Annotated in this window: 61 protein-coding genes and 1 tRNA gene (2 of these 62 running past the window's edge); 36 read left to right on the plus strand and 26 right to left on the minus strand. The window is 62.3% G+C overall.

The genetic code is table 11. The features are described from left to right. On the minus strand, window positions 1-1,006 hold the 5' portion of the coding sequence (locus tag G404_RS18095; protein ID WP_051280194.1) for an MFS transporter. Its footprint begins 194 nt before the window's first position; the window shows 1,006 of its 1,200 coding nt (coding positions 1-1,006); the start codon lies at window positions 1,004-1,006; its stop codon lies off the left edge, out of view. Between the two features lie 77 nt (window positions 1,007-1,083). Beyond that, window positions 1,084-1,722, minus strand: a complete 639-nt coding sequence (locus G404_RS0104725; protein WP_028640063.1) for a TonB-dependent receptor domain-containing protein — start codon at window positions 1,720-1,722, stop codon at window positions 1,084-1,086. Window positions 1,723-1,834: 112 nt separating this feature from the next. On the opposite strand from G404_RS0104725, the gene G404_RS20290 reads away from it, so the two are divergent. Beyond that, the gene (locus G404_RS20290; RefSeq protein WP_156906190.1) at window positions 1,835-2,224 is read left to right on the plus strand and encodes a hypothetical protein; all 390 of its coding nucleotides are present in this window, start codon (window positions 1,835-1,837) and stop codon (window positions 2,222-2,224) included. Between the two features lie 170 nt (window positions 2,225-2,394). Here G404_RS20290 and G404_RS20295 read toward each other — a convergent pair whose 3' ends face one another. Next, the gene (locus G404_RS20295) at window positions 2,395-2,757 is read right to left on the minus strand and encodes a hypothetical protein (RefSeq protein WP_156906191.1); all 363 of its coding nucleotides are present in this window, start codon (window positions 2,755-2,757) and stop codon (window positions 2,395-2,397) included. Window positions 2,758-2,813: 56 nt separating this feature from the next. Further along, window positions 2,814-3,161 (minus strand): hypothetical protein, encoded by a 348-nt coding sequence (locus G404_RS0104730; RefSeq protein WP_156906192.1) that lies wholly within the window; start codon window positions 3,159-3,161, stop codon window positions 2,814-2,816. Window positions 3,162-3,294: 133 nt separating this feature from the next. Here G404_RS0104730 and G404_RS20035 point away from each other — a divergent pair, with 133 nt between their 5' ends. Then, window positions 3,295-3,555, plus strand: a complete 261-nt coding sequence (locus G404_RS20035) for a helix-turn-helix domain-containing protein (protein ID WP_028640065.1) — start codon at window positions 3,295-3,297, stop codon at window positions 3,553-3,555. Between the two features lie 144 nt (window positions 3,556-3,699). On the opposite strand, the gene G404_RS0104740 is transcribed toward G404_RS20035, so the two are convergent. From G404_RS0104740 to G404_RS0104750, 3 genes are all read right to left on the minus strand, one after another. Then, a tRNA-Val gene (locus G404_RS0104740) sits at window positions 3,700-3,775 on the minus strand. 77 nt (window positions 3,776-3,852) lie between these two features. After that, a complete protein-coding gene (locus G404_RS0104745; RefSeq protein WP_028640066.1) occupies window positions 3,853-5,064 on the minus strand; it encodes a pyridoxal phosphate-dependent aminotransferase in 1,212 nt (403 codons plus the stop codon). A 35-nt stretch (window positions 5,065-5,099) separates the two neighbouring features. After that, the gene (locus G404_RS0104750) at window positions 5,100-6,224 is read right to left on the minus strand and encodes an AI-2E family transporter (RefSeq protein ID WP_245584392.1); all 1,125 of its coding nucleotides are present in this window, start codon (window positions 6,222-6,224) and stop codon (window positions 5,100-5,102) included. A 258-nt stretch (window positions 6,225-6,482) separates the two neighbouring features. Between G404_RS0104750 and G404_RS18100 the strand changes: the two genes are divergently transcribed. Further along, window positions 6,483-8,615: a bifunctional diguanylate cyclase/phosphodiesterase gene (locus tag G404_RS18100; RefSeq protein WP_169719685.1), complete on the plus strand. Its 2,133-nt coding sequence runs from the start codon at window positions 6,483-6,485 to the stop codon at window positions 8,613-8,615. 41 nt (window positions 8,616-8,656) lie between these two features. Here G404_RS18100 and G404_RS0104760 read toward each other — a convergent pair whose 3' ends face one another. Beyond that, window positions 8,657-9,037 (minus strand): hypothetical protein, encoded by a 381-nt coding sequence (locus G404_RS0104760; protein ID WP_156906193.1) that lies wholly within the window; start codon window positions 9,035-9,037, stop codon window positions 8,657-8,659. A 99-nt stretch (window positions 9,038-9,136) separates the two neighbouring features. Further along, window positions 9,137-9,778: a LexA family protein gene (locus tag G404_RS19755; protein ID WP_028640069.1), complete on the minus strand. Its 642-nt coding sequence runs from the start codon at window positions 9,776-9,778 to the stop codon at window positions 9,137-9,139. Between the two features lie 349 nt (window positions 9,779-10,127). Between G404_RS19755 and G404_RS19760 the strand changes: the two genes are divergently transcribed. The 25 genes from G404_RS19760 to G404_RS18145 all read left to right on the plus strand — a co-directional run bounded on the left by G404_RS19760 (window position 10,128) and on the right by G404_RS18145 (window position 29,771). Further along, window positions 10,128-10,553, plus strand: a complete 426-nt coding sequence (locus tag G404_RS19760; RefSeq protein ID WP_051280199.1) for a hypothetical protein — start codon at window positions 10,128-10,130, stop codon at window positions 10,551-10,553. A gap of 46 nt (window positions 10,554-10,599) precedes the next feature. Continuing rightward, a complete protein-coding gene (locus G404_RS18115; protein ID WP_211230733.1) occupies window positions 10,600-10,875 on the plus strand; it encodes a hypothetical protein in 276 nt (91 codons plus the stop codon). Next, window positions 10,832-12,376: a terminase gene (locus tag G404_RS18120; RefSeq protein WP_245584393.1), complete on the plus strand. Its 1,545-nt coding sequence runs from the start codon at window positions 10,832-10,834 to the stop codon at window positions 12,374-12,376. Before G404_RS18115 ends, G404_RS18120 begins: the two co-directional genes overlap by 44 nt. A 78-nt stretch (window positions 12,377-12,454) precedes the next feature. Next, on the plus strand, window positions 12,455-12,637 hold the full coding sequence (locus tag G404_RS0104785) for a hypothetical protein (RefSeq protein WP_028640070.1): 183 nt from the start codon (window positions 12,455-12,457) through the stop codon (window positions 12,635-12,637). Window positions 12,638-12,653: 16 nt separating this feature from the next. Continuing rightward, a complete protein-coding gene (locus tag G404_RS0104790) occupies window positions 12,654-14,321 on the plus strand; it encodes a portal protein (protein WP_245584394.1) in 1,668 nt (555 codons plus the stop codon). A gap of 28 nt (window positions 14,322-14,349) precedes the next feature. After that, a complete protein-coding gene (locus G404_RS0104795; protein ID WP_028640072.1) occupies window positions 14,350-14,694 on the plus strand; it encodes a hypothetical protein in 345 nt (114 codons plus the stop codon). Then, the gene (locus G404_RS18125; protein WP_156906194.1) at window positions 14,669-15,253 is read left to right on the plus strand and encodes a hypothetical protein; all 585 of its coding nucleotides are present in this window, start codon (window positions 14,669-14,671) and stop codon (window positions 15,251-15,253) included. The genes G404_RS0104795 and G404_RS18125 overlap by 26 nt, the downstream gene beginning before the upstream one ends. 136 nt (window positions 15,254-15,389) lie before the next feature. Next, window positions 15,390-16,406, plus strand: coding sequence for a major capsid protein (locus G404_RS0104805; protein ID WP_028640073.1), 1,017 nt, complete (start codon window positions 15,390-15,392; stop codon window positions 16,404-16,406). Window positions 16,407-16,507: 101 nt separating this feature from the next. Further along, window positions 16,508-16,945: a Bbp16 family capsid cement protein gene (locus tag G404_RS0104810; RefSeq protein ID WP_028640074.1), complete on the plus strand. Its 438-nt coding sequence runs from the start codon at window positions 16,508-16,510 to the stop codon at window positions 16,943-16,945. Next, window positions 16,945-17,118, plus strand: a complete 174-nt coding sequence (locus G404_RS20300; RefSeq protein ID WP_156906195.1) for a hypothetical protein — start codon at window positions 16,945-16,947, stop codon at window positions 17,116-17,118. Before G404_RS0104810 ends, G404_RS20300 begins: the two co-directional genes overlap by 1 nt. Window positions 17,119-17,235: 117 nt before the next feature. After that, window positions 17,236-17,877 (plus strand): phage connector family protein, encoded by a 642-nt coding sequence (locus tag G404_RS0104820; RefSeq protein ID WP_028640075.1) that lies wholly within the window; start codon window positions 17,236-17,238, stop codon window positions 17,875-17,877. Beyond that, window positions 17,874-18,518, plus strand: a complete 645-nt coding sequence (locus G404_RS0104825; RefSeq protein WP_028640076.1) for a phage tail protein — start codon at window positions 17,874-17,876, stop codon at window positions 18,516-18,518. Before G404_RS0104820 ends, G404_RS0104825 begins: the two co-directional genes overlap by 4 nt. 4 nt (window positions 18,519-18,522) lie before the next feature. Continuing rightward, window positions 18,523-20,325, plus strand: a complete 1,803-nt coding sequence (locus tag G404_RS0104830; RefSeq protein WP_028640077.1) for a phage tail protein — start codon at window positions 18,523-18,525, stop codon at window positions 20,323-20,325. Next, window positions 20,322-20,795 (plus strand): hypothetical protein, encoded by a 474-nt coding sequence (locus tag G404_RS0104835; protein WP_245584395.1) that lies wholly within the window; start codon window positions 20,322-20,324, stop codon window positions 20,793-20,795. The genes G404_RS0104830 and G404_RS0104835 overlap by 4 nt, the downstream gene beginning before the upstream one ends. Window positions 20,796-20,857: 62 nt before the next feature. Continuing rightward, the gene (locus G404_RS18130) at window positions 20,858-21,349 is read left to right on the plus strand and encodes a hypothetical protein (RefSeq protein ID WP_051280205.1); all 492 of its coding nucleotides are present in this window, start codon (window positions 20,858-20,860) and stop codon (window positions 21,347-21,349) included. Beyond that, entirely contained in the window at window positions 21,346-23,169 is a 1,824-nt protein-coding gene (locus G404_RS0104845; protein ID WP_156906196.1) for a hypothetical protein, read from the plus strand. The genes G404_RS18130 and G404_RS0104845 overlap by 4 nt, the downstream gene beginning before the upstream one ends. A gap of 102 nt (window positions 23,170-23,271) precedes the next feature. After that, window positions 23,272-23,835, plus strand: coding sequence for a hypothetical protein (locus G404_RS0104850; RefSeq protein ID WP_156906197.1), 564 nt, complete (start codon window positions 23,272-23,274; stop codon window positions 23,833-23,835). 52 nt (window positions 23,836-23,887) lie between these two features. Beyond that, window positions 23,888-24,079: a hypothetical protein gene (locus G404_RS0104855; protein WP_156906198.1), complete on the plus strand. Its 192-nt coding sequence runs from the start codon at window positions 23,888-23,890 to the stop codon at window positions 24,077-24,079. Next, window positions 24,076-24,603 (plus strand): glycoside hydrolase family 108 protein, encoded by a 528-nt coding sequence (locus G404_RS0104860; protein WP_028640082.1) that lies wholly within the window; start codon window positions 24,076-24,078, stop codon window positions 24,601-24,603. The genes G404_RS0104855 and G404_RS0104860 overlap by 4 nt, the downstream gene beginning before the upstream one ends. Continuing rightward, window positions 24,591-24,872 carry a hypothetical protein gene (locus G404_RS18135; RefSeq protein ID WP_051280207.1) on the plus strand — a complete coding sequence of 94 codons (282 nt, stop codon included), beginning with the start codon at window positions 24,591-24,593 and terminating at the stop codon, window positions 24,870-24,872. The genes G404_RS0104860 and G404_RS18135 overlap by 13 nt, the downstream gene beginning before the upstream one ends. After that, entirely contained in the window at window positions 24,865-25,647 is a 783-nt protein-coding gene (locus G404_RS0104870; RefSeq protein WP_156906199.1) for a hypothetical protein, read from the plus strand. The genes G404_RS18135 and G404_RS0104870 overlap by 8 nt, the downstream gene beginning before the upstream one ends. Next, a complete protein-coding gene (locus tag G404_RS0104875) occupies window positions 25,634-26,494 on the plus strand; it encodes a hypothetical protein (protein ID WP_156906200.1) in 861 nt (286 codons plus the stop codon). The genes G404_RS0104870 and G404_RS0104875 overlap by 14 nt, the downstream gene beginning before the upstream one ends. After that, entirely contained in the window at window positions 26,491-29,127 is a 2,637-nt protein-coding gene (locus tag G404_RS19765; protein WP_028640085.1) for a hypothetical protein, read from the plus strand. Before G404_RS0104875 ends, G404_RS19765 begins: the two co-directional genes overlap by 4 nt. A 12-nt stretch (window positions 29,128-29,139) precedes the next feature. Further along, on the plus strand, window positions 29,140-29,271 hold the full coding sequence (locus tag G404_RS20920; protein WP_281170251.1) for a hypothetical protein: 132 nt from the start codon (window positions 29,140-29,142) through the stop codon (window positions 29,269-29,271). Continuing rightward, on the plus strand, window positions 29,268-29,771 hold the full coding sequence (locus G404_RS18145; protein ID WP_051280211.1) for a hypothetical protein: 504 nt from the start codon (window positions 29,268-29,270) through the stop codon (window positions 29,769-29,771). Before G404_RS20920 ends, G404_RS18145 begins: the two co-directional genes overlap by 4 nt. Window positions 29,772-30,192: 421 nt before the next feature. Here the strand turns inward: G404_RS18145 and G404_RS0104895 are convergent, their stop codons facing one another. Continuing rightward, on the minus strand, window positions 30,193-30,783 hold the full coding sequence (locus G404_RS0104895) for a PAS domain-containing protein (protein ID WP_028640086.1): 591 nt from the start codon (window positions 30,781-30,783) through the stop codon (window positions 30,193-30,195). Window positions 30,784-30,962: 179 nt separating this feature from the next. Between G404_RS0104895 and folE the strand changes: the two genes are divergently transcribed. From folE to G404_RS0104910, 3 genes are all read left to right on the plus strand, one after another. Continuing rightward, window positions 30,963-31,628, plus strand: a complete 666-nt coding sequence (folE, locus tag G404_RS0104900; RefSeq protein ID WP_084601033.1) for a GTP cyclohydrolase I FolE — start codon at window positions 30,963-30,965, stop codon at window positions 31,626-31,628. A 12-nt stretch (window positions 31,629-31,640) separates the two neighbouring features. After that, complete coding sequence (locus G404_RS0104905) at window positions 31,641-32,597, plus strand: NAD(P)/FAD-dependent oxidoreductase (protein WP_028640088.1); 957 nt, start codon at window positions 31,641-31,643, stop codon at window positions 32,595-32,597. Window positions 32,598-32,695: 98 nt separating this feature from the next. Next, a complete protein-coding gene (locus G404_RS0104910) occupies window positions 32,696-33,094 on the plus strand; it encodes a winged helix-turn-helix domain-containing protein (RefSeq protein ID WP_028640089.1) in 399 nt (132 codons plus the stop codon). Between the two features lie 61 nt (window positions 33,095-33,155). Here the strand turns inward: G404_RS0104910 and G404_RS18150 are convergent, their stop codons facing one another. From G404_RS18150 to G404_RS0104940, 6 genes are all read right to left on the minus strand, one after another. Further along, a complete protein-coding gene (locus G404_RS18150; protein WP_036520409.1) occupies window positions 33,156-34,202 on the minus strand; it encodes a winged helix DNA-binding protein in 1,047 nt (348 codons plus the stop codon). A 170-nt stretch (window positions 34,203-34,372) separates the two neighbouring features. Further along, a complete protein-coding gene (locus G404_RS0104920) occupies window positions 34,373-35,662 on the minus strand; it encodes an adenylosuccinate synthase (protein WP_028640090.1) in 1,290 nt (429 codons plus the stop codon). Window positions 35,663-35,825: 163 nt separating this feature from the next. Continuing rightward, window positions 35,826-36,944 carry an ATP phosphoribosyltransferase regulatory subunit gene (locus G404_RS0104925; protein ID WP_028640091.1) on the minus strand — a complete coding sequence of 373 codons (1,119 nt, stop codon included), beginning with the start codon at window positions 36,942-36,944 and terminating at the stop codon, window positions 35,826-35,828. A gap of 54 nt (window positions 36,945-36,998) precedes the next feature. Then, entirely contained in the window at window positions 36,999-37,820 is an 822-nt protein-coding gene (locus tag G404_RS18155; RefSeq protein WP_156906201.1) for a class I SAM-dependent methyltransferase, read from the minus strand. A 90-nt stretch (window positions 37,821-37,910) separates the two neighbouring features. Next, window positions 37,911-38,843, minus strand: a complete 933-nt coding sequence (estDL136, locus tag G404_RS0104935; protein ID WP_028640092.1) for a chloramphenicol hydrolase — start codon at window positions 38,841-38,843, stop codon at window positions 37,911-37,913. An 84-nt stretch (window positions 38,844-38,927) separates the two neighbouring features. Continuing rightward, entirely contained in the window at window positions 38,928-39,395 is a 468-nt protein-coding gene (locus G404_RS0104940) for an Lrp/AsnC family transcriptional regulator (protein WP_028640093.1), read from the minus strand. A gap of 171 nt (window positions 39,396-39,566) precedes the next feature. Here G404_RS0104940 and G404_RS0104945 point away from each other — a divergent pair, with 171 nt between their 5' ends. Next, entirely contained in the window at window positions 39,567-41,900 is a 2,334-nt protein-coding gene (locus G404_RS0104945) for a transketolase (protein WP_028640094.1), read from the plus strand. Between the two features lie 13 nt (window positions 41,901-41,913). On the opposite strand, the gene G404_RS0104950 is transcribed toward G404_RS0104945, so the two are convergent. The 3 genes from G404_RS0104950 to G404_RS0104960 form a co-directional block, all read right to left on the minus strand. Next, window positions 41,914-43,635, minus strand: a complete 1,722-nt coding sequence (locus tag G404_RS0104950; RefSeq protein ID WP_156906202.1) for a hypothetical protein — start codon at window positions 43,633-43,635, stop codon at window positions 41,914-41,916. A 173-nt stretch (window positions 43,636-43,808) separates the two neighbouring features. Then, entirely contained in the window at window positions 43,809-45,395 is a 1,587-nt protein-coding gene (gene serA, locus G404_RS0104955; RefSeq protein ID WP_028640096.1) for a phosphoglycerate dehydrogenase, read from the minus strand. Window positions 45,396-45,564: 169 nt separating this feature from the next. Further along, a complete protein-coding gene (locus G404_RS0104960; RefSeq protein WP_028640097.1) occupies window positions 45,565-46,692 on the minus strand; it encodes a phosphoserine transaminase in 1,128 nt (375 codons plus the stop codon). 330 nt (window positions 46,693-47,022) lie between these two features. Here G404_RS0104960 and G404_RS0104965 point away from each other — a divergent pair, with 330 nt between their 5' ends. Beyond that, window positions 47,023-47,523: a fasciclin domain-containing protein gene (locus G404_RS0104965; RefSeq protein ID WP_028640098.1), complete on the plus strand. Its 501-nt coding sequence runs from the start codon at window positions 47,023-47,025 to the stop codon at window positions 47,521-47,523. Window positions 47,524-47,598: 75 nt separating this feature from the next. Here the strand turns inward: G404_RS0104965 and G404_RS18160 are convergent, their stop codons facing one another. Together G404_RS18160 and G404_RS0104975 are read right to left on the minus strand one after the other, a co-directional pair. After that, entirely contained in the window at window positions 47,599-48,456 is an 858-nt protein-coding gene (locus G404_RS18160) for an AraC family transcriptional regulator (protein ID WP_051280215.1), read from the minus strand. Window positions 48,457-48,536: 80 nt separating this feature from the next. Next, window positions 48,537-49,463 (minus strand): alpha/beta hydrolase, encoded by a 927-nt coding sequence (locus G404_RS0104975; RefSeq protein WP_084601035.1) that lies wholly within the window; start codon window positions 49,461-49,463, stop codon window positions 48,537-48,539. A gap of 132 nt (window positions 49,464-49,595) precedes the next feature. Here G404_RS0104975 and G404_RS0104980 point away from each other — a divergent pair, with 132 nt between their 5' ends. Beyond that, the gene (locus tag G404_RS0104980) at window positions 49,596-50,432 is read left to right on the plus strand and encodes a GDSL-type esterase/lipase family protein (protein WP_084601037.1); all 837 of its coding nucleotides are present in this window, start codon (window positions 49,596-49,598) and stop codon (window positions 50,430-50,432) included. On the opposite strand, the gene G404_RS18165 is transcribed toward G404_RS0104980, so the two are convergent. Beyond that, a complete protein-coding gene (locus tag G404_RS18165; protein ID WP_051280217.1) occupies window positions 50,380-51,324 on the minus strand; it encodes a sterol desaturase family protein in 945 nt (314 codons plus the stop codon). The genes G404_RS0104980 and G404_RS18165 overlap by 53 nt on opposite strands. Window positions 51,325-51,485: 161 nt before the next feature. On the opposite strand from G404_RS18165, the gene G404_RS18170 reads away from it, so the two are divergent. Both G404_RS18170 and G404_RS0105000 read left to right on the plus strand, forming a co-directional pair. After that, window positions 51,486-52,436 (plus strand): Vgb family protein, encoded by a 951-nt coding sequence (locus tag G404_RS18170; RefSeq protein WP_036520414.1) that lies wholly within the window; start codon window positions 51,486-51,488, stop codon window positions 52,434-52,436. A 94-nt stretch (window positions 52,437-52,530) separates the two neighbouring features. After that, window positions 52,531-53,253, plus strand: a complete 723-nt coding sequence (locus G404_RS0105000; protein ID WP_084601038.1) for an extensin family protein — start codon at window positions 52,531-52,533, stop codon at window positions 53,251-53,253. A 9-nt stretch (window positions 53,254-53,262) separates the two neighbouring features. On the opposite strand, the gene G404_RS0105005 is transcribed toward G404_RS0105000, so the two are convergent. From G404_RS0105005 to G404_RS0105020, 4 genes are all read right to left on the minus strand, one after another. Beyond that, window positions 53,263-53,877 carry a response regulator transcription factor gene (locus G404_RS0105005; RefSeq protein WP_028640102.1) on the minus strand — a complete coding sequence of 205 codons (615 nt, stop codon included), beginning with the start codon at window positions 53,875-53,877 and terminating at the stop codon, window positions 53,263-53,265. 295 nt (window positions 53,878-54,172) lie between these two features. After that, window positions 54,173-54,946 carry a proteasome-type protease gene (locus tag G404_RS0105010; protein WP_028640103.1) on the minus strand — a complete coding sequence of 258 codons (774 nt, stop codon included), beginning with the start codon at window positions 54,944-54,946 and terminating at the stop codon, window positions 54,173-54,175. Window positions 54,947-55,026: 80 nt separating this feature from the next. Beyond that, a complete protein-coding gene (locus G404_RS0105015; RefSeq protein ID WP_028640104.1) occupies window positions 55,027-55,866 on the minus strand; it encodes a transglutaminase family protein in 840 nt (279 codons plus the stop codon). Window positions 55,867-55,869: 3 nt separating this feature from the next. Further along, window positions 55,870-56,228, minus strand: the 3' portion of a protein-coding gene (locus tag G404_RS0105020; protein ID WP_028640105.1) for an alpha-E domain-containing protein. The gene runs 589 nt beyond the window's last position; only the last 359 of its 948 coding nucleotides appear in the window; its start codon lies off the right edge, out of view — the gene reads right to left on this strand; its stop codon occupies window positions 55,870-55,872.

The raw sequence follows: 56,228 nt of genomic DNA on the forward strand, positions 1-56,228 counted from the left end.
GATAGATCGCGGCGGCCAGCGGATAATTGCCGTTGACGCCACCTTGCAGCGTCACGCCGATCAGGAAACTGACCCACAACAGCGGCGTCAGCGTCATGTGCACGCCCCCGAACACCAAAAACAACACGCTTGCGATCGCCAGATTGCCAAACACCAGCTTGCGCAAGTCCACGCGCATCGCGGCAAAGCTGATCAGGATCGTGCCGACACACGATCCGATGGAATAGATCGAACTGGCAATGATCGCCTGGTCCTGGGGCAGGCCCGCTGCGATCGCCAGCTTGGTGATCCAGCTCGCAATGAAATACAGCGCCATGAACCCGCCAACCGTCGCCACCCACAACAGCAGCGAATTGCGCCGCCGCCCCGCCCCGAGGGTCTGGGCGATCGAATGGTGCGTGGGCTGTGCGGTTTCCGGCGCTTCGGGCAGCAGGAACCAGCACAGCGGCACCAGCAGCAACGTCAGATAGCCGGCAGCGCTGAACACGGCTGCCCAGCCGTGCCCGGGCAACGCCCAGGCCGTGGCAAAGCCGGCAATCGTTGCGCCAATCGGATAGCCGGCCTGCGGCACGCCCGCCGCGACATGGCGCCAGCGTTCGGGTGCAAAACCGGCCGACAGTGCGGTGATGCTGGCCAGAACGGTGCCAATGCCCAGCCCGACCACCAGCCGGATGGCTGCAAGGCTCCAGATGTCGGGCGCATGGGCGCTGGCAACCATCGCGCCAGCCATCAGCACAAGCGCAAACAGGATGACCGGACGGCGTCCTATCCGATCGGCCAGTGGCGCCAGAAACAGGCCGCCCAGGCCCATGCCGACAAGGCCTGCGCTGAACACGACCGAAAAATGCGCAGCATCGGTGCCGAAATGCTGCTGAAGCATGGGCGCAACATAGGTCAGCGTAAAAATGTTCACGCCGTCGAACATGTTGAGGACAAAACATAGCGCCATCACGGCGATGCCGCGTGGATGGTAGGCCTCGTCCGGCAACTGCCGCTGGATATCCATTGCTCTGCCATCAAAACGATGGTCCGCCGCACCCAGGCGCGACGGACCATTCAGGGAGGAAACGGAAATTGGCCGCCTCAGAACTTGGCGCCAAGCCGCACACCGAAGAAGCGCGGCGTGTTGACACCAAAGGAAACCGAATTGGGGATGGTTTCAGCGCTCGGAACAAAATTGCCGTTGGTGCCGCCATAAGCGCCGGCATAATTGTTGGGCCCGCTGGTCTTTTGCAGCTTGTTTTCGATGTTTTCGACAAAAGCCTGAACGGTAAAGCGATCCCCGGCGGTCGCATAAGTGATGCTGGCGTCGCTGCGGGTGTAGGCGTTTTGTTTGAACTGCACCACGTTCGACAAATCGCTGATCAGATAGCTGGAACTGTATTTGATCAGTCCGCGCAATTTGATTTTGGCCCCGTTGCCAAGTTCAATGGCGTGATTGATCACGCCGGTCGCGGTGAATTCGGGGCTGCGATCGATCGGTTGGCCCGCATATTGAAATTGCGCTGTGCTGAGACGACCGGTCAGCAAATCGTCGACTTTCGAATGGCCGACGGTAAAATTGCCACTGACGCTGGTTGTCGGTGCAACCTGATAGCTGAATTCATTTTCCCAGCCATAGATCTTCGACTTGCCGATCGCGGTGTACAGCACACCGGGTGGCGTGCCGCCAGGGCCAAAGAACACCAACGAATTGAACTGCTGCTTTGAATAACCGAACACGACGCCGCTGCGTGGCTGGGTATATCGTCAAAGACCCTTTCAAATTGGCGATGGCAAGGCTTTGGGCCGCCGTTTTGCCGCATTGGCAGACTGGTCCGCTAACCGTGAACTGGTGGAACAGACCATTCCGCTATGCTACACCGTCCCGCGCTATGGCGGGAAGCGCTGGTGGATAATCTGTCCTTACTTGCATTGCCGCGTAGGCAATCTGTATCTGCCCATTGGAGGTGATCGCTTTGCGTGTCGCAAGGCGTGGGGGCTTGGCTATCAATCCCAACGCATCGCCCCCAGCGAGAGGCCGCTTGAGGCGCTATTCCGCCTGCAAAGGAAACTGAACTGCCCACTAGGGTTGGCTCACTGGCCAACCCGCCCTAAGGGCATGTGGCAGCGAACCTTTAACCTTCATATGGCACGCTATCTGGAGTTGGATATGTTAGCGTCCGCCAGCTTTGCGGCGATGACCAACACTTTGGTTTTGCGCAAGTTTGACCCCAGACATTGAACATTGCCGGGTGAGCCCATCGCGGGCGCCGCGCGTGCTGGTCGAACTGATCGAGCGTGATCCCGAAATAGCGACCGAGGTTGCGGCGCGGGTAGGGACGGAATCCCCGTAAAAATGACATTCCGGAAGAGGGAGGGCTGCGAACTGCCATCTGCACTGCGCTGGGATTATTATTTCTGAGCAGCATTTTGCTCATAGAGCCACTGGGAACATTTTCTATCGTCCCAAGCCTGATAATAAACGTCGAGAGCTATCTTTACTCTCTTCGTGTTCCCGTTGGCATTCATTTGATTAATAAAAATCATGGGTGCGCCGACTATTGGAATGAAGCGACCTGCAACCTCTTGACCGCTATTCCGATTTTCATCCTTTGATGATTTATCCCGCATGACGCCAAACGCCACTAATTTTTTTTGCAGATCATCGCAGGTATAATTCGCGACAACTCTCGAATCTTCCGGTTTAACGTTGTTTTCGGTAACGCACGCGGTCAATAGGAGCAGCGGTGTCGCGTATGGCAGGGCTTTGTGCATAACTCACTCACCGCCTCTTTGGGCCCCATCCAAGGACAGGGCCCTCAAATGAAAAGTTATTGACCCATCACCGCTTGAGCAGCGCCACGGGTGATACGGTAGTCCTTAACCACATCGCCATCGTCAAAGATGACCACGAGAGTGTTACCTTTTGCATCGGTCGAACCAATTCCCATAACACGGAACTTACTGCCTTTTGTCCAAGAATAAAAAACAACTTTTCCGCCCGGTTCGGTGCGGGTCGGTTCGCCAAAGTTGAGGAAAATTTCCTGCTTCGTGGTTTTGCCGATTACAATCTTTGAAGCGTCGCTTTGGCTGATGACAGTCCCATTTTCGATGGAACCAATCGCACAAGCGGAGAGAAGCGCCGCTGCCCCCGCAACGATAGCGTACCTGAATTTCATCTCACTACCCCTCACCGGCAGGCGGGCGCACTCTCTCGCATAAGCGTCGAGTGCCCCACCAGCGTCCCCAAAATGGGGACACGACCCCACGCATATACGGACTGTCCCGATTATGGGAATTGGGAAATTTGCGATGCATCGCAAATGGGTTGCTTCGCCCTACTATCGGGCCGTCATAGACACCCTAAGGTCGGCGCGGCTTGAGGCAGATGTCTCGCAGCGGCAATTGGCGCAGCGGTTGGGAAAACCCCCGTCGTTCGTCAACAAGATCGAGTTGATTGAGCGCCGCATGGACATTCTCGAATTTATCGCATTCGCCAATGCCATCGGCATTGCACCATCAACATTGATGGCAAGGCTGATTGCGGTGCTGCCTGATTCGTTTGAAATATAGGTCAGGCAAGGAGGAACGATCGGAAGTCGACGCATCGCAATGCGCCCACCAAATTGCATCCAGTGATTGCTATGTGATTGCTAGGTCGAGATTTCGAGACAAAAATAAGCAGCCGAAAATGCCAAAAAACGCTTTAAAATCAAATGGTGGGCGGTGACGGGCTCGAACCGCCGACCCTCTCGGTGTAAACGAGATGCTCTACCAACTGAGCTAACCGCCCGGCACGCCGGAAACCGCGCATCTACAGGCTTTGCTGCGGCGGTCAACCGCTCGTGCGCTGCCACGCCGGAATAAGTGTCAGGCCGGGCAGGTTGCCCGTTGCGTCAACTGGTCTGCAAGCGTGCAGATCGTTGCACAGGCCGCACGCAAAATGGCCGGTTCGTGGACCAGCCCGATGCGGATGTGGCCGGCGGCACGTTCGCCGAAGGCATCGCCGGCCAGGACCACGACGCCTGCCTGTTTGAACAGCATGTCGGCAAAATCCGGCGCCGACACTCCGCAAGGGCGCACGTCGACCATCACGAACATGCCTGCCTGGGGCGCGATCGGTCGCAAGCCTGCGGCCTGGCCCAGCGTATCGATCACGATCTGCGCCCGCATCGCATAGGCCTGCGCCATTGCGTGCGAGGCCGCAGCACCTTCGCGCAATGCCACGCAGGCGGCACGCTGGATGAATTCTGGCCCGCCGTACAGCATGACAATGTTCAGCTTGGCCGCGTGATCGCCAAATGCCGGTGGACCGATGGTCCAGCCCAGCCGCCATCCGGTCATCGCGTGCGATTTGGACAGGCTGTTGAGGACGACGGTGCGTTCGGCCATGCCGGGCAGCGCCGCCAGCGTAAATGGCCGTGCCATGCCCGGAAAATGCAACGCACGGTAAACCTCGTCGACAATCACCCACAGGTCGTTGGCAATCGCGATCCGCGCAATGTCACGCCAGATCGCCTCGGGCATGACGGCGCCGGTGGGGTTGTTGGGATCGTTGACCAGAATCGCACGGGTGGCGGGCGTGATGGCGGCTTCGATCTGTTCGGTTCGGGGCAGAAAATCGTCTTCCGACCAGGTTGGCACAACCACCGGACGCGCGCCGCAGGCGCCAAGCGTGTCGCGATAGGTGACATACATCGGGTCGAAAACGATCACTTCGTCGGCTGGATCGAGCAGGGCAAGACACGTGGCAAACAGCGCATTCTGGGCGCCCGCGACCACCGTAACCTGATCGGGCAGCACCGCCGCACCGATCCGGGCCGCGTAGTCTTCGGCAAGGATCGTGCGCAGTTCAGTGGTGCCCGACATCCCGGTGTAGTGGGTGTCGCCTGCATTCAGGCTGGCAATTGCAGCATCGGTGATCGCGCGCGGGGTATCAAAATCGGGATCGCCGACCGACAACAGCAAATAGGCATCGGGCGCCACTTCGCCCGCATCCATCTGCCGCACGGCCTCAAAATGCAGGTCCCATGCCTGCGATGCCTTGCTGCGGATACGACCGGTCAGGCTTGAAAATCGCATTGTCTGTGTTCCTGATGGATCGCCAGGCGCCATAGTCAGGCCGACGGCGGGTTGAGCGGACCTTTTTGCGACCCGACCCATTCGCGCCACAGCAACATAAGCACGGCGACCAGCGCGGGGCCAACCACAAGTCCGATCAGGCCCCAGGCCTCGATCCCGCCCAGAATGCCGAGCAGCACCAGCAGAAAGGGCAGACGTGTCGCATCTCCGATCATGACCGGGCGGACGAAATGGTCTGCGACGAAAATGACCACGGCAGAAAACACCGCAACAACCGCTGCTGCAATCATATGACCGGCCGCGGCAAGCGATATGGCGGCCGCCGCGGCGGCCAGCACGGCGCCAAACGGGACCGCGGACAACAGCCCCGTCAAAACGCCAAGCAGGGCGGGATGCGACGCGCCGCACACGGCATAGACAACCCCCAGCAGCAGCCCTTCGCCAAACCCGACCACGACCAGACCGTTCACCGAACCGCGCACCGCATGCAGGGCCTGCATCGCGACATTGACCCCGGCTGCGCCAAATGCACGTTCACAGCCGACACGCAGACTGTTTGCCACCCGGTCACCATCGCGCAGCAGGAAAAACAGGATCAGCAGCAGAAATACCGCCACCAGAAACCGGTGCAGCACAAGGCCCAGCAGATGCGGGCCATTACCGAACGGATTGTGCCCCAACTCGCCTGTCAGATGCCAATTGCCCAAGGCATTGGGCGTGGCCAGATTGGTCTGCCACCATCCCGCGATGGCGCCGCCGCCGGGCAGAGCTGGAACGAAGGCGGGCATCGCCAGACCATGGGCACGCACATCGGCCACCCATTGCAGCACAAAGCGGCCATCGATTGAAATCGCATGCGCCACCATCACCAATGGCAACACGAAAAACAGCGCCACCGTCAGCGTAAACAAGGCTGGCCAGGTAAAATCGGCGCCGCGGGGCCACAACGCCACCGCGCGTTGCCGCCAGGGCCACAACGAAATCGCCAGAATGATGGCCCAGCCAATTGCGGGCAGGAACACCCGCATGGTCCACAGGCCAAGCGCGGCAATGACAGCCAGCGCCAGCAGGCCGGCCCGGCGCTGGGGCGGCGACCAGGGGTCGTCCGCGTTGCGCGTAAACGTTCCTGGAGACTCTATCGGATCGGGACGGTTGGCCATGGCGATGTGCGATTAGGCCAATCGGATCGCAATTGCCAGTTTTTCACCACGCACGACACGAGGTCTGCGGGGTGAGTGCAATGTTAGCAAAGCCTTAGGCGGAGCAGGCTATGGTCAGATGCGATTTTGCATTGAGGGACGATTTCAAGAGGAACCGGGCGCATTTTCGACTTTAAGACCATCATCATCGAAAAATCGCGCAAACGGCAACTGCTGGTGCCGATTGCCGCGATGACACTGGGTGCACTTGCGCTTCTGGTGATTTTGGTGGTCTTTCTGGTCGACCGGTTCGATGAAACGGCCATAGCCCGCGAACAGAGCATGGTCGAAAGCGGCTTTGACCAGCAAATGCACCAGTTGAACGAACTGGTCGTACCGCAAGTCGATTGGGACAAGGCCGTAGCCAAAGTCGATCGGACATTGGACCTGGATTTTGCCGACCTGGATTTCGGCAACCAGTTGTACACATTTGACGGATTCACCCACAGTTTCTTTGTCGATGGCGATGGGCGCGTCACGTATGCCTATATCAAGGGCAGGCATGCTCCGGCAGAGAGCTTTGCCCCCTTTCGGAGAATCGTAAAGCAATTGCTTGTGCCGATTCGCACAGCCGAGGCGCGCCGCGGTCCGATCAAGCCACATGCACAAGGCAAAGGCCCGATCACCAAGCCGATCCAGGCCAATGGTTTTGCCAGGGTCGATGGCCAGGTCTATGTCGTTATGGCCAGTCTGATACAGCCCGATCTGGGTCTGGTGCAGCCCAAGGGGCCGCGGGCCACGGTTTCGGTCAACGCCATTCCCGTCGACCGGACCATGCTGGATGCCTTTGCCGCCCGCTATCTGCTTGATGATCTGAAGCTGTTGCCATCGCCTGACCCGATTACCGACCGGACGTCGATCGCCCTGCGCGCGCCCGACGGGACCGTGGTGGCGGCACTGAGCTGGATCCCGCGACAGCCGGGCAGCGTTTTGTTGCATCGCATGGTCATGCCGTTGATCGCCGCGATCGCCATGCTTGCATTGGTGGGGTGGACCATCGTGCGCCGCAGCGGGGTGGTGGTTGACGAATTGCTTGCCAGCGAAATGCGCGCGCGGCATCTGGCCTATCACGATACGCTGACGCTGTTGCCCAACCGCGCGTTGTTGTTCGAGCGGTTGCGCGCATTGTTGGCCGCGCCGTCGTTGCACCATCCGCTGGTGGGCATGTTGTGCATTGACCTCGACCGGTTCAAGGAGGTCAACGACACGCTGGGCCACCAGGCCGGCGATGAACTGCTTAAGGTGATGGCCGACCGCCTGAGAATGCTGGCGCGGGCGGAACCCGGTGCCTTTACCGCGCGGCTGGGCGGCGATGAATTCGTGCTGGTTGCCCAGGCGCGGGATCATGCAGCGGTCGCCGGGCTTGCGCAGCGTTGCCTGGGCGTGCTGCTGACGCCCGTTGACAGCGAATTCGGCCGATTGGACGTCGGATGCTCGATCGGCGTGACCGTTGTCGACAGCACCGTGCGCGAGCCGTCGTTGGCGTTGCGTCAGGCCGACCTTGCGCTGTACCGGGCAAAAGCCCGCGGGCGCGGGTGCATCACGTTTTACGAACAGGAAATGGAAGCCGCGTTTCAGACCCGGCGCGTGCTTGAGGCCAAATTGCGCACCGCTTTGGATCTTGGCGCGTTTCACCTGGTATATCAGCCGCAAGTCGATGCGGCGGGCACGATCTGCGCCTACGAGGCGCTGCTGCGGTGGGATGACCCCGAAATGGGCGCGATTTCCCCCGCGACATTCATTCCGCTGGCCGAGGAATGCGGTTTGATATTGGGCATTGGCGAATTTGTGCTGCGCAGGGTCTTTGCCCAGTCGCGTGACTGGCGCGGCGTGCGGGTGGCCATCAACGTATCCGCGATCCAGATGCGTGCCCCCGGATTTGCGGCACGCTTGATCCAGATTGCGGCGGCGGCGGGGATCGATCCGGCCCGTTACGACATCGAACTGACCGAAACTGCGCTGCTGACCGATTCGCTGACAACGTCGGAGAACTTTTCCGCCCTGAAGCGTCTTGGCTTTGCCATCGTGCTTGACGACTTTGGCACAGGGTATTCCTCGCTTCGGCTGTTGCACCGGTTTCGCGTGGACAAGATCAAGATCGATCGCAGTTTTGTCGCAGACCTGGGGCAGAGCAACGAGGCCGAGACCCTGGTCGGGGCGATCGTCAAACTGGCACGCAGCTTTCACCTGGGGGTGATCGCCGAAGGTGTCGAGACCGAGGCGCAAAAGGCGCTGCTGATCGCCGCCGGCTGTCATGAATTCCAGGGCTATCTGACCGGACGGCCGGCCTCGCTGGCGGCCATTACGCAGGCACAGGAAGACGCGCGGATACGCGAACTGCGACGCGCCTGAGCCGCTTCGGATGGTGACAGGCGAGCAGCCGCGTACAAGCCTCAGGACCAATGCGCGCGGAACCGCCGGGTTGCCTCGACAGCGTCGAAGCCAAGCCAGCGCGCCGGATCGGGGAAACGGGTGGCAACAACTGCGCCGACCGTCGGGGCCCGCTGAGCCCGGTCAAGCGCCGCGACGCGCGCGCAATCGTCGCGCGCCATAGCAAACGCCGGCCCCACGGCCCGCCCGCGCAGTTGCTCAAGTGCTGCAAAAACCGCAGCACCGTGGTCGCTGTCGGGATGCCATTCCAGCCGATCATCGCCAGGGCAGCCGCGCCGCAAGGTCAGCCGCACATCGGCCGGGCCAAGATCGGCAAGCAACCGCTGCGCTGCAGCGGCATGGTGCCACAGCCTGCATGGCCATGATGGACGCGTGGCAGACATGGTGCAGGTGTGTCCTTGCCAGAACAGCGAGACTGACAAATTATCCGAAAATCGGATTATTTCAATCGCACACAACCCGTTTTTCGGCAGTGCCGGACCTCAGGCTACCGGCGCGCTTTTCCAGACGACTTTGCCGAGCACTGAAAAGTCATCGTCACATATCAGAAAGGGCTGGTGGAGCGGGTTGCTCGAACAGGGCTCAAACCGGGCCGGGTCGCGCCGGTATCGCTTGACCGTTGCCTCTCCACGGCTGTTGGCGATCAGGTAGACTCCGCCTGGCGCCAGTTCCTTGAGACCTGGATCGACCAGGATCAGTCCGCCATCGTCGATCAACAGATCCATCGAATCACCGTCGACCTCGATACCGAATACGCTGCCACCCGCCAGGCGCGCCGGCACAGGTATATGGCCAAGCGGCACTTCGACTGCTTCGCGCCAGCGCCCTGCTCCGGCGATGCCGATCACCGGAACAACGCCATAGTCCGGCATCGAGCCCGCTGTCGCGCCATCGCGCAGGCGTGCCGACGTTTTTTCCGGCGCCGCAACGGGTCGTGCCGCCGTGTCCAGTCCCAGCAGCGCATAGATTGCAGCAGCCTCATCGACGGTGACGCGCCGTTTCCCCGACAACAGCGCGGATATGGCCGATTGGCCGGGAAACCCCAGCGCGGCCGCCAGGCGGGCCTGGCTGATGTGGTGCGCCTTCATTGTCCGGCGCACGAGCATGGCATCGAAAGCACGCATGGCGCGTCCTTTATGAATGGGTGTGGCAACGTAATATCAGATTAAGTCACATCCGAAAAGTAAATTATATCCATTTTCGGGGTGGTTTTCCTATCTGATTATCTGATTTTTCGATAGAGCGGCGCGATGCAGGCCAATCCACCGAGTCGCCCCGCTTCCTCCCCTCTGGCGACGGTGTCGATAACGCAGTGGCATGGCCCTGCCCGTGGCACGGCCAACGCCCCGGCCTGCATTGCGCGCGACCGTTCCCCTGACGGCGCAGGCGCAGCCTGGGCGGTGGGTGCGTCGATCTGGCGCCCCCACCGCCCTTTGTATCGCCCTAGTCTGCACTGCGGAGTTTGACCAACCGATGAAAGCCATCCGCGACTGTCTCGATGCGTTTTGGGATGACAACACGCCGTCCGACCGCGTGCCCCTGCCGATGCCACCGCATGTCCGTGCGGCCGATCTGGCCCCGGCCGAACGGATTGCCTATCGGTTGATCAACCACGCTGCCGAGCATGACCAGCCCTGCCCGGTCAACATCGACCTGGAAGTGGCGACGGGGTTCAACTCCACCTCTATGGGGCCCAAACTGGTACGCAATCTGGAACGCCGCGGCCTGATCCGGGTCAGCAGGTTTCAGCGGTTTCGCCTGGTTGAAATCGTTGCCACGGGAAAACACACCGCGCGCCACCCGTCGATGCACGCTGATCGTCCACTGGTCCGCCGCGGGGCGCGTACGGCAACCGGGCTGGGACTGCCAAGCGATCGCAAACCTTATGCCGCGCGCTGAGCCGGCAAAGCCCGGGTTGACCGCGTCGGGGCGAACAGACGCGGCAATGGCCCGCACCCATACTGCCGAGGCGTTAGCCACGCTGGTGACAATCATGGGCAATGCCGATGCGCCGGCCACCGCGCGGGTCAGCGCGGCCAATGCCGTGCTGGATCGTGCCTGGGGCAAACCCCGGCAGGATTTCGAACTGTCCGGGACACTTGATCCGGTTGCCGCGATCCAACGCGCCCGTCAGCGCGTGCATGGCCACGCCAAGCGTGCCTGCGATACCGGGGCAAATGCGGGGACATGCGATGCATCGATCGGGCACGGCCCTGAGTGACGTCGATCCGGCGCTGGCGTTGGCTGGCGATATCGGTGCCTTCACCACCGATCCGCTGGGCTATGCGCTGTATGCGTTTGCCTGGGGCGAAGGAGATCTGGCCGGGATGGCCGGGCCGCGCGTTTGGCAGTGCGCGGTGATGACCGAGATACGCGATCATCTGTCCAACCCGGCCGCCCGGTTCCAGCCATTGCGCATTGCGCGCGCATCGGGCCACGGCATTGGCAAATCGGCGCTGATCGGCATGCTGGTCAAATGGGCGCTGGACACCTGCCCCGACACCCGCGTGATCGTCACCGCCAACACCGAGGCGCAGCTGCGCACCAAAACCGCGCCGGAGTTGGCCAAATGGAGCCGCATGGCGCTGACCTCGTCCTGGTTCCGGAGCAGTGCCACGGCGATGATGTCGACCATGGAAGGGCGCGAAAAATCGTGGCGTTGCGATCTGGTGACCTGGAGCGAGGCCAACACCGAGGCCTTTGCCGGGCTGCACAATATGGGCAAACGCATCGTGCTGGTGTTCGACGAAGCTTCGGGCATTGCCGACAAAGTCTGGGAGGTTGCGCTGGGCGCGCTGACCGATGCCGATACCGAAATCATCTGGCTGGCATTCGGCAACCCGACCCATGCCACCGGCGCATTTCGCGAATGTTTTGGCCGGCATCGTGCGCTGTGGCGCACAGCGCAGATCGATGCACGCGAAGTAGAGGGCACCAACAAGGCCTATCTCGACGAACTGGTGCGCACCTTTGGTGCCGATTCCGACATTGCCCGGGTGCGCGTGCTGGGTCAGTTCCCCTCGGCCAACGCCATGCAATTCATCGGTCAGCACGAAATCGCCGCGGCGCAGGCCCGCGATATTCCGATATTGGCCGGGGGCGAGCCGGTAATCTTCGGCGTCGATTGTGCACGCTATGGCGATGATGAAAGCGTGCTGGCGATACGCTGCGGCAATGATGCACGATCACGGCCGTGGCAATCGTGGCGCGGGGCCGATGCCATGAGCCTGGCGGGCGATATCGCGCTGGCCACCATGAAATGGCAGCCCGATGCGATCATGGTCGATGCCGGCAATATCGGCGCAGCGATCGTCGACCGCCTGCGCCAGCTGGTGGGCGATCTGCCGGTGATCGAAGTGTGGTTCGGCGGAGAAGGCCGCGATGCCGACCTGGAGCCTGGCGTTGCCGTGCACACCGCAAACAAGCGCGCCGAGATCTGGACGCGGATGCGCGCTTGGCTTCGGCGTGGGGCAATCCCGGATGCTCCGCGCCTGCGCGATGACCTGGGCGGACCGACTTATGGCTTTGCCGCCGATGACACGCGCATCCGGTTGGAGCGAAAGGCCGATATGAAGCGGCGCGGCCTGCCCAGCCCCGACTGGGCCGATGCGCTGGCCTGCACGTTTGCCGAAGCGGTGTTGCCGCGCCGTCTGCCCAACTGGATGGACCCGGATCGCGTCGCCGTGCAGCGCGAACGCAGCCGCTATACCGAGCTGGACTGAGCACGAAATCGCGGCAACCGCGATCCAATGTCGCAAACCACCCGCGTAAGCCGATTTCGTCAACCACAGGAGGCCAGCATGTGCAGCACCCCGACGATCCCGACTGTCCCGGTTCGCCAACCCATGCAATTGCCCGATCACGGCGCGCCGGTCACTGTGTCTGATCCGCAGGCGTGGCAACGCACCGTGCTGGCCGGAATGGTCACCGGGCCGCAGGGCGTGCTGGGCACCCCGTCCGTTTCCAAGCCCACACTGGGCTGAAGGAGCGATGCACCCGATGCATGGCAATGACACCCTTCGCACCCATTTCGAAACGCGTCTGGCGCTGATGAAATCGGTGCGAACCGATTACGAAGCCGAAGCCGAACAGATCGCCCGTTTTGCCCAACCCGCGCGATCGCGCTTTGTCCGCGGGGCAAAAGACCACAATGGCGGCCGCCGCCGCATGTGGAACCGCACGCTGTTCGATCCGCACGGCATCGAAGCTTTCCGCACGCTGACCAATGGCATGACCAGCGGATTGTCCAGCGCGTCGCGGCCCTGGTTCACGCTCAATCTGGCCGATGCCGCACTGATGGAGGCCAATGGCGTGCGCGCCTGGCTGTCGGATGTGGAACGCCGGCTTTACGCCTTTTTTGCGTCGACCAATTTCTATTCGGCGGCGAAATCGGGCTATGGCGAGATGGGGCTGTTCGGCACGGAAGGCTGCGTGATGGTCGAACATCGCGTGGCAGGCGCGGTGTGCCACGCGCTGACGTTTGGCGAATACTGGATCGGGCTGTCCGATGCCCTGATGCCCGACACGTTGTACCGGGTGTGCCCGATGAGCGTAAAGCAGGCGATCGACACCTTTGGCGATGCCTGTGCGCCGGTGATCCGATCGCTCTATGACCGCAGCCAGTATGACGCGCCGGTCGAAATCTATCATGCGATCGAGCCTGATCCCGATTACAGCCCCACGCAATTCGGCGCCAAGCCATGGCGGTCGGTTTACTGGGACTGCGCCGACCGTTCGGACACGCTGCTGCGCGTCGCTGGTTATCAGGAACAACCGTTCTGGGCGCCGCGCTGGGATGTGGTCGGTGGCGACACGTATGGCGTTTCGCCCGGGATGGAGGCGCTGCCCGCCCTGCGCGAGTTGCAGATGCAGGCCAAGCGGCGCAACGAAGCGATCGACCAGATGGTCAAACCCGAAAAGATCGCGCCGCCCAATGTGCGCCTGACCGGCGAACCGGGCCGCGTGGTTGCGGCCGCGGGCGTGGACCGCGACCAGATCTTTATTCCCTATCAGATGCCGTACCAGGCGGTGGAAGCGATCGGCGAGGAAATGGACAAGTGCCGCCGGCAGATCGATTCACTGGCCTTTGCCGACCTGTTCAACGCGATAACGAACATGGCAGGCATACAGCCGCGCACGGTGGAGGAGATCGCCGCGCGCAACGAGGAAAAGCTGACCCAGCTTGGCCCGGTGATCGAGCGCGTGGCCAACGAAAAGCTGCAAGTCGCGATCGAACGCGCGTTTGGCATTCTGCAACGCGGCGGCATGCTCCCGCCAGTCCCCGCGGCTTTGTCGGAAAAGCCGTTGAACGTCGAATTCGTGTCGATCCTGCAACAGATGCAGCGCATGGTGGGGCTGGGTCAGATCGAACGCGTGGTGGGCTTTGTGGGCAATCTGGCCGCGGTCCATCCCGACGCGCTCGACAAGATCGACTTTGACGAGGCGGTCGATGAATACGGCTATCGCGCCGGGGCCCCTGCCCGGCTGATCCGCCCGGCGCGCGAAGTTGCCGCATTGCGCAAGGCGCGTACGGCGCAGGCACAAACCGCCCAGACGCTGGCGGCCATGCCCGCAATGAAGGCCGCGGCCGACGCCGCGCGCCTGTTGGCCGCCACCGATGTCGGCAATGGTGACAGCCTGCTCGCACGGATGCTGCCGCCGGGCTGATCCGCCATCATCTGAAAAGGCGTTGTGCATGGCGTTTGACGCGAAAGATGCCGAATTTCTGCTGTCGCGTGCCGAATTTCGTCGGTTTCTGTTTGCCGCGATCCAAAACGCGGGAATCCTGGGGCACAGCGTTTCGGCCAGCACGGCACCGGGCCGCGACCTGGGCCATCTGGAAGGCCGCCGGGCACTGGGGTTCGACCTGCTGAGAATGATCCATGCAGGCCAAAGCGAAGCTGTCCGCGGCGCCGATCCCGACGGCCTTACCACCCTGAGCCTCAGCCTGAGCGAGGCGCTTAACAACAAGGACATCACCCGTGAGCGAAGCCGTTTGCACGACAACGCCCGCTATGACGAGCTCCCCCGTGGAGGCTGAGCCATCCGCGCCGGGCGAGGCCGTAGCGGCACCCGAGCTGGCTGTGCCGGGCAATGTGCCGCCCCCGGTGGTTGCACCGGAACGCTACGACCTGGCGCTGGACGGGTTCACCATCGACCCCTCGCTGGTGCAGAATGCCGATCCCGTGTTGCGCGATATCGGCCTGACCAACGCTGCCGCGAACAAGCTGCTGCCCGTGGCGCGCGACATCATGGCGCGCACGCAGGAAAGCCTTGTGCGGCAAATCGAAGATGCCGCGGCCGCGCAGAAAAAGACCTGGCACGATGCATTTGTCGCCGATCCGGAAATCGGCGGCGCACACCGTGGCGAAACCGAGCATTTTGCCGCCAAGGCGCTGGATGCGCTGGGCTATTTGCAAGGTCATCCGTTTCGCCAGGCGCTGAACGACAGCGGGTTTGGCAACCATCCCGACCTGCTTCGCGCGTTTCGCCGCCTGGGCGAACTGCTGGGCGAAGACGGCAGTTTTGTCCGCCCGCTGACCGCGGCCAGCCGCAATCGACCGGTGTGGGAACGGCTGTACCCCGACGAAACACGCTGACCGGTTCATCGACGGCCCAAATGCCGCCGATGCCACAATGAGCGCATGATGCCGGCCGCATCGCGCCCGCAGTTTTCCCGCCGGCATCCCCCCTGCCCGCCGTTCTTGCGGGATTTCCCCATAGGAGACCAAGCTTATGGCCATTCTTGGCAGTTCATACTGGAACCTGATCGACGTTCTGAAAGCCGGCAGCGACGGCATCGGCGATGTGGTCGAAGCGCTGACCCAGCTGACGCCGTTCATGAAGGACGCCAATGTCGTCAACTGCAACAGCGGGACCGAGCACCGTTCATCGATCCGCACAGGGCTGCCGTCGGTATCGTGGGGCGCGCTGTACCAGGGGATTGCCCAGTCAAAGGGCAACTACACCGAAGTGAAGGACACCACCGGCTTTGTGGAAGGCCTGTCGAGCGTCGATGAACGCCTGCTCAATCTGAAACCGGCCGAGGCGGCAAAGCTGCGGCTGGTCGAAGGTCAGGGCTTTCTGGAAGCAATCGCGCAGACGATCGAAAGCGCAATCTGGTATTCTGACGTCAAGGTAAACGGCAAACAGTTCCATGGTCTTGGGCCCCGGTTCAATTCGCAACAGAACCCCAATGTGATCAACGCCGGCGCCGCCGGATCGAACAACACCTCGATCTGGTTCGTCACCCATGGCGACATGCAGACGTCGGTGATCGTGCCGGACACCATTCCAGGCGGTGTGCAGCGCGAGGATATGGGCCGGCAACGGGTGCTCGATCCCAATGGCAACCCGTTCTACGTAAAGGAAGAAAAATTTACCCAGCATGTAGGCCTGTGCGTCAAGGACTGGCGGTACAACGCGCGGATTGCCAATATCGACGTGCCCGGCGTGATCAGCGGGTCGGTCGCGCTCAACCCCCTGATGCGTCATGCCTATTACCGCCTGCACGGTCGGCGCGCGTACCGCATGGAGGCCGATGGCCAGATCAGCCCCGGCCGCACCGTGATCTACATGAACCGCACCCTGCTCGAAGCATTGGACGCGGAAGGCACCAACGGTCGCAGCGGCGTGGACAACTTCGTTCGTCTGACCCCGATGGAAATCCAGGGCGAAGAAGTGATGACCTGGCGCGGCATGCCGATCCGCGAAACCGACGCCCTGCTCAGCACCGAAACGCTGGTTTCGTAAGCCAAGGGCGCCATTCGGCTTGGTTCAATTTTCAGCCAGGACTGTCCGGGGCAAGGGCAATCGTGTTTGCCCCGGCGGCTGGTGAACAAGGATATTCCTTCATGATCATCGACACTTCGCTTGTTTTCAGCAACCTGCAGGCGGTAACCACTTCGGCTCCGTCGACCAATGCGCTCGACCTTGGCGCAACCGGCATACCGTTTGGTGCGACGGTGCCCTTGGTGCGCAACGTCGGCCATGGCGAGCCGATCGATCTGTCGGTTTCGGTGGCTGCGACTTTTACCGGGCTGACCTCGTTGCAGGTTTCGGTGCAGACCTCGTCCGATGGCGTGACGTGGACCTCGGTCGACACCGGCGCGCCGGTTCCGGCTGCGCAGCTGGTGGCCGGTTTCCAGTTCCATGTGCCCAAGGTTATTCAGGAAGCCAACTGCCGCTATCTGCAGCTGTTTTACACCGTGGTCGGCACCGCAACCGCAGGCACCATCAATGCGGCGATTGTCGCCAACCGCCAGAGCAACGCCAGCTGCGGCGGAGCCTGATGCCAAGCTATCGCGCGCGTGAACCGATCTATCTCAACAGTCTGGGGCGGATGGTCGACACTGACGAGGTGTTCACCAGCGACGAACCGCCCGGTCTGGCGTGGATACTGATCGACCCGCCAGCCGCCGCGGTTGTTGCGCCGCCGCGCAAGCCGGCCGGGTCGGGCAGATGACCCGGTCCTGAAAACGATGCGGGCCGCCGGCCACGCCGGCGCCCCGCACGCGGGGCTATCGCACCGCGACGATGCAGGACGACGATCTGCAAGGCCGCTTTGACAGGACTTACCGGCATGGCAACGCTTGACGACATCTGCAACATGGCCCTGGCAGAAATTGCCGCCGGCCCGATTACCAGCGTCGCGGACAATTCGATCGAGGCGCGCGAAGTCAGCCGCTTTGCCGCGCCGTTGCTGTCCGAATTTGCGCAGTGGTCGGACTGGAGCTGGGCCGTCACACGCACAGTGCTGACCGAAACGACCAATGACCGGTCTGCGGAATGGACCCATGCCTATGTCATGCCGGGCAATTGTGCCCGAGCATTGGCGATCCGCGCGGAACAGGACACCGCCTGCCATCTGCCACACGCCGGTCCGTTCCCGTTTCCGGTCCAGGATGCGATCCCGCTTGCCTTTCTGGTCGAAGGCGGGCTGATCTATTGCAATGTGTGGTCGGCCACATTGGTGTTTGTCGCCACGATGACCGACATCACCGTGCTGCCCCCGCTGGCTCGCCGCGCTTTTGCGCTCGAACTTGCGGCACGGGTGGCAGTGCCGATCCGCAAGGACACGGCCCTTGCACGCGAACTTGGCGCAGCCGCAGAATTGGCGCGCGCCCGCGCGATTGCCGACGATTACAACCAGCGGGTCAGGCGCCCGGCAACCTATGTCAGCGATGCGGCCTTTGCCCGCTCCGGTATCGGGAGCGACCTGTGACCACGCGCATTCCCCAGGTCAATTTCAGCAAGGGTGAACTGGCGCCTGAACTCTACGGCCGGTTCGACGTCGATGCCTGGCAGGCCGGCCTGCGCCAGGCGCGCAATGTGATCGTGATGAAGTATGGCGGTGTGACCAAGCGGCCGGGCACGCGCCTGGTCGCAGAGGTAATCAACCCGGCGACACCGACCCGGCTGATCCCGTTCCAGTTTTCCATGACCCAGACCTACGTGCTGGAAATGGGCCAGGGCTATATGGCGCCATGCGTGCTTGGCGGGCGGGTGCTGGAGACCGAACAACCGATCACCGCCGTCTCGAATGCCGTAAATGCGCAAGTGTCGATTGCCTTCCACGGCTATGCCGCGGGTGACCTTGTCTATATCGACGGCGTGGCCGGCGGCATGGGCGCGGTCCTGAATTTCAGGACCTGGCAGGTGGTGTCGGTCATCGATCCGAACACGATCACGATCAATGCCGATACGACCGGTTGCGCGGCATTTTCGGGCTGCACCGGGGGCACAGCCAATCTTTCCCCCCCTGCCGTGGTCACAGCGCCGATCGTTCCGCCACCCGCTCCGAGCGCAACCGCGCCGACCGTTTCCTACGGCGGCGGGCTTGGCTCTTTTCGCCTGAAGGATTGATCGGATGGGGGCATCGCGTGTGTATCAGGCCGGTTCGCCGTACAATGGCGTAGAACTTGCCGACATCGATTTCGAGCAGACTGCCGATACGTTGTATCTGGCGCACCTCAACCATCCGCCAACCAAGCTGGTCCGGTCGGGCAACACCAGCTGGGCATTTCAGCCGGTGCAGTTCGGGCCGACCCTGGCCGCGCCCGCGACCTGCACGATCAACGCGACCGTTGCCGATACTGATTCGGCGAACAACGGGCTGAACTATTTTCCCGAGACCGCCCGATATTGCGTGACGGCCATAAACGACCATACCGGCGAGGAAAGCCGTGCTTCGCCGACCGTAAGCGTCTTCAACGACCTGACGCTGAAGCGAAATACCAATGCGCTGGCCTGGAGCGGGGTGACCGGAGCGACCCGCTACAACGTGTACAAGGCCGGCAATACGCAGTTTTTCGGTTATATCGGCACCACCACAGCGACGAATTTTGTCGATGACAACATTGGCCCCGCCTATGATCAGGCACCACCTATGGCCAACAATCCGTTTGCCAGTGCCGGCAATTACCCATCGAGTGTGACGCTGTTCCAGCAGCGCGCAATCTGGGCGCGATCGCAGAACGTGCCGCACGGAATATGGACGTCGAAATCGGCCCTGATCGAAAATATGGATTATTCCACGCCGTTGCGCGGCGATGACAGCATGAGCTTTGCAATCATGGCGGGGCGGGTCAACTCGGTGAACCAGCTGACATCGACCACGTCGCTGTTGGCACTGACCAGCGACAGCGTGTTCGATATTCTGGGAAGCGGCAATGGCGGGCCGCTTGACGGCACTGCGCCACCGCTGATCCAGCGCCAGGTCGGGCGAGGATCATCGCGTCTGCCACCGTTGGTGGTCGACAACGTGGTGTTCTACGTGCCTTCCATCGGCACGTCGGTGCGCAGTCTGGGATATGACTTTGCCATCAACGGGTTGCGGGCAAACGACATCACGATCTTTTCGCCGCACTTTTTTACGGGTCATACCATCGTGTCGTGGTGCTACAGTCAGGAACCGCGATCGCTGATCTGGGCCGTGCGCGATGATGGCGCGCTGTTGTGCTTCACGTGGGAGCAGGAACAAAACATCTGGGGCTGGACCCTGTGCGAAACCGACGGGCGCGTGCTGTCGGTCTGTGCCATCACCGAGGACGGCGAAGACCGGGTCTATCTGATCGTGCAACGAACCATCGGTGGCCAGTCACGCTGTTTCGTCGAGCGCATGGCTTCGCACCGGTGGAACGCGCTTGCAGAGTGCTGCTTTCTCGATTGTGCGGTGTCGGCCAGCTTTGCCGCGCCACAGGCCAGTTTTACCGGTCTTTGGCATCTTGAGGGCCAGACCAATATCGCGGGGCTGATCGATGGCGTGCCTGTGTCCGGCCTGACGGTGACCAACGGCACGATCATGCTGCCTGCTTCGATCGGCACAGGATCGGTGGTGTCGTTCGGGCTTCCCTATTCGGTCGATGTCGAAACACTGCCCTTGCGCATCAATGCACCGGGCAGTGGCTCAAATATCGGCAAAGTGCAGAATCCGTCGATGGCAGCCCTGACCTTGAGCGAAACCGGTCTGATCAACGCGGGTATCGGCAGCGCCGACCTGTTTCCGGTCGTTCCACGACAGACCGATGCGGCCAACGCCTTGTTCGATGGCACGTACCTGGTTTCGATGGACAATGCCGTGCGCACCGAGTGCACCGTGTGGATCAACCAGGATTTGCCCCTGCCGTTTACGCTGTTGGGCGTGGCCATCGACCCGGTGATCGGGGGATGATGGCGCGGCGCGATACGGCCATCCGGCTGGTGCCTGCCGATGCTGCCCACGTGATCGATCTGGCACCTCGCCTGCGGCCGGTCGATCGGATCGAATGCGCCGCTATGGGGCACAGCGCAGGGCAGGCGCTGCGCCATGGCCTGCTGGTCAGCGCGCAAGTCTGGACCGCGCTGGAAGGCGACCGGCCAACGGCAATGTTTGGCGTCGTGGCGGGCTCAGCGGCGGACAGTGATGCCATTCCTTGGTTTCTGGGCAGCGATCACGTTTCGCGCCACGCCCGCACGTTGATCACCCAGGGCCCTACGATCGTGGCAGCGATGCATCGTCATGGCCGCCGCCTGTGCAATTTCGTGTCCTCGGAAAACCTGCAGGCGATCCGCCTGCTCGAACATTGGGGTTTTACCGTGGAACAGGACCATGTCGAGATGCGCAAGGTCGCGTTTCGACGTTTCATCCGGGAGATCAAGTGATGTGCGCGCCTGTCGTCCCCCTTATTGCCGCCGGACTTGGCGCTATCGGATCCGGCATCAGCATGGCATCATCGATCGGCCAGGCACGGGCACAGGCCGCAGCAGCCGATGCCAATGCCCAGGCTGAAAGCAATGCCGCCCAGATCGGCCAGCAGAACATGCGCGATGCGGCCCTGCAGCAGTACCGCCAGATCGCAGCGGTTACCGGACAGCAACGCATGCTGGCCGCCGCCAGCGGCGATGCGGTCGGCTATGGCACATCCGCCAACGCCCAGGATGACACCCGGATTCTGGGGCAGGAAAATCTTGCCCGGATCTATGCCCAGGGCGACCAGAACCTGATGGGATCCGACGTTTCGGTTGCCAACGACCTGGGGCAGGCGGCCGTTGCCAGCAATCGCGCCAATGCTGCATTGGTCGGCGGTCTGTTCAACCTGGGCAGCGGTCTGGCCGGCAGCGGCGTCGGGCTGTTCGGGGCCGGTTCCGCTCCGAGCGCGACTGCGCTGGGTGGCGCGAGCCAATATGCGTCATTCAAGACAGGAATGGGCCTGTGATGCGCGCGCCGGTCTATGCCCCGACCTTTACCCCGGTCGAAGCCTATCACGCCCGTTTCACAGCGCCGGTCGGCCCGACACCGGGCAATACGGTCGGCAATGCGCTGATCGCCGGCAAAGCGGATCTGCTGCATCTTGATGCGACGCGCGCGGCGATCCAGGCAGTGACCGACGATACTGCCGGCCGTGCGCGCGCCGTGCAAGACCGGGCGGCCATGCTTGATCTGGTGGCAAATCATGCCGGTTTGCAGGGGGGCGCCGCGGTTGCCGCGCAACCGTCGATGCTGGGTGAATTGGCTAGGATCAGGGCTGACGGCCAGGCCGATCTTGCCACGCCCGACATGGCAGCCGCCTATGATGCCCAGATTCGCCCGGCATTCGACGACGCGAGCGGCCGCATCACAAGCCATGCTTTGAACCAGGCCTTGGTGGAGCGTCAGGCGCTGGCCGAACTTACGCTGCGCGATGCCCAGAACAGTGCCGCGGCGGATTGGCGTGACCCAGGTCGCTTTGTGCAAGGGTTGGGCACGGTGCAGAGTTTGGCTGCCACGCATGCCGGGCCGGCAGCCAGCGATACGGACCGCACAGCCGCGGTGCGCGGTGCCGTCGGCGGTACCGTGGCGCAAGCGCTGGGCCAGGCGCTGACTGCTGGCGAGCCCGAATTTGCCGCGCATATCATCGGCGGTTGGGGTGGGTCCCTGTCGCCTGCAGCCTATCAACTGGCGGTCGCACGCGTCAGCCAGGCAAGGCAAAATCAGCGCATGGCCGCCGTGTTTTCCCAAGCTGCGGGTGGCAATCCGCCCGACAATCCGACGACGAATGTGCCACCGGACAATGCTGTCGCGATCCCCGCACCCGTTGGCGCGGCGGTTTATCCGATTGCCGGCGGAACGGTGACCGCCATCGATGGCGCGCCCGACAATGCCTCGATCCGGATCACGCATCCCGATGGCAGCGATGCGACATATGGCGGTATCGGACTTGCCGCGGTTGCACCGGGCAATATGGTCACGCCGCGCCACGTGATCGGCAGCGCCGGGCCTGCGGTCACGCTGCAGATCGCCACACCGACCGGCGCGCCTGACAATGCCGCCGCAACGCTGCAAAGTGCGGGCGGCCCTGCGGCCATGATCGGGACAAGCGATGCGCCGCGCATCTGGGACCCGCCGACACTGATCGACCGGATCGCAGCAAGGCAGGACTTGTCGGAGCAGGATCGGGCATTGGCTGCAAACCTTGGTCAGCGCCGCATGGCGCTTGACCAGACCCGGTTGGCAGAAAACGACCTGGCTGCCGGGCGCACGCTTGCGACCATGGCTTCGGCTGCGCCCGGACAATTTGGCCGCGCAGAAGACCTGCCGGTCGACCTTGCTGCAAACCTGACACCGACAACCCTGGCAAACGTCGATACCGCGCTGCGCGGCGCGGCCCAGACGCCGTTCGGGCCGGCAACGGACAACCCGACCAGCCTTCGCCTGGAACTGTTGCAACGCCGGTCACCCGGTCAATTTGCGCAGGTCAATCTGGCTCCGATGGTCGGCGCTGTACATCCCGGTGATCTGGTCCGCCTGGCGCAAAACCAGGCGGCGATCGTTTCAGGCCAAGGATCGGATGATCCAGCGGATCATCGATCGGCGGTGCTTGATGCCATGGCAAGGCACGAGTTCATCACGGGCGAACATCTGCCCGACACCATTCTGCCGGTGATCAGCGATCAGGCAACGACGCTGCTGCGGCTGAATCAGACAGAGCCCACAGATCGTCAGGCAATTGGCGCAGCGGTCGCCGATGCGATCCAAAGCCAGCGCGATCAGCCGTAGACCCCGACCATCAGATCTCTGCCGCCAACGCGGGGCAAGCCACAATCTTACCGAAAAACCACCCTCCCGATCCATCGCCGGTTCGGGCGCAAGGAGTGACGCATGGTTGATATCACCACCCCTGATCTCCTGCCTGGATTAAGCGGCAACATCGTCAAGAAGCGGCTTGTCGACATGGGAGACGGCACGTTTGCCGAAATGACCGTCACCACGCTTGCCGCCAGCGCAAATGCGGTGGGCACAGTCAATCTGGGGTCACTCAACGGGGCGGCAACCGCAGCCAACCAGGCGCTGGGCAATGCGGCGCTTTCGACTTTGACCGCGCCTTTCACCGCTGCCACATCGGTGGCGTTGACGGCCACGATCGGCGACACCGTGGCCCATCTGTTGGGCCCGCTGACGCCGCAGCTGAACCGGCAAATCTGGGTGACCTTGAATGCCACGGTTCAGGCAAGCGGTACTGCACAACTTTTGCGATCCACCGATGGCGGTACGACCCGGCTGGCCATCACCCGCCAAGGCGTGGCGATCGGAACGTTTACCTTCAATTCCATGACCGGCGCCATCGTCAACGAGCCGGTCCAGACTGAAACGGATGCATCGGCCACCTATTACCTGGCGATCACGCTGACCGCCGGGGCGGTGTCCGTGCGCATGGCGCAGTAAGCGCGTGGTGGGCGATTTGACCCATGCCGACCTGCACAGGGACATCGGCCGGATGGAAGGACGGTTTGCCGCAATGGAAGACCGGTTCGACCGTGTCGAGCAGACTCTGGACCGCATCGATCAACGCCTTGCGCGGATCGAGGCACGCGAAAGCCAGCTGCGTGGTGCTTGGTGGGTCCTGGCCGGCTGTGGCGCCGTCATCGGTGGAATTGCAGCGATCATCATCGGACATTTCTGGAAATGAGCAGCCATACCTTTACCGACGCGTTGAGCGTCGTCCTGAAAGAAGAAGGCGGCTTTGTCGACGACAGCCGCGATCCGGGCGGGGCGACCAATCTGGGCGTGACGGCACGGACGTGGCATTCGTGGAGCGGGCAGCCGGCGTCGCCCGATACGATGCGCACGCTGACCGGCACAAAAGTCGCACCGCTGTACAAGGCCTGGTTCTGGGACAAGGTTGGCGGCGACAATCTGCCGGCAGCGCTTGGCCTGGCCTTGTTCGATTTTGCCGTAAACGCCGGACCGGCGCGAGCCATGACAGCGCTGCAAGGCATTGTCGGCGCGCACAAGGACGGTCAGGTCGGGCCAGCAACACTGCGTTCGATCCAGGCCTATATCAGCGGCATCGGACTGGCAAAATTGATCATGCGGTTGTGCGCCGCGCGCGCCGATGCGTACCAGGAACTGCCCACGTTTCCGGTGTTTGGCAAAGGCTGGCTGGCGCGCATCGAACGGATCGAGGCCGAGGCACTGTCATGGATTGGCTGAGGCAGGCGCTGACCGGCGCAGACAACCGGACAGTCGCAATCGGGCGACTGGTAGGTATGGCGATCGCGATCGTGCTGCTGATTGGCCTGCCGGTGGTCGCGGCAGGATCGATCATCCGCAAACTGGTCGATGTCGGCGCGTGGAGCCAGCTGTTCGGATCACTCACGATCTACATTCCCGCAATCACGCTGGCCATTGGCGGCCTGATTTACGGGACCAATTCCACCGAGCCAACATCGGGTCAGAAAGAGGGTCAAGATCATGAATAAGGCAATTCGTGCCTCGGCTGCGGCCTTGGCGCTGGCGATCGCGTCGCCCGCGATCGCACAAACCGCAGCACCGACGTATCTCAAAGGCAGCCAGGTCACTGCCGCCGACGCCACGGTCATTCTGGACAAGACCGGAGTGCCGCTTGGCACAACGACCAACCCCGTCGCCATCTACGATCCGAACACCTCGACCCTGGTCAATTCGATCTATGCACCGATCCCTGCGCAAACGACGCACGGGGTGAATGTCGGCGGTATCGAGGGTCTGACGGTCGCGGGCACTTCGGGCGGCTATCCGGTGACCGTGCAGGGCAACACCAGCGGTGTGCCGGTTCCCGTATCCGGAACATTCTGGCAGGCAACCCAACCGGTGTCCGGGACGATCGGGATCAGCGGAACACCCGTCGTTCTGCCCGCCGCCAACAGCGGTGGTGCGGCGCCTGTCGTTCAATCCGACAACAGTGCTCCGATCAACGTATCGGCTGCCGCGACGACGCAAGTGGTGGCGCTGGTTGCGGCCAAATCAATTTATGTCACGAGCTGGGACATCGTCGTGGCCGGTGCCAATACCATCACGCTGGAATACGGCACAGGAAGCAATTGCGGCACCGGCACAACCGCGCTGACAGGCACCTATAACCTGGCTGCAAATGGCGGTCTGGCTGCTGGATCGGGGCTTGGTGTGCTGTTCAAGCTGCCGGCCGGCAATGCACTTTGCGTTGTAACCGGGGCAGCAACGCAGGCTGCAGGCCGGGTGTCCTATGCGCAGTTCTAAGGCAAAGCCGAACCAATGGGCCAAGGCGGGCATGGCAGTGGCGGCGTTTCTGGCGCTGTTGCTGTGCATTCCCTGCGCCACGGCAATGACCCTGACGCCAATTGGCAAGGCGTCGTGCGATACCGCCGCAAATACCTGCTCTACCACCGCGTCCGGCAGCGTCGCTGTGGGCGGCACGGTTATGGTGATTGCAGTGATCGGTCAGTCGGCACCAACCGCCATTATCGTGTCGGACAATGCAAAAACGGCCAATTGTGGCGGCGCCTATACGGTCCAGACTGCCAATATCACGAGCGGTGCGACAGCAACCACCGTCATCGCCTTTTGCACCGTGACGGCAGGCACGATCACCTCGGGGGCAACGTGTGGTGCTGGCGGAACAAGCCAATGTGCATTTGCGATCACCTATGCCGGCACGGCTGCACCGACAATGCTGGCCGCCTATGCGGTGACCGGCAACGCACAGGCAACGTTTTTCGACAAGCAAGGATCAAAAGCGACCGGCCAATGGACCAGCGGCAGCGCAGTGGCCGGCGCCAATTCCGGCGCTGTGGCGTGGTCGAGCGAAGACATCATTTCGGTCCTGAACGTCCCGCTGTCCAGCAGCGCGGATACGGTTGGCAGCTACACCGGCGGATATACCGCCGTCAGCGCGTTTCCCGGCTCATCGAACCGTCCTGGTTTATGGATTGCGAAACAGACGATCGCCACTGGGACCGCGCAAGTGGGATTCACACCGACCAGCGCGGCGACGCGCGCATTTCTCAGTCAGACGTTCAGCTTCGTCAACGCGGGCGCAACAGCGACGGCGCGGCCGATGCGCACATTTTTGGGGGTCGGCCAATGATGCACCACAAAGTATCAATTTCGCCTATCGCCTGGTGGCTTGCGCTGATTGCAGCCCTGTCGTTGGGTCATGGTGCCCACGCGCATCCTGTGGTTTGGGGTGGCACGCCATGCACTTACGACGGCACCGATGTCGATGGCTGCTACAACGGCGGATCGGTGCAGGTGCCGACGTTTTTCAAGGGCTATGCTGCGCAAAGTGCCGGGCAATCTTACCCTTCCAGCACCGCCACCCTGTGGGGCAGCGGGTTCAGCGCATCCGCCAGCAAGCAACCCGTCAACCGCGTCTATGTCACTCGACCGCCCTGGAATGTGGCGGGCGTCGATTTCGCTGTGGGCATGCCGCGCTGGCAGATGCCAACCACCGCGAACTTGCACCCGGCCTATCTGAAAGACCCGGCGCAGATCGCAACCGACCCGCTGGTCAATCCGAACCTCGACGGCGCGAATTGCAAATTCTACACCTCGAACAGCGCGGTATCGGGCGGCGTGGCGGCGGGCAGCATCGCCACGCCAACACCCTTCACCTGGAGCGGTCCGGGCATCTATTGCTCGAACGTATCGGGATCGACCAATCCCCTGATTTTCGACGGCTACAACTTTGGCTGGAACAGCGTCACCGGCTTTGGCTGCGTGCCAATCGACATTGCCGGGCGGACGTGGGGCACGGCCGCGGCGCATACCAGTCGCGACACCGCCGCAATCGTGGTGCGCAATTCGCTATTCGTGAACGGACCGAATTGCAATATAGTTGGCAGCATCGCTGCGGGTACGGGCACCGCGTCGTCTGGACCGCAAGGGCAAAGCTACATCGTTCAATTGGTATCGACGATCACGGCGAACACCTTTGCCTTCTACAACAACACCGTGCTGGGCTGCGGCGGAGACGCCAATGCCGGCGCGCTGGAAACCGCGCTGTGCAGCGCCAATTGGCCGGGCGGCACCTATACGGCGGGGTCGGTCACAGTCACCGGCTATGCCGCAGGGGTCGCGCCGTTCAACACGCACCTTATCAGCGATGCCCAAGCGTCGGGCAATAGCTGGATCGAGAACAACGCGTTCCTGCACCTGACCGGTCGCGTGATCGATTACAACAACACCAATGTCGGCAACACCGTCCATAAGTTCGATCACAATTATATCGAGGGCATGATCTATCAGCCGCAGCCCTACGTCTATTTTTCGTCGATCGTATGTTCGGCCAATTGTTCGTCGCCTTCGACCAGCGCGCTGGCGCTTGAGACCGTTACCGCGACCGCGCCGCACGGCATCCCTGTCGGGTCAATGTTCACGCTCATTCTGTCGAGCAACGGCGCAAGCGGCCTGGCGTGGAACGGCACCTACACCGTGACGGCCACCGACACCACGCACCTGACGCTGCAATCCAGCACCAACCCCGGCGATTGGACCTGGTCGAGCGGTGCCTATGGCTTGGCCTATTCCAACTATGGCCACGGCGAAGTGCAGTATATGGGCGCAAACATCGGCGGCGCGGTGTTCAACGGCACGATCAGCGGCAACACTCTGACCGTGAACAGCCTCACCAGCGGTACTCTTGCGGCGGGGCAGTATGTCACCGCCAACAGCGTGGTCGACGCCGTCATCAACGGATCGGTTTCGGGCACAACCCTGACCGTGAACAGCGTGACATCGGGAACCGTGGCGATCGGCCAGATCGTCGCGGGCACCGGCATTCCCACCGGCACCATGATTGTGTCGGGCAGCGGATCGACCTGGACGCTGTCGCAGCCTGCCACGGCAGGATCGGAAACAATCAACCTGTCCTACACGATCCCGTCGCCCACCTACATCGTGTCGGGCAGCGGATCGACTTGGACGCTCAACCAATCGCTGACCAACCCGGTCGGCCCGACCTTGATGAACAGCCCGTATTACACGATCGGCGCGCAGGGCGGCACGACCGAATTCGATTATCAATACAACACCTATCTCCAGCCCGCATCGACGTTCGGCTATGGCGGCCAGACGGTTGTGTATCTGGCCGGCGCGCAGAATTTCGGCGTGCCGTTGCAGACCTTTACCGGGTCAATCGATCACAACGTGTTTGTCCAGAACCTAAGCCCCACCGGCAACCACCGGCCCACCTCGGTCACGGCGGTTTCGACCAGCTATGTGCGGTTTCAGACATTGGCGTTCACCAAGAACTATCTCGACCCCACTGGCGGCTATTCGTGCTGGCAAACGCTTACCGACGATCCTTCGACCGGCTTGAGCATGAGCGGCAACGTCAACCTGCTCAACCCGTCCGACCCCTACATCAATCAGATCGATAGCATCGGCATCGTGCCCTATTCGTCCGGGGCCAACAGCGACGGACAAGCCGAGAACGGCGTGGCCTACAACCCGTCCACCGGCGTGGTCACGCTCACGCTGTCCTACGCTGCACCGTGGGTATCGGTCGGGCAATCGTTCTATATCGCCGGCTACAAGCTGTCGGGCGGCACCGACTATCTGGCAGGCGCACACACAGTCGCCAGTGTCTCGGGCACCTCTGTCACTTACAATTCCGGGATCAGCGGCGCGACCGGCATTCAGGTCAGCAAAAACCCTACGCTGTCGATTTATCAGCCCGGCAGCAGCACGGCTTTGCAAGCTTGTTACGGACACAATTGAAGGGAAAACACCATGAGCATTGATACCGACATCGCAACCGAGGCCAAGACTGCCGAAGCAAGCCTGCTGGCCAAATATGCCGCGTCGTGGCCGTATTGGACGCCTGTGGTGATCCTTGCGGCGATCCTGGGCCATTACGTGTGACCGGCCTGTTATCAACGCTGGTGCCGTCGCCTGTCGGTCTGGCGTTGAAAGCCGCACCTTATGCCGCGCTGGTCGGGGTGTCGCTTCTGGCGTGGCACTTCGACAGCCGCGCTGTGGCCAATGCCGAGGCGGTGCGGGTGCAGGCCCAACAGTTCAAGGACGCACAGGCCGCAGCCACGGTGATCGCGCAACAGGCTTTGGCGCATGAACAGGCCGTCTATCAGCAGAAAGCCACGGAGGCAGACAGTGCATATCAGACACAGCTTGCGGCGGCTCAGTCTGCCGCTGATCGCTATATCGCTTCTCACAGCGTGCAGCCCGCAACCGCTCAAGGTGCTGCCAGCACAGCCGTTGCCAGCGCCCAGGGTGGCAGTCCCGCAGTTCCTGCAAACGTGTCCACCGCTGCCGTCATGGTATCCCCCGACGACGTGCGCGCCTGCACCAGTGCCGCAGACTACGCATTGAAGGCGCATGATTGGGCAAAATCAATAAGTCGGTGACGCGAGAGGCGCAAATGTGGTGCGGGCGGCCGGACTTGAACCGGCACGGGCAATGCCCAACGGATTTTCTTACCACTTCGGCTTTCACCGCCGGTAACCGCTAGCAAGCGCAGTTATCGTTCGTGGTCTGGACTATCCCTTCACCATGCTCCGATCGAGAGTTTAGGTGCTGCCCGTCTAGTCTCTACACCTTCCCCCATCGATACAACGATGGAGGCTTGGCTCGGGATTGCCATGTGAAAGGTTTCCCCGAATTTGAGCAGTTATGCAGCGCCGGTTTCCCCGCGCGCACTCAAGTATCTGTTTTTCCCAAGTCCGCTGCGTCTACCTGTTCCGCCACGCCCGCACACCGTTGGCGCTATACATAAGCGCGGTTGTCAGGCCAAGTGCCCGTCCGAGCGAAATCTTGGTGTCCGATCGATCACAGTCCGGCTTCAATTGCCATGCGAATGGCGTCAGCGCTGGTGCGCACACCCAATGCTTTCAGAACCGCGGCGCGGTGGAGCTTGACCGTGCGCTCGCTCAACTGCAATTCCCATGCGATCTGCTTGTTGAGCTTGCCGGCAGCGATGCATTCAAGAATCTCGCGCTGTCGCTTGGGCAAAGCCTCGACCTTGTCCCGCGCAACAACCGCCCGATTTTTGCGGGTCTCGTCTGCTCCGGCCGAAATTTCGACCTGAGAGCCGAGAAAATATTCAATTTCGCCTTCTGCATCGAAGATCGGCGCCACCATCACCGCGTTGCGGAACGGAGTGCCATCTTTTTTATAGTTGAGGATTTCGACCATGACCGGGACGCGCGCAGCAATCCCTGTGCGCAATTGTTCGCTTAAATCCGCTTCGGTGCCGGGCCCCCGCAAAAACCTGCAGTTGCGACCAATGATCTCGTCCGGGCCATACCCAGTCAAGTCCATGAACGCCTGATTGCAAGCGATTATGGGATTATCTGCCAGTCGCGGATTGCTTACCACAGCCGCCACAAGGCTATTTTCGATCATCGTACCGATTGCCATGCTACCTCTCAACGCTATTGCAGTCCGCCTGCCAACTGCCCTTAGGATCATGTTGCCGCAGCGACAGCCTCAGCCGATCCTTAGCACAACGTCGGATCAGACTTGAAGCTATGGCTACCGCGCTGCCGACGCGCGCGCAATCCGGCGTTGTCAGGCCGGCTGAGAAGGGAAGCATTGCGATGAACTATGTGGCGCTGGATGTCGAGGATATCGACACCGATTGCTGTGCGTTCGATGGCGGCGAACCCTCTTCGCCGATGTCGGAAACACATGGAAAGGCGCCCGTGCCCGCACATGTGCAGGATGCCATTCGCACATTGCTTCGCTGGGCTGGCGACAACCCCGATCGAGAGGGATTGTTGGATACACCTGCACGCGTCGGGCGCGCCTGGCGCGAATATTGCGCAGGCTACGCCGAAGATCCGGGGGTTCATTTGAGCCGCACATTCAGCGAAGTGGCCGGATACGACGAGGTTGTCCTGCTGAAAAACATTCCGTTCCAGTCCCACTGCGAACACCACCTGGCGCCGATCATCGGGATGGCGTCCATCGCTTATCTTCCGCGCAACCGAGTGGTGGGAATTTCGAAGCTTGCGCGGGTTCTTCAGGGGTACGCGCGCCGTCTGCAGATACAGGAACGGCTGACCAGTGAAGTTGCCCAGTGCATCTGGGACAATCTTCAGCCCCACGGAGTCGCCGTCGTGATCGAAGCGCAACACGGCTGCATGACCGGCCGGGGGGTGCTTACGCCAGGCGTGGGAATGATCACCAGCCGGATGCTGGGGTGCTTTCTTGATAACGCGAGCAGTCGCAAGGAAGTGCTTTCTCTGATGGGTCGCGGGTAGGGGCAGCTCAGAGTGCAAAAAATTGCAATCGTCGGAGCGGGGATGGCTGGATTATCCTGCGCCGAAACCCTGCTGCACGCCGGAATTCAGGTCAGCGTATTCGACAAGGGCCGCGGCCCCGGTGGCCGGATGGCCAGCCGAAGGATGGAAACACCTTTGGGCACCACGGTCTTTGACTTTGGCGCGCAGTATTTCACGGTCCGCGATACTGCCTTTGCCGAGCAAGTTCGCCATTGGGAAGCCAATGGAATCGTAAAGCCTTGGCCCCTGGCGCGTCACGACGCCTATGTCGGTGTGCCAGCCATGAACGAAGTTCTTCGCGATTTGGCCCACGGACACAATGTGGCGTTTTCCACATTGGTAAAAGGCGTAACCCGGCATGGTCGCCAATGGCGGCTGGTTTGTGATGGTCACGAACAGGAACTGTACGATGGCGTCGTGCTGGCTTTGCCGGCGGAACAGACTGCCCCGATCCTGACGCTGCATGATTTCGAACTGGCCAAAGCCGCACTGTTTGCACGATCGCAACCCTGCTGGACGGGCATGTTCGTGTTCGACGAAACGCTGCAACACGCAGACGGCATTTTGCGAGACACTGGCGATGTCGCCTGGGCATCGCGCAACAACGCAAAGCCCGGCCGATCGGGCCCGGAAAGCTGGGTCGTGCAGGCGACACCGCAATGGTCGGCCAATCATCTCGAGCTTGCGCCCGAAACCGTGGGACCGCTTCTTTTGGACGCCCTGGCTACAGCAATCGGATCGCCGATTCCCGTGCCGATCGCCCAATCGATCCACCGCTGGCGTTATGCCCTGTCGGCGGGAACAGGCCTGGGCAGCCTGTGGAATGCAAGCATGCAGATCGGCGCGTGCGGGGACTGGCTGATTGGGCCCCGCATAGAATGCGCGTGGCTCTCGGGAAGGCAACTTGCCGAACGTATGGTTTCGGCACCATCGATCGCGGCTGAATAGGCCCCGCCATCCCGGCTCGTAGCGCGGTTAAGCTTGATCTGGTGTCATGCGTTGGCCAAAGATCGTCATATGACAGGATACTGCGCGGAGGCAGCGGCATGCCCTCGATCAAGTTGACGCTGCAAGTGCTGTGTGGCGATGCCATTGCCATGGGTCCCGGCAAGGCGGAGTTGCTGGACCGGATCAGACATACCGGATCGATTGCAGGCGCAGCGCGGGATATGGGCATGAGCTACCGCCGGGCCTGGCAACTTGTCGATGTGATGAACCGTTGCTGGTGCGGGCGCCTGGTTGAAACTGTCCCGGGACGGTCGAGTGGCGGCGCATGCCTGACCCAATTGGGCGAAACAGTCCTGGCCCGATACCGCGCTTTGCAAGCCAGCCTTGATGATTGTGCAGCCACAAACGGCTGGCACGATCTCACGACCTTGATCCGCGAAAAACCTTTGTTGCATCAACCCGAAGCCAACGCCGCCCGACCTGTTGGCGAACGGTAAAGACGGACATTTACCATCACTTTATAAGGGGTCGGCTCGCGTTGGCCTTTGCTTGGATGGTTCACACGAGGCTGGTGGCACTCGTGCCCAATTCCGCGAAATACCGCGCCATGGCGTCTGCAGCCTTGTCGGTAAGGGTGATAAACGCCCGACGACGGTCGGTTTCGTCATCAACCCGCTGCAACAGGCCGGCATCGGTCATTTGACCAATCCACCGCAAAGCCGTCGTGGGCGGCACGCCCGAGGCGATACACAGCGATGTCACCGACACGCGCACATGTTCGACCCGCGCCGCTGTCAGATCGAGCAACATATCCCACGCGGGATCAGCAAACAGGTCGCCTTCAAAAAAGCGCGCGCGCAATTGCCGTTGGCGGATGATCTTGCGCACCAGCCGCGGGTCGGGGAGCGGGGGGCGTGATGCCCTGACCAATCGGTCGCTGCCGACATCGAATTGGGGATCAAGTTTTGCATCGGTCTTCCCGCCAAAACCCGCCGGAGTCTCAAAACGGAATGCACCCGATGCATCGTCAGCCCCATGCGACGACAACAGTTCAAGCTTTTGTGCGATCTGACTGACCTGGTCGGTAAGGCGTAGCAGGCTGAGACGATCTTCTTCCGACAATTCGCGCACGCGGTTGCCCGTTCGCGACAGCACCCTGCCGAGCGCGATCACCCGATCAGCGCGGCTGGGTGTTACCAGAATTTGCGCGTCTGCCTGATCCAGGCATCCAAAGACTTCGTCGAGCGATCCCATTGATGTCGACACAACCAGATGGGCGCCCTGTTCGGATGCACGCTGGTCCAACCGTGATAACGCTGCCAATTCCGCACCGTCGATTACCGGACAATCGACGAGCACCAACTCAGGCAAGGCGGGCGATTCGCCAGGTTCCAGCAAGCGGGCCAGATCGGTCGTCTGCGCAACCCGCAGACCCGCGGCCGCCGCGTCCTCCGCCATTTCGGCACGCAGGTAGCCACGGTCGGCATAGATCGAAACAGCGATGCCAGCGCGTCCGCCCGAGCAGAAGCCCTGCACAGCGCTGCTGCCGGAACCGGCCGCAGACGCATCGCCACCATATTCGAATTGCTGTGCCGCTTGTCCCATGTCCCGTCATATCCTTTCGCACCCGGATGCGAACAAGAGTGGAACAAACGGCAATAAGGTCAACTACGGATAGCTCGAAACTGGATCAAGGCGCGCGTTGAGGCGGGCATCCAGCACCCGGAAAAGGCCCTATTTGCGCCATTTTCCGAGTGCCAAGCACGCCAACGTCCTCAGTCGAGAAACGGATCGCGCACAAGGATGGTGTCGTCGCGCTCGGGCGAAGTCGATACCAGCGCCACCGGCGTTTCAATCAATTCCTGGACGCGCTGGATATATTTGATCGCCTGCGCCGGAAGATCGGCCCACGAGCGCGCGCCCGCGGTTGTACCATGCCAGCCGTCCATTTCTTCGTAGATCGGTTCGACTTCGGCCTGGTCCCCGGCATAGCTCGGAAAATAGTCGAGCACTTTGCCGCGCAGGCGATAGCCGGTGCAGATACGCACCTTTTCAAAGCCATCCAACACATCAAGCTTGGTCAGCGCAATGCCTGTCACGCCCGATATGGCGCAGGATTGGCGGACCAGCACCGCGTCAAACCAACCGCAGCGACGTTTGCGGCCGGTCACCGTGCCGAATTCATGCCCGCGTTCGCCGAGTTTCTGACCGGTCGCATCGGTCAGTTCGGTCGGGAAAGGACCGGATCCGACACGGGTCGTATAAGCCTTGACGATCCCCAGGACAAAGCCGGTGGCCGCAGGGCCAAGGCCGGATCCCGCCGACGCTGTCCCCGACACCGTGTTCGATGACGTGACGAACGGATATGTGCCGTGATCGACGTCGAGCAGCACCCCCTGCGCGCCTTCGAACAGCACGCGAGCCCCGGCCTTGCGCACGGTCTGAAGCCGTTTCCAGACCACTTGCGCAAATTGCAGCACAAACGGCGCAATTTCGCGCAGTTCTGCCACAAGCGCGTCGCGATCGACCGGCGGCTGACCAAATCCGGCACGCAAGGCATCATGATGCGCGCACAGCCGGTCGAGTTGCGAACCCAGCGTATCCAGATGGGCCAGATCACACACCCGGATGGCCCTGCGGCCGACTTTGTCTTCATAGGCGGGTCCGATCCCGCGTCCGGTGGTGCCGATCTTGCCGGTACCGGCAGCCGCCTCGCGCAATCCGTCAAGATCACGGTGCAATGGCAGGATCAGCGGACAATTGTCGGCAAGCGCAAAGTTGTCTGGATTGATTTCCACGCCCTGCGCGGTCAGCTTTTCAACCTCGGCCTTCAGTGCCCAGGGGTCGAGCACCACGCCATTGCCGATGATCGACAACGTGCCGGTCACGATCCCCGATGGCAGCAGGCTGAGCTTGTAGACCTGGTCACCCACCACCAGCGTATGCCCGGCGTTGTGGCCACCCTGAAAGCGCACCACCGCATCGGCACGGCTGGCCAGCCAGTCGACGATCTTGCCTTTGCCCTCATCGCCCCACTGGGCGCCGATCACGGTAACATTTGCCATGGATACACTTTGTCCCCTGCCGGGTGATCCGCAAAACGCCCTTCGACAGGACTCGGCGCAGCGGATGGATCAGGACGGTCGCAAGGCTGCGGCCGTTGAATACGCGGCCGGGCCCTACGGGCAGTCGCAGTGCCAAGTCAAGGCCCGGCTGGGCCCGCTTGGCTCAGACCATGCCGACGCCATCCTTGCCCAACACATGGCTGCACCCCAGGCGTGCGGCACTGTCGGCTTCGGACAATGCCGCAACAGTCCGCATGCCGATCGCACGCAGCCGTGCGGCCGCATCCCGATCATGGCCCAGTGGCAGAAAAACCCGATCCTCGGCCGGTTCGGCACCGGCCAGAACATCGATCAACCCATCGGGAAACAAGGAAAATCCGGTTGCAACCTCACCGCCGCCGGGGCCCGCGATGCGGTAGGTCCCGCCGCGCCCCAGCGCACCGCGCACCCCTTGGGCATACAGCGTAAAGCCAAACCAGGACTGGTATTCGAAGCCGTGCCGCTCGCTGGGGTCGAGCGTCAGCCGCGCCGCCCCGCCCAAGCGCGCGGCGATATCGCGCAAGGCGGCAATTCGCCCGTCCAGCGCCCCACCGGTATCGATTGCGGCCAGCCGCTCGATCGCGTTGTCGAAATCACCCGTGGCATAAAGCAACGGCACATAGTCACCACCGCCTGCATCGACCAGGCCGCCGGCATCCTTGGTGTCCAGTTCGCGCCGTACCCCTTCGATCGCATCTGCGGCCAAAGGCAGAGCCCTGGCCGCCAGCACATCCACCAGGTCGGGCAAGGTGAAATCAACGCTGATCCCGGTTGCACCCGCCGCGTGCAGCGCCTCGATCGCGGTTGCCACGATCTCGCTGGCCGCTGCCACATTGTCCGCACCGATCAGTTCGGCGCCGCATTGCAGCTTTTCGCGCGCAGGGTCGAGCCCGTCACCGCGGATCAGGAGAACCTGCCCGGTGTAACACAGGCGCAGCGGGCGCGGTGCCGTTGCCAGCCGTGATGCCGCGATGCGGCCAATCTGTGGCGTATGGTCGCCACGCAGGATCAGCATGCGCAGGCTTTGCGGATCCACAAACCGGAACGTCCGCCGCGATCGGATGCCCGCCATGCGCGCGCCCAGCGTTTCGTCAAATTCGATCATCGGCGGCAGCACACGATCATAGCCGTGACCATGCAGCACATCGTGGATCGCGCGCATGACGCGTGTCGTGGTCGCCGCTTCACGCGGCAATCGGTCTTCCAACCCTTCGGGCAGCAGGTCGCGGTCGGTGATCGTCATGGCTTGCGCCTTTAGAGCATCGCGCCTGCAAACAGGAACCGGTTTTTTACCCGTTCAACCTTGTCGGGCACCAAGGAACCGTCGCATCAGGCGCCACAGGAATGGATTGGTCCGCACCATCCGCTGGATCAGCGCGCTGCGCTTCAACGGCAGGATGAACCGTGCCAGACCATTGGCCCTGAAGCCGCTTTCCAGATCGATCTTGGTACCGCCCGCCTCAACCAGCCGCGGCTCGGTCATGATTGCTTTTTCAAACACCACCACACTGGTGTAGAAACTGACCGATCGGATCGAACGGGTTGCCTGATCGACCACCAGGCTGCGGCTTTCAGAATTCCAGGCATTCTGTTGATCGCACAGGCGCTTGGCAAATTCGATGAAAGTCCCGCTCTTGCGCAGGCCACCACCATAACGCGGCCAGTACGAGGTGTGGCAATCTTCACAGATATAAACACCGCCAGCTTTGAGCAGCTTGTAAAACAGCACTTCAAACGTCTTGATCTGGTGGCGCGGAATATGGCTGCCGTCATCGATGATGATGTCCGCCTGGCCCACGGCTGCGACAACCTCGTCCAGAAATTTTTCGTCGGACTGGTCGCCGATAAAAATGCGGACATTGTCCGATGCAAATTTCCGGCAACCTTCAAGAATGTCCAGCCCGACAATATCGGCATTCCCACCGAAAAAATCATTCCAGATCAGAAGTGATCCGCCGTGCTGCACACCGATTTCGACAATTACTGGCCGGGTATTTTTAAATTTCCGCAAATATTGATCGTATATTTCAAAATAGTTTGAATGTTTTTGAACCGATCTGTGATCAGGAGTTTTATTGAACGACTGCTCGGTCGATCCCAGCTCTACGATTTCAGTCATAGGCATACATCCAGATTGTTGATCGTTGAAAACAGCAAAAGTTCGACGGTGTATCGAAGATCCCGTAATGCATGATCGCGAAAAATCCGGTCAGGCAAGGGCCGCGTTCAACCGCATCCCGGCAGCATCGATGTAAGGCATGGCATCGGTGACGACCTGGAACATGGAAAAGAACCCGTGGATCATGCCCGGCGCCACGTCCATGTGCACCGCATTGCCCGCCGCCGCCAGCGCTTTGGCATAGGCAACGCCTTCATCGCGCAGCGGATCGTATTGCGCCATGATCACGGTCGCCGGTGGCAGGTTGGACAAATCGGCGGTGCGCAGCACCGTGGCGCCTTCGACATGGGCGTCCGGCATGGCGCCGAGATACTGTTCCCAGAACCATACCATCATCGCGGTCGACAAGAACAGGTCACCCCCACCGTTCTGGGCATACGACGGCAGGTCAAAATCGGTATCGGCAACGGGATAAATCAGCAACTGGTGACGCAAAACCGGGCCACCCCGGTCGCGCAGCCGAATGGCGACAGCAGCCGCCAGATTGCCTCCGGCGCTATCGCCGGCAATCGCCAGCCGGGTGTGATCGATGCCCAGTTCTGCGGCATTGGCGTGGGCCCAGATCAGCGCGTCATGGCAATCGTCCAGCGGCTCCGGAAAACGGGTTTCAGGTGCCAGGCGATAGCCCACTGACAAGACTGCGGCCCCGCTGGCATTGGCCAGCGCACGGCAAACCGGATCATGCGTCTCGATCGTGCCCAGCACCCAGCCACCCCCGTGGCAATAGAGTACCAGCGGCACTTTGCCGCCTGCGCCTGCCGGCAGATAAAGGCGGCCCGGTATGCTGCGCCCGACAAGATCGATGACGATATCGCGCACATGCGCCACGGCGGGAGGCGGGCCAAGCGGCATCGGCCGATTGTTGCGTTCGCGCCAGGCCTCGGCCGTAATCGTCGTCAGATCGATTTGCGGCTGTTGCGCAAGGACATCGAGCAGCGCCGACACTTGCGGATTAAGCGTCATCTTTGTCCTCGTGCTGTCATGGCCCCGATGTGCCCCCCTACGATAACTCTACCGCCCCAGGACCGTTGCGCAAGCAACCTGTGCTCAGATCGGCAGTGCAGTCTTGCAGACGATCGGTCGCAGCGCAAAGCTGGTGGTGACTTCGGCTACGCCTTCGATCCGCGTCAGCTTTTGCCGCAGAAAATCCTCGAACGCGCCCAGTGATTCGACCAACACGCGCAACTGATAATCGGCATCGCCCGACATCAGATAACATTCCATCACCTCGGCAAACCCCGCCACAGCAGCTTCGAACAGCGACAGATGACGGTCGTCCTGCCGGTGCAGACGCACCCGGATGAACGCGGTTACCGGCAACCCCGCCTTGACCGGATCAACCAGCGCAACATAGCGCGCAATCACCCCGCCCGCCTCAAGCTGGCGCAACCGGCGCAGACACGGCGAAGGCGACAGTCCGACCCGTTCCGACAGGGTCTGGTTGGTCATGCGCCCGTCCTCCTGCAGTGCGATCAGGATACGGCGATCGAGCGGATCAAGATCGGAATATGGCATGACTTATCCAAATAGCGGCATGAACATTCATATATTGCGCCGATGATGGCAGATCCTGCCAATTCAGCAAGTGTCAGGGGCTGAATTTGCAAGGACAAGACTGCCCCCCATGCAGTACCATGGCCGCTTGCGATCGACCCGCCCCGGGGCCGCGCCTGCTGGAACCATCCGATGACTGCCACGATGACGCACGACCGCCAGGATCTGATTGCCACGCTCGACCAGATCAATCAGCGCCTGCTGTGGCTGTCGTCGTGGACCATCCACAATGCCAATCATATCCGCGAAAAACGCGACGGACTGAAAGTGGGCGGGCACCAGGCCAGCTGCGCCTCGATGACCGCGATCATGGCGGCGCTCTATTTTCATGCGCTGGGGCCCAACGACAAAGTTTCGGTCAAACCCCACGCGGGGCCGGTGTTGCACGCCATCCATTATCTGCTGGGCAACCAGTCACTCGACAAATTGCAGGCCTATCGCGGCCTGCATGGCGCACAAAGCTATCCCAGCCGCACCAAGGATGCGATCCCGGTCGATTTTTCCACCGGCTCGGTCGGGCTGGGCGTGGCGATCACCGCATTCAGTTCGCTGGTGCAGGATTATCTGATCGCGCATGGCGGCATGCCCGCCAATGCCGCGGGCCGCATGATATCGCTGATGGGCGATGCCGAACTCGATGAAGGCAATATCTACGAATGCCTGATCGAGGGCTACAAGCACGATCTGCGCAATTGCTGGTGGGTGGTCGATTACAACCGCCAGTCGCTTGACGCGACCACCGCCGATCGCATGTTCCGCCGGTTCGATGACATCTTCGAAACCTGCGGGTGGCGCGTGGTCACGCTCAAGCACGGGCGGCTGCAGCGCGACATGTTCACCCGCCCCGGCGGACGCGCCGTCGAACAATGGATCGACACCTGTTCGAATGCCGATTTTGCGGTGCTGACCTATCAGGGGGGTGCCGCCTGGCGCGAACGCCTGATCGCCGACATCGGCAGCAAGCGCGGGGTGCGCGGCCTGATTGACAGCATGGATGACGATACGCTGGCCCGCGTGATGACCAATCTGGGCGGGCACTGCATCGAATCGCTGATCGATGCGTTCGATGCCTGCCAGGATGACCGCCCGACACTGTTCATCGCCTATACCGTCAAAGGCCACGGCCTGCCGCTGGCGGGTCACAAGGACAACCATTCGGGCATGATGAACCCGTCGCAGATGGACCAGTTCCGCGCGCGCCAGGGGATCACCCCCGGACAGGAATGGGACAAGTGGGCCGGGCTTGGCGACAACCAGGCGCGCGCCTTGCAAGGCTTTGTCGCGCAAAGCCCGATCGCCCGCCAGCAGGCCATGGCCGCCGCACCCGCCATACCGGTGCCACCGATGCCGCAGCCCGATGACAGCGATCAATCGACCCAGGCCGCGTTCGGGCGGGTCATGCTCGATCTGGCCAAATCGGGCAGCGAACTGGCAGACCGGCTGGTCACCACTGCACCCGATGTGACCCAGACCACCAATCTGGGCGCGTTCGTCAACCAGCGCGGTCTGTTCCGGCGCCAGGAATGCGACGATGCCTTTTTGCGCGCGCGTATCCCGTCGGCGCAGAAATGGCTTCAGCACGCCGCGGGCCAGCACATCGAACTGGGCATTGCCGAAAACAACTTTTTCCTGCTGCTCACCTCGCTCGGGCTGGCCGGCGCGCATTTCGGCACGCGGCTGCTGCCGGTCGGCACGGTCTATGATCCGTTTATCGCGCGCGGGCTCGATGCGCTGAACTACGGGTGTTATTCGGATGCGCGTTTTCTGCTGGTCGGCACGCCCTCGGGCATCACGCTGGCGGCCGAAGGCGGCGCGCACCAGTCGATCAACACCCCGCTGATCGGCATGGGCCAGCCCGGTCTGGCCAGCTTCGAACCGGCCTTCGCCGACGAAGTCGCGCTGTTGATGGGCCATGCGTTCGACTGGATGCAACGCGACGAAGGGTCATCGGTCTATTTGCGGCTGTCGACCCGCGCGATCGCGCAACAAGTGCGCAGCGACACGGCCTGGCAGGCCGATGCGGTGGCCGGTGCCTACTGGCTGCGCGCGCCTGCGCCGGGGGCGAACGCGGCAATCGTGTTTTCGGGCGTCGTCGCGCCCGAGGCGCTTGAGGCATGGACCGCGCTGGCCGACGATATCCCGGGGATCGGCCTGCTGAACGTCACTTCGCCCGATCTGCTGCATCGCGGCTGGTCGGCGCGACGCGCCGCGCGCTGGACCGGAGGCGCCAGCACCCCCAGCCATATCGAACGCCTGCTGGGCGATCTGGCGCCGCACGCCGGGCTGATCACCGTGCTCGACGGATCACCCGCCGCGCTGTCATGGCTGGGCGGGGTGCGCGGGCAGCGGGTCGTGCCGCTGGGCACCGATCGCTTTGGCCAGACCGGCGACCTGCCCGACCTCTATCGCACCTATCGCCTGGATGCCGACGCGATCATCGATGCCGCAGCGGAATTGTACCTGTAACGCCAGACCGCGATCATGACCGCGTTTCGGGCCGCGCATAGAACGGCATCAGCGCGGTCAGCACTTCGTCCACGCCGATCACCGCCCAGTCGATCGGTTTGAACGCCTCGGGCAGCGCGGCGCGATCGACAAAGTCGATATGCATGGTCACGTCATAACCGTTGTTCAGGCCCTGATAGACGTGCCGGGTCGTGCGCTGGTTGCGGATGACAAGACCGGTCTTGCCCGCTTTGCGCGCATCGAGCGCGGCGTTGATCAGCACCGTCTCGCCGATCACGTCGGGCGCGTTGCTGTCGTTGGTGCAGGTGTACATGCGCGTGGTCGGCCCGATATCCGAATGGTTGCACGATCCCCCGTTGATCCATTTGAAGCCGCCCCATGGGAAACCGGTGGCATCGGGTCCGCTGGTACGCCCCTGCGGAATCAGACCCCAGCTTTCGGCGTGGAGCATGGTGTGCAGGACATTGGTATCCTGCAGATCGGTGGTGCCTGCCGCGGGGATTTGGATCGGCGGGGGTGCAACGGGCGTTGGCGGGACGGGTGTTGGCGGGGCCGCCTTTGGCAAACGCGTTGCCAACAGCCGCTGATAATCAAACCGGACCCAGATCTGGGTTTCGGTCATGGCTTGCGCATTCAATGTCCCGAATTCGTCCAGCCCTGCCCTGGCAATCCGGCCGCGCAGCGCGATGCGATCGGCCCATTTGTTCAGGCCGATGGCAGCCGCCTGCCCGGCAATGCGCTGTTCCAGGATCCGCGCGCGTTCATCGGCCTGCTTGCGACCCTCTTTCACGCCGTCGGCGGCTGACGGCATCAGTTCGGGCGTATGCGCGGCGATATAGGCACGCGCCTGCGCAATCAGCGCATCGGCCTCGGCCTGCCGCCCCACCGCGGCCCAGGTATAGGCCCGGATCCCGTCATTCTCCGCCAGCGTCTTGATATCACGATTGGTCAGATAATCGTCCGACAGCAACGGCAACAGCGCGTTGAAGTCCGCAAACCGTCCCATCACCAGCGCCTCGAAGGCCATCGATTGGCGGACCTGCGGCACCTGCCGGGCAAGCCGTTTCTGCCAGGTCAGACCATCGCCATCCTTGGCCATCCAGCCCTGCAACGCAGGCGCGAGATAGATCGCCTGGATCGCAAACGGTCGCGCGGCCAGCACTTGCCTGACCAGCTCGGCCGATGCCGCCTTGTCGTCGTTGGCAAAGGCGGCATAGGCGCCGACGATCCTGGCATCGACGCCCAGCGCGCGTTGCACCACGGTATCGCCGGCCAGCGGCTTCAACAGCGCGTTGGCCGCATCGACATCGGCCTGCGCCGCGTCGATATCGCCGACATTGATCTGGTGCAGCGCGCGATAGAGCAGCAATTGCACCCGGCGCGTCGCGAACCTTTCGTCAAGCGCCGGATCGGCCAGCGCGCGCGTGCAGGCCGCCACCCCCTCGGCCCCAAGCTTGGGCTGGGTCTGGTACCGCAGGTTGAAATGCGATCCCTTGGTCAGCCAGGTGCTGACATACAGCCGGTTGACCTCATCTGAATCGCCGGTGACCCGCCCGAACCCGTCGCAGCCCAGAAAGGCCTTGAATTCGGGCGTATCGGCGTCCTTGCTTGCCTCGGCATTGCCGACCGCATGTTCGGGATTGACCGCATAACCCCCGGTATAGACCGGAATATAGACAAAATGCCCCGAAGCATGCGCCGTGCCGATCGAAGACAACACCACAAGACTGGCCAACAGTTTGCGCAAATCCCACCCCCGTTCGCAGCATCCAGCGATGCCATACAGTGTTTGCACGGGTCGGTGACCGTGACAAGGCACAAGCCGAACCGGTTTGCGCAAGCGCGTGCTACGAAAACGCGACGGATACCACAGCACCCGTCGCGTGGGCATGGTCGTTTACATGGCGGTCAGGCGAATTTCAGTCCCTTGACCTGCCGCACGCCATTCAGCTTGCGCGCCTTGGCCAGCACTTCGTCGCTGACCGGGCTGTCGACCGACAGCAGCAGCACCGCTTCACCGCCGGCTTCACGGCGGCCAAGGTGGAACGTGCCGATGTTGATCGCTTCTGTTCCCAGCAAGGTGCCGATCGAACCGATGAAGCCCGGTGCGTCGGAATTGACGATATACAGCATGTCGCCATCCAGATCGGCCTCGACCGCGATGCCGAAGATTTCGACAAGGCGCGGCTGGCCATTGCCGAACAGCGTGCCTGCCACCGACCGCTGGCCCGCATCGGTATCGACCGTCACGCGCACCAGGGTGCGGTATTCGCCTTCGCGGTCATGGCGCACTTCGCGCACATCAAGCCCGCGCTCTTTGGCCAGGAACGGCGCATTGACCATGTTCACGGTCTGCGAATATTCGCGCATCAGGCCTGCGAGCACGGCGGCGGTCACCGGTTTCTGGTTCAGCTGTGCAGCAGCACCTTCGACCTCGATCGCGATCTTGCGCACTTCATCGCCCACCAACTGCCCGACCAATGAGCCCAGCTTTTCGGCCAGCGCCATATACGGCCGCAGCTTGGGCGCCTCTTCGGCCGACAGCGACGGCACGTTCAGCGCGTTGGTCACGCCCCCGGTGGTCAGATATTCGGCCATCTGTTCGGCTACCTGAAGCGCGACATTGACTTGCGCCTCGGTGGTCGATGCGCCCAGGTGCGGGGTGCAGATGAAGTTGGGGGTGCCGAACAGCGGGCTGTCCTTGGCCGGTTCGGTTTCGAATACGTCGAGCGCTGCGCCGGCAATATGGCCCGCATCGAGCAGGTCCTTCAGCGCCGCTTCGTCGATCAATCCGCCGCGCGCGCAATTGACAATCCGCACGCCCTTGCGCGTCTTGGCCAGATTTTCACGGCTGAGAATATTGCGCGTCTCGCCGGTCAGCGGCGTGTGCAGCGTGATGAAATCGGCCTTGGCCAGCAGCGTGTCGAGATCGGCCTTTTCGACGCCGATCTCCAGCGCGCGTTCGGGCGTCAGAAACGGGTCATAGGCGACCACTTTCATGCGCAGGCCGATCGCGCGGCTGGCGACGATCGCGCCGATATTGCCCGCCCCGATCAGACCCAGCGTCTTGCCGGTCACTTCGACACCCATGAAGCGGTTCTTTTCCCACTTGCCGGCCTGGGTCGAGGCATCGGCTTCGGGCAACTGGCGGGCCAGTGCAAAGATCAGCGCGATCGCATGTTCGGCCGTGGTGATCGAATTGCCGAACGGTGTGTTCATCACCACCACACCCTTGGCCGAGGCATAAGGAATATCGACATTGTCGACGCCGATGCCGGCGCGTCCGATCACTTTGAGGTTGGTCGCCGCATCAAGGATCGCCCTGGTAACTTTGGTCGTGGAACGGATCGCCAGGCCGTCATATTGGCCGACGATTGCGATCAGTTCATCGGGCGTCTTGCCGGTGATGACATCGACATCACAGCCCATGTCGCGAAAAATACGCTCGGCATTGGGGTCCATCTTGTCGGAAATAAGCACTTTGGGCTTGGTCATGGGAAATACCTTCAATGTCTGAAATGGGATCCGCACCACCCCTGGGCAGGGGCCAGCGACAGCGTGGTGGTGGGCAAAGGCGCGGGCACGATGTCGCTCCCGGCCGGTCCGCCCCTCCACCCTGCGGCGCATCGTCCCCTTCCCCGTTGCGGGAAGGATCGGGAGGGTGTCAGGCGGCGGTCAGTTGCGACCAGGCCCAGTCGAGCCATGGGCCAAGCGCTGCGATATCGGCGGTGTCCACCGTGGCGCCGCACCAGATACGCAGACCCGGCGGGGCGTCGCGGTATCCGGCGATGTCAAACGCCGCGCCTTCTTTTTCCAGCAACCCGGCAAAGGCCTTGATGAAGTCTGCATCGGCGTCCTTCACCGTCAGGCAGACCGAGGTGCGCGACCGCGTGCCGCTGTCGATCGCCAGGTGGCCCAGCCACTCGCGCGCTGCCACGATCGTATCGAGCGCATGGGCATTGGCAGCGCACCGCGCCTGCAGCCCCGACAGCCCGCCAACCGACTTTGCCCATTCCAGCGCAAAGATCGCATCTTCGACCGCCAGCATCGATGGCGTGTTGATCGTTTCGCCCTTGAACACGCCCTCGGCCAGCTTGCCCTTTGACACCAGCCGGAACACTTTGGGCAGCGGCCAGGCGGGGGTATGGCTTTCCAGCCGTTCGACCGCGCGCGGGCCCAATATAATCACGCCGTGGCCGCCTTCGCCGCCCAGCACTTTCTGCCAGGAAAACGTGGCGACATCGATCTTGTGCCACGGGATGTCATAGGCAAACACCGCGCTGGTGGCATCGGCAAACGACAGGCCCTGACGATCGTCGGGAATCCATTCGCCATCGGGCACGCGCACGCCCGACGTGGTGCCGTTCCAGGTAAACAGCACGTCGTTGGACCAGTCGACGGTGGCAAGATCGGGCAAGCGGCCGTAATCGGCGCGCATCACCGTGGGTTCCAGGCGCAATTGCTTGACCGCATCGGTCACCCAGCCTTCGCCAAAGCTTTCCCAGGCCAGCGTGGTCACCGGGCGCGCGCCCAGCATCGTCCACATCGCCATTTCAAAAGCGCCGGTGTCCGACCCCGGCACGATCCCGATGCGGTGGGTATCGGGCAGTTCGAGCAGTTCGCGCATCAGGTCGATCGCCAGCGCCAGGCGCTGTTTGCCGATCTTGGCCCGGTGCGAGCGACCAAGCGATGCCGTGGCCAGTTTTTCGGGGGAGTATCCGGGCGGCTTTGCGCAGGGGCCGGACGAAAAGTATGGACGCGCCGGTTTCCCGGCGGGACGTGTATCAGTCAATGTAGTCTCTCCTTGCAGAGAGCACGCGCGGCGTTGGGACCGCGTGGCCCGGGATCGCTTCTACTGGCGGATCACCGGGTGTCAACCCGCGGTACCGGGTTGCTGGCCCGGCACAGGTTAATGGCTCGACTAAAAAAGCAAACCTTTGCCGATCCGCGGTGTACCGACACCCAATAATTCCAGCCCTTTGGGGCATGGAACCATAGTGCATCTGTATCCATTCAACATGTGAACATACGTTCAAATCCGATCCGCGAAATGCCGTCCATTTTGATGGCAGCAGTATTTGTGTCGATCTTGTGACACAGGGATCATATCAGGAGCTTTATCATGATCGCTCGTTTGGGTAACATCATCACTTTGGCCGTGGCCACGGCTTCGCTTGGCCTTGGCAGTGTCGCTGCACACGCCGCCGAAAAGGATATCGTCGACACCGCCGTCGCCGCTGGCCAGTTCAAGACACTGACTGCCGCGCTTGACGCTGCGGGGCTGGTTGCCACGCTGAAAGGGCCCGGTCCGTTCACGGTGTTTGCACCGACCGACGCCGCCTTTGCCAAATTGCCCGAGGGCACGGTGACGACGCTGCTCAAGCCCGAGAACAAGGCCGCGCTGACCGCTATCCTGACCTATCACGTCGTGCCCGGCACGGTGATGGCCGCCGACGTGGTAAAAATGTCCGAAGCAAAAACAGTGAACGGCGCAATGGTACGGATTACCGTCAACAACGGCACCGTCATGATCGACAATGCCAAAGTCGTCATGACCGATATCGTTGCAACCAATGGCGTGATCCACGTAATCGACACCGTGTTGATGCCGCCCCAGCCCTGACCGCCCCAGCCCTGACCGCCCCAGCCCTGACCGCTCGGGTCCATGCGCCGGTCCTCCGCCAGGATCGGCGCATGATCACGTGATCAGCGATTTGCGCGACAAGGGGTGGCTGCGTTCGAGTTCGATCCGCTTTGCAATCAGCGTGTTGAACACTGTTGGCTGCGCGGCAAAGGCGGCCGGGGTCATGCCGGTAAAATGCTTCATCTCGCGGATCAGGTGCGATTGATCGAAATAGCCTTCGGCCAGAATATCGTCCAGTTCGGCATCCTTGTGCGTGATCGCAATGGCGGTGCGCAGCGCGCGGTATTTGCGCGCCAACAGCTTGGGCGGCGATCCGAAATAGCGTTTGCACCGCCGCTCTACCTGGCCCAGCGTCAGACCCGTACGCATCAGCAGATCATCGATCTGGGGCGCCACCCCATCGGCCAGCCATGCGTTGACCTGATGCACAAAGCCATGAAAATCGCCCGCCGTCTGCGCCATCAACTGTGCCAGCATGGTGTCCAGAATGGCTGCGCGGGCATCCAGGTCGCGCGCCGCGATCAACGCATCGCGCGCTGCCAGCACCTTGGGCCCCAGCAGGTCGACGGCATCGAACAGCCTGTTGGCAGCCGCCGACGCATCCATCGGCACCAGCGCGGCCCAGCCTTCGGGCATCAATCCCATGCCGATGACATCGATCCTGCCCGATCCGCTGATCTGGGTATTGCCGGTGGTCGGCCCCTGCACGCAGATCGCCGGTATCGCCTGCACCGTGCCATCGACAAACCGGCACAGTCCGTCTTCGCCCGACAGGATAAACCGCAATTGTGCGAATTCGGCGCGATTGACCGCGCTGAACCCGTCACCATCGTGGCGAAAGTGATAGAAGAACGAGACATGATCGGCCAGCGCAGCGCGCGGCTGGCGATAATCGATGATCGGTTGTGACATCTGCGCGACCCGGTCTGCCCCCGTGACCGGAGGATCATGCCGCAACGCCGTTACCAGACAAGCACAATCGTCAGAAAATATTATCGATCCTGCAGCAACCAGCCAAACACTTCGGGCAGCCGCGCCGCCCACGAATTTTCCTCGTGCGCGGCACCCGGATAGACCTTGCTTTCCCAGTCCACACCCTTGCGCCAGCCGCTCGCCGCCATCCGCGCATCGATCACCTGCTGATACGGTGCATAGAACGCATCAAGCGTTTCGGTACCGTGGTCAAACCACACCCGCCGGCCGTCGGGTGCGCCCAGATGATCGGCAAACCAGCGGTCCCATACTGCCGCCAGCGCGGTGTTTTCCGCCGCCACTGCGCGCGGATCAACCGCGGGCCAGTGCGAACTGATGCAGCCTGCGCGTCCGAACACCGCCGGCCGATCGAGAAAGGCATAGCAGCTCATCAATCCGCCCATGCTCGATCCGACAATCGCGGTGTCATCGCGGCCGGGTCGGGTGCGCCATGTCGTATCGACCCAGTGCTTCAACGGGCCCGCGATCCAGTCGAGATAGGCCTGCGACACCACCGGACCACCCGCCATCGCATCCATCTGCGCACGCACCGCAGCGGGTGCCGCCCGATAGACATCCTGCGGCAGAAACTGCCGATACCGCGCCGCGCCCGGTGCCCATATTCCGACGATGATGTGCGGGGCCACTTTGCCCGTGGCCATCGCGGCAAGCATTGCCTTGTCTGCCGCCCAGACTTTGTTGAAACCCGACTTTGCCGGATCGAACAGGTTTTGCGCATCGTGCATGTAAACAACGGGATATCGCCGCGTGTCGCCATCATAGCCCGGCGGCAGCCAGATCGTCAGGCGCTGTTCGGGCAGACCGGCTGCGGCCACGTGGTCATATTCGACCAGCCGCCCGTGATCGGTCACTTGCGCCTGCGCCGGTGTGCCCAGCAGCGCGACAATCGCCCACACCAAACCCAAGGCGCGTTTCAGCCGCGTCATCCCAATTCTCCCATCGGGGCGCAGCATAGGCGGCACAGGCGCATTCAGCGATATGACATACGTATACCGCCAACACGGCACGCCGGACACGTGATAGCCCGGCACACAACAGGCACAACCGGGGGGCGGATCATGCGACACACAGCACGACATTGGGCATTGGCGCTGGCACTTGCCGCGGGGGTTGGTGCCCCCGCCTGCGCTGCGGCACAGGCCACCACGTTTGTCGCGCAGACCCCGGTGGCGCGGGTTGACTACTGGCAGAAACGCGCGGCCGACATCAGCACCTACCTGACGCAAAGCCCCGATCTGTCAGGTATCCGCATGGTGTTCGTCGGGGATTCGATCACCGATTTCTGGCACCTGGATGCCAACCCCTGGGCACCGGGCAAATTCTGCGGCCGCAGTGTGTGGGACCAGGGCTTTGGCACCGGTCTGCCCGCGGCCGCGGCATTGAACCTGGGCGTGTCGGGCGACCGGATCGAACACGTGCTGCACCGCATCCTGCCCGCCGCGCAAGGCGGCGAAGGCTGGCTTGACCGGAGCGATCTGCGCCCCGCGCGCGTGTTCGTGATGCTGGGCATCAACAATTCGTTCGACGCTGAAACACCCGCGGTCGACAGCATCGCCCTGGGGGTTCAGACGGTGATCGCACGCATCCACGAACACAAACCCGATGCGCAGATCGTGGTGCAATCGCTGCTGCCCACCGACGACGATGCCAAGAACCGCGATCTGGTCCAGCCGGTCAATGCCCGGCTGCGCGCGTTTGTCCAGGCGACGCCAGGTTTGCGGTTTCTCGACCTCTATCCCGCCTTTGTCGACGCCACCGGCGCCCAGCGCCGGAACCTGTTCAACGACAGTCTGCACCCCAGCCGCGACGGCTATCGCGTGTGGCACGACCGGCTGGTCGCGTTCATCGGGGACCAGGCGGCGCAGACACATTCCGCCGCGCCTGGATCGCGGTGATCAGCGGCACGAACGGAAACACGAATTGTTCGGGAATGGTCAGCCGCTTGCGGTCATCCTGCCCCACGGTGTCGGCTTCGCCATCGCGGAATGTGCCGAACATGCGATCGATCAGGATCAGCGAATTGGCATAATTGCAGCGCGTGTCTTCATAGGGCACCGAATGGTGGAGGCTGTGATTGCGGATGGTGGTGAAGAAAAACGCATAGAACGGCGGCGGATCGCTGCGCACGTTGGCATGCGCAAACGATGACACGAGCGTGCCGACATTGGCCGCACAGAACAACGCCTGCAGCGAAAAATCGAACAGCGCCACCACGCTCAGGCTGATCAGGAACAGCTCGATCGGATTGCCCACCGCCCCTTTCAGCGCATTGAGCTGGGTGATGTGGTGATGCGGCGCATGGGTCAGCCAGAACAACGGATTGTTGTGCATCAGCCGATGCATCCAGTACTGGCCAAATTCGATCAGAAACACGATCAGCGCGACTTGCACCACAAATGGCAGCTGCAATGTCCAGGGTGTGCCGATGTGCAGCGCAGTCTTGAGCGCCTTCAACGGATCTTCGGCCAGATGGGTCGACAGAAAGTCGATCGCGTTGAAGCCCAGCACCACGTAGAACACATCGGTAAACAGTTCGCGACCGTTCCAGCGCCAGCCGGCATGGCGTTCGTGCACAAATTCAAGTGCCTGGATGATCCCCATGGTGACACACACCGCCACCAGGAGCGTGGTCGGATTGGCGGTCAAGCGGGCCGGGCCAAGGCCCCAGAACAGCACCACCACCGCCAGCAGCACCGGCGGGATAAGGTTGAAAACCTTGTCTTTTACGCTCAACGCCGCCTCGGCCACCCACTGCCCCCAACTCTGGTCACAAAACGACGCCCGCATCTAGCCGCAATCGGGTTCTGCACAGATACGTCAACTGCCGTATGCCCTGCAGCGATCCGGTGCCTGACAAGCAGGCGGATGATGCCACAAACGCCGACATTGTCGATATGCCCGGCAATCCGGGCCACACGCCCTGCCGCCCCAATCCACGAGGGACCTGAATGCCAAAGACAACGCTTGCACACCGGATCGTGGCCCTGGCGCTGGCCGCGGGCGTGACCGCGCCGGTCCATGCGCAGCACGCCAAGGTGATCACTGTCCCAGGCTTTGCAGATTTTCTGGCGATTGACGGCCGGACGGTGTGGGCAACCAACAAGGGCCGCGTCGAACAATGGTCGCGGCATGCGAAAAAGGCCTCGGTGGCGATGGCGCACCCGTGCGGGGGCATGGCCATTCTCGATCGCAGCCTGTGGGTTGCCGATTGCAAGGCTGGCACGCTCAACCGCATCGACACGCGCACCGCGAAGATCATTGCCACGATCGCCACCGGCATTGCCAGCCCCGATGGCGAAATGAATGTGGTGGCCGGCGCCGGATCGGTATGGGTGGCAAGCGATGCCAAGGGCACGATCGCCCGCATCGACCCCGCCACCAACGCGGTGGTGGCAACAATCCCGGTCAATCCGGCAAGCGTCTACCTGGCCTTCGGCTTCGGATCGGTCTGGGCGGTCAGCGCCAGACAGCAATCGCTGCAACGCATCGACGCCGCCAGCAACAGCGTGGTCACGACCACCCTGCTGGGCAAGGAGCCGGGATTTCTGACCGCGGGCGAAGGCGCCGTGTGGGTCCAGGAACAGGGCGACGGCACCGTGGCGCGGATCGATCCCGATACGGGTGAAGTGACCGGCCGGGTGAAAGTGGGCGACAGTCTGAAATGGGGCGACATCGATGCCGGCGGCGGCAAAATATGGTTGCGCACCACCGATGATCAGGAATTCGCTGTGATCGATCCGCATGCGCTGGCGATCCTTGCGCGCGTGGGCAAAGCCGTCGGCAGCGGTGCCTTGCGCTATACGCCCAAAGGCGTGTGGACCACGGCACATGACCATCACACCCTGTCGTGGTGGCCCGCGCCCGACACGATCGGCACCCACGCAAAGCCCGCCCCATGATCGCGTCAACGGGTCGCGCGATTTTTACCCCGTTGCGTACAATTCCTGATGCCTGGAAAGGGTTTATTGACCATAGTTACGGCAAGGATACGCCATGGTCAGTAAAGTTCCGACTCAACGCCACAGCACCCGTCGGCACGCCATCGCACGCCTGCTGCCGGCGATGCTGGCAACGCTAGGTCCGGCCTGGCTCGGCCTGTCGGGTTGCGTCGGCAGCACCGAACACCATGCGACGCCATACACCCGCGCGACCCCGCCTGTGGCATTGGCTGGGTTGGAACGGCAGTGCCTGACCAATCTGGGCCAGGCACAGGCCAATTTCACCCCGTTGCCCGACAGATATTTCGGCACCGGCTGCTCAACGATCGGCACCGTGCGGCTGGCGTGGTTGCGCAGCGACGATGCCCATTTGCAACTGGCCAACCTTGGCCCGGTCACCTGCTCGCTGGCCACCGCGCTGGAAGGCTGGGCGCGTTACGGCGTTGATCACGCCGCGCGACTGACGCTGGGCAGCCAGCTGGCGCGGATCGATACATTTGGCAGCTACAACTGCCGCAACATCGCAGGCTCCGATCACCGCAGCGCACATGCCACTGCCAACGCGGTTGATATTGCCGCATTTGTGCTGGCTGACGGTCGCCGGATCAGCGTCAAGGGCGACTGGTCGAGCAGCAATGCCGCCACACGCTTGTTCCTGCGCCAGATCCGCACCAGCGCCTGCCGCAGGTTTGGCGTGGTGCTAAGCCCCGACTACAACACCGCGCACCACGACCATTTCCATCTGGAGGTTGGCGCATTGCATCCGGTGTGCCACTGACACGCTGGTTCAGGCGGCATCGAGCCCGGTTGCCTCGATCCGCAGGCGTACCGCTTCGGCAGCGTGGCGCGCGCCGAGTTTGCCCATCATCTTCATGCGGTGAATTTCCACGGTGCGCGGGCTGATGTCGAGATCGCGCGCGATCGCCTTGTTGCTGCAACCTTCGGCCAGACGATCGAGCACTTCGCGCTCGCGCAGCGACAGGCGGGCAATCCGCTGCCGTGCCTCGGCGGCGCGCGCGCGCTGGGCGCGATAGGCCTCGGCCTCGCGCGCGGCACAGGCAATCGCCTCGTTCAGCGGTGCGATCTGCTGCGGCACCGCAAGATAGTCGAGCGCGCCCGCCTTGATCGCGCGCACCACGCAATCGGTTTCAGGTTCTTCTGCGATGCCGATCACCGGCAACCACTGGCCTGCGCGCATCATCGCTGCAATCAGCAGGGCGATGGCATAGCCGGGCGGATCATCATGGGCCAGCACCAGTCCGCCCGATGGCGCATGCGCCAGCAGTTCGTCGGTGTTGGCGTAGATTTCGGCATGGTGCCCGGCGGCGAACGCCAGGCGGGCAAGCTGGGCACGGCGCGTTGAATCGCCATCGAGGATATGCAGGGTGACACGGTCGATCATGCAGACATGAACCATTGATTGATGGCACAACGCCAATGGGGTTAGTTTCATTACGAACCCAACCCGCCGACCGCAGCGGACAACCAGTGGCACCTTCCTAAGGGAAATTCACCTCCGTAACGGAGGCGTCTGCGCGGTTGGCACGTGGCAATGGCCGATCGGGTCGGGTTCGTACGCCCCTATGCATGACGAACGGTGACACGAAAGTTTGCAAACACGCTGAATTCACTAACCAAAACGGCTAAGTAAATGGCCTTAGGTTATAACCTTATCGCGGCAGACTGCGATGCCGCGCCTAGCCAGGATTGCCATCCCCGCTGGCCAGATCGTACGACGGCAACGACTGAAACGCGCGCCGCAAGGCATCGCTCCACCCGCGCGAGATCGAACGGAAATAGGGATCTTCTGCCCCCACCCGCCGCTGGTGCAGCGGGGTGAACCGGTCGCGTTCGATCACCATCAGATCAAGCGGCAGGCCGACCGACAGATTGGCCGCCAGCGTCGAATCGAACGACACCATCAACAGCTTGACCGCGTCTTCGAACCGCATCGCCCGGTCGTAGCCGCGCAGCAGGATCGGGCGACCGTACTTGGTCTCGCCAATCTGGAAAAACGGCGTGTCAAAGCTGGCCTCGATGAAATTGCCTTCGGGATAGATCAGGAACAGGCGCGGCTCCATCCCCTTGATCTGCCCGGCCAGCACGATCGAGGCGGTGAACTTTGCCCCTTCGGCCTGGGGCCCCTCGCCCGGTTCGGGCAATTCGCCCGGCCCTTCGATCACCCCGCGCAGCCGCCGCCCCACCTCGGTGGCGATCTGGAACATGGTCGGCGCCTCGAGGATCGAAGGGTGGCGATCGCCCGGAACCTTGTTGCGCTCTTCCAGCTGGCTGATCACGGCCTGGGTCGTGGCCAGGTTGCCCGACGTCATCAGCGTGATGATCCGTTCGCCCGGTACGCTCCAGCTGAACATCTTGCGAAAGGTCGAAATGTTGTCGACGCCCGAATTGGTCCGGGTGTCGCTCATCAGCACCAGCCCGGCATCGAGCATCATGCCCACGCAATACGTCATCACGAATGCCTCAGCCAGAGCCTGTAAAACGCGCCCCTAGACCAGTGCTGCGATTCGCAAAACCGGCATCGCCCTTGCCGTCACGCCGGCGTTAACCTTTGCACCACCAGCGTTGTCACAAGGGTGTCGCCGACCGGGGCGCTGCCGGTGGGCGCCGGCAGCACATACGTCATGCTTTTGACCGGTGCCGCATCGCGATAATCGCGTCCGCAGGCCACCCGAACATAGCGATCATCAGGACAGATCGCATTGGCCACGTCAAACCCGATCCAGCCCAGCCCATCGACAAAACCTTCGGCCCAGCCATGCCCGGCATCCTGCTGTTCGCGCCCGTCGATCAGCATATAGCCGCTGACATAGCGCGCCGGAATTCCCAACGCGCGGGCACCGGCGATGAACACATGGGCCTGATCCTGGCACACCCCGCGTCCCGCGGTCAGCGCCGCTTCGGCCGTGGTGGCGACATCGGTGTGCCCCTGGGCATAGACGACGGCAGCGCGCACCCGCTCGGTCAGTGTGTGCAACGTGGCCAGCGGGTCGCGCGCGGCGCCGTTTTCCAATCCGCCCACCAGCGCCGCGACTTTGGTCCCGCGCGCGGTCAACGCGGTGTCGCGGCTGAAATGCCACAGTGGCAGATACCCGGCATGACGCCCGGTCACACCGGATTCATCGCGCGTTTCAACCACGCCATGCGCGCGGATCGTTACCGCAGGCGTGCCCGGGGTCAGCCCGACCAGGGTGACGCGGTTGGTATATTCATCGTCATAGCCCACTTCGATTTGCGCGCCTTCGCACGCGATATCCCAGGCGATCACGCTTTGCCCGGCGGACGATACCGGCGTCAGCCGCAGCCGCTGTTGCCCCTGCCGGATCGGGCCGGAAAAGCGATAGGTGGTGGCATGTTCGATCGCCAGACGCATAGGTTATTCCACAAACCGGTAATCGCGCTGGATCTGCTGCGCGAGCTGGTGGTTGCAGGCCAGGAAATCGCCGATGAACTGGTGCAGACCCTGTTCAAAGATCGCCTCGATGGTCAGCCCGGCCAGCCGTTCGTGGCCCGCGCGCTGAATGGCATGGGCCTCGGTTTCAAAGCCGTATTCGCGCGCCAGCAACGACAGATTTGACAAAAGCTGCGCATAACAAAACGCCAGGCTGCGTGGAAACCGTTCATCAAGGATCAGGAACGAGGCAATCCCGCGCGGGTCCATCTGCCCGGCGTTGAGCCAGCGATAGGCGCGTTCGCCCGCCACCGAACGCAGCACGTTTTCCCATTGCACATTGT

Source organism: Novosphingobium acidiphilum DSM 19966 (assembly GCF_000429005.1).
Lineage (GTDB): Bacteria > Pseudomonadota > Alphaproteobacteria > Sphingomonadales > Sphingomonadaceae > Novosphingobium > Novosphingobium acidiphilum.

What these genes read in the sequence shown, in the direction of transcription:
- G404_RS20295 (WP_156906191.1), bottom strand. Translation starts at nt 2,757, where the DNA reads ATGCACAAAGCCCTGCCATACGCGACACCGCTGCTCCTATTGACCGCG.
- G404_RS0104730 (WP_156906192.1), bottom strand. Translation starts at nt 3,161, where the DNA reads ATGAAATTCAGGTACGCTATCGTTGCGGGGGCAGCGGCGCTTCTCTCC.
- G404_RS20035 (WP_028640065.1), top strand. Translation starts at nt 3,295, where the DNA reads ATGCATCGCAAATGGGTTGCTTCGCCCTACTATCGGGCCGTCATAGAC.
- G404_RS0104745 (WP_028640066.1), bottom strand. Translation starts at nt 5,064, where the DNA reads ATGCGATTTTCAAGCCTGACCGGTCGTATCCGCAGCAAGGCATCGCAG.
- G404_RS0104750 (WP_245584392.1), bottom strand. Translation starts at nt 6,224, where the DNA reads ATGGCCAACCGTCCCGATCCGATAGAGTCTCCAGGAACGTTTACGCGC.
- G404_RS0104760 (WP_156906193.1), bottom strand. Translation starts at nt 9,037, where the DNA reads ATGTCTGCCACGCGTCCATCATGGCCATGCAGGCTGTGGCACCATGCC.
- G404_RS19755 (WP_028640069.1), bottom strand. Translation starts at nt 9,778, where the DNA reads ATGCGTGCTTTCGATGCCATGCTCGTGCGCCGGACAATGAAGGCGCAC.
- G404_RS19760 (WP_051280199.1), top strand. Translation starts at nt 10,128, where the DNA reads ATGAAAGCCATCCGCGACTGTCTCGATGCGTTTTGGGATGACAACACG.
- G404_RS18115 (WP_211230733.1), top strand. Translation starts at nt 10,600, where the DNA reads ATGGCCCGCACCCATACTGCCGAGGCGTTAGCCACGCTGGTGACAATC.
- G404_RS18120 (WP_245584393.1), top strand. Translation starts at nt 10,832, where the DNA reads ATGCGGGGACATGCGATGCATCGATCGGGCACGGCCCTGAGTGACGTC.
- G404_RS0104785 (WP_028640070.1), top strand. Translation starts at nt 12,455, where the DNA reads ATGTGCAGCACCCCGACGATCCCGACTGTCCCGGTTCGCCAACCCATG.
- G404_RS0104790 (WP_245584394.1), top strand. Translation starts at nt 12,654, where the DNA reads ATGCATGGCAATGACACCCTTCGCACCCATTTCGAAACGCGTCTGGCG.
- G404_RS0104795 (WP_028640072.1), top strand. Translation starts at nt 14,350, where the DNA reads ATGGCGTTTGACGCGAAAGATGCCGAATTTCTGCTGTCGCGTGCCGAA.
- G404_RS18125 (WP_156906194.1), top strand. Translation starts at nt 14,669, where the DNA reads ATGACGAGCTCCCCCGTGGAGGCTGAGCCATCCGCGCCGGGCGAGGCC.
- G404_RS0104805 (WP_028640073.1), top strand. Translation starts at nt 15,390, where the DNA reads ATGGCCATTCTTGGCAGTTCATACTGGAACCTGATCGACGTTCTGAAA.
- G404_RS0104810 (WP_028640074.1), top strand. Translation starts at nt 16,508, where the DNA reads ATGATCATCGACACTTCGCTTGTTTTCAGCAACCTGCAGGCGGTAACC.
- G404_RS20300 (WP_156906195.1), top strand. Translation starts at nt 16,945, where the DNA reads ATGCCAAGCTATCGCGCGCGTGAACCGATCTATCTCAACAGTCTGGGG.
- G404_RS0104820 (WP_028640075.1), top strand. Translation starts at nt 17,236, where the DNA reads ATGGCAACGCTTGACGACATCTGCAACATGGCCCTGGCAGAAATTGCC.
- G404_RS0104830 (WP_028640077.1), top strand. Translation starts at nt 18,523, where the DNA reads ATGGGGGCATCGCGTGTGTATCAGGCCGGTTCGCCGTACAATGGCGTA.
- G404_RS0104835 (WP_245584395.1), top strand. Translation starts at nt 20,322, where the DNA reads ATGATGGCGCGGCGCGATACGGCCATCCGGCTGGTGCCTGCCGATGCT.
- G404_RS18130 (WP_051280205.1), top strand. Translation starts at nt 20,858, where the DNA reads ATGGCATCATCGATCGGCCAGGCACGGGCACAGGCCGCAGCAGCCGAT.
- G404_RS0104850 (WP_156906197.1), top strand. Translation starts at nt 23,272, where the DNA reads ATGGTTGATATCACCACCCCTGATCTCCTGCCTGGATTAAGCGGCAAC.
- G404_RS0104855 (WP_156906198.1), top strand. Translation starts at nt 23,888, where the DNA reads ATGGAAGGACGGTTTGCCGCAATGGAAGACCGGTTCGACCGTGTCGAG.
- G404_RS0104860 (WP_028640082.1), top strand. Translation starts at nt 24,076, where the DNA reads ATGAGCAGCCATACCTTTACCGACGCGTTGAGCGTCGTCCTGAAAGAA.
- G404_RS18135 (WP_051280207.1), top strand. Translation starts at nt 24,591, where the DNA reads ATGGATTGGCTGAGGCAGGCGCTGACCGGCGCAGACAACCGGACAGTC.
- G404_RS0104870 (WP_156906199.1), top strand. Translation starts at nt 24,865, where the DNA reads ATGAATAAGGCAATTCGTGCCTCGGCTGCGGCCTTGGCGCTGGCGATC.
- G404_RS0104875 (WP_156906200.1), top strand. Translation starts at nt 25,634, where the DNA reads ATGCGCAGTTCTAAGGCAAAGCCGAACCAATGGGCCAAGGCGGGCATG.
- G404_RS19765 (WP_028640085.1), top strand. Translation starts at nt 26,491, where the DNA reads ATGATGCACCACAAAGTATCAATTTCGCCTATCGCCTGGTGGCTTGCG.
- G404_RS20920 (WP_281170251.1), top strand. Translation starts at nt 29,140, where the DNA reads ATGAGCATTGATACCGACATCGCAACCGAGGCCAAGACTGCCGAAGCA.
- G404_RS0104895 (WP_028640086.1), bottom strand. Translation starts at nt 30,783, where the DNA reads ATGGCAATCGGTACGATGATCGAAAATAGCCTTGTGGCGGCTGTGGTA.
- folE (WP_084601033.1), top strand. Translation starts at nt 30,963, where the DNA reads ATGAACTATGTGGCGCTGGATGTCGAGGATATCGACACCGATTGCTGT.
- G404_RS0104910 (WP_028640089.1), top strand. Translation starts at nt 32,696, where the DNA reads ATGCCCTCGATCAAGTTGACGCTGCAAGTGCTGTGTGGCGATGCCATT.
- G404_RS18150 (WP_036520409.1), bottom strand. Translation starts at nt 34,202, where the DNA reads ATGGGACAAGCGGCACAGCAATTCGAATATGGTGGCGATGCGTCTGCG.
- G404_RS0104920 (WP_028640090.1), bottom strand. Translation starts at nt 35,662, where the DNA reads ATGGCAAATGTTACCGTGATCGGCGCCCAGTGGGGCGATGAGGGCAAA.
- G404_RS0104925 (WP_028640091.1), bottom strand. Translation starts at nt 36,944, where the DNA reads ATGACGATCACCGACCGCGACCTGCTGCCCGAAGGGTTGGAAGACCGA.
- G404_RS18155 (WP_156906201.1), bottom strand. Translation starts at nt 37,820, where the DNA reads ATGACTGAAATCGTAGAGCTGGGATCGACCGAGCAGTCGTTCAATAAA.
- estDL136 (WP_028640092.1), bottom strand. Translation starts at nt 38,843, where the DNA reads ATGACGCTTAATCCGCAAGTGTCGGCGCTGCTCGATGTCCTTGCGCAA.
- G404_RS0104940 (WP_028640093.1), bottom strand. Translation starts at nt 39,395, where the DNA reads ATGCCATATTCCGATCTTGATCCGCTCGATCGCCGTATCCTGATCGCA.
- G404_RS0104945 (WP_028640094.1), top strand. Translation starts at nt 39,567, where the DNA reads ATGACTGCCACGATGACGCACGACCGCCAGGATCTGATTGCCACGCTC.
- serA (WP_028640096.1), bottom strand. Translation starts at nt 45,395, where the DNA reads ATGACCAAGCCCAAAGTGCTTATTTCCGACAAGATGGACCCCAATGCC.
- G404_RS0104965 (WP_028640098.1), top strand. Translation starts at nt 47,023, where the DNA reads ATGATCGCTCGTTTGGGTAACATCATCACTTTGGCCGTGGCCACGGCT.
- G404_RS18160 (WP_051280215.1), bottom strand. Translation starts at nt 48,456, where the DNA reads ATGTCACAACCGATCATCGATTATCGCCAGCCGCGCGCTGCGCTGGCC.
- G404_RS0104975 (WP_084601035.1), bottom strand. Translation starts at nt 49,463, where the DNA reads ATGACGCGGCTGAAACGCGCCTTGGGTTTGGTGTGGGCGATTGTCGCG.
- G404_RS0104980 (WP_084601037.1), top strand. Translation starts at nt 49,596, where the DNA reads ATGCGACACACAGCACGACATTGGGCATTGGCGCTGGCACTTGCCGCG.
- G404_RS18165 (WP_051280217.1), bottom strand. Translation starts at nt 51,324, where the DNA reads ATGCGGGCGTCGTTTTGTGACCAGAGTTGGGGGCAGTGGGTGGCCGAG.
- G404_RS18170 (WP_036520414.1), top strand. Translation starts at nt 51,486, where the DNA reads ATGCCAAAGACAACGCTTGCACACCGGATCGTGGCCCTGGCGCTGGCC.
- G404_RS0105000 (WP_084601038.1), top strand. Translation starts at nt 52,531, where the DNA reads ATGGTCAGTAAAGTTCCGACTCAACGCCACAGCACCCGTCGGCACGCC.
- G404_RS0105005 (WP_028640102.1), bottom strand. Translation starts at nt 53,877, where the DNA reads ATGATCGACCGTGTCACCCTGCATATCCTCGATGGCGATTCAACGCGC.
- G404_RS0105010 (WP_028640103.1), bottom strand. Translation starts at nt 54,946, where the DNA reads ATGACGTATTGCGTGGGCATGATGCTCGATGCCGGGCTGGTGCTGATG.
- G404_RS0105015 (WP_028640104.1), bottom strand. Translation starts at nt 55,866, where the DNA reads ATGCGTCTGGCGATCGAACATGCCACCACCTATCGCTTTTCCGGCCCG.